Source organism: Shewanella sairae, assembly GCF_023283535.1.
Taxonomy (GTDB): domain Bacteria; phylum Pseudomonadota; class Gammaproteobacteria; order Enterobacterales; family Shewanellaceae; genus Shewanella; species Shewanella sairae.
Window position 1 is genome coordinate 1 of the sequence record NZ_JAKILT010000041.1, and the last position, 45,943, is coordinate 45,943.

The following is a 45,943-nucleotide window of genomic DNA, read 5'->3' on the forward strand; positions in this document are numbered from 1 at the left end:
TTTTGATTTACGGGTCATTTGTTCACCTTGTGTTTAGATGGGGATTATACCCCTTACATCTTGGTGTCCAAATTCACTATGCCACTACACCCCGCAGATTATAAGCCGCCGCGTATTGATAAAAGAGCTGATGGTTTAAATGCGACTTACGATCTGCCACCTGAAGCGCTAGAGAAAATGGCGGCGCAATTTCAAACCACCGTAAAAGATGTGTTTAATAGCGAACAACCATTTGAGCTTGTTGATAAAGCTGGCGCCAATACACTAGTGATAGAAGCGGCAGTTACCGATATTCGTTTGAGTGCGCCCATTGAGTCGAGTCGTCGTAGCTATAGCTCTATGGGGCGGACCTATACTGAAAACTCAGGTTCGATGATGTTATTAGCGGTGATTAAAGATGGTGAAACCGGTGAGATCCTCGCAAAAGCTGCGGATAGAGGCCAAGGTTTTGATCAATGGAGTCAAAATACCCAAGTCTTTAATTGGGGAGACGTGAAAACCGTATATCGCCGCTGGGCCAATGATTTTAAAAATGCGCTGATGGCAGCGGGCGCGCAATAGCCTTGTTATGCATATAGTGTTGCCTATGACTCGCCCTAAAAAAACAGCCTAAAACAAAAGCGCCTAATCAAGGCGCTTTTTTGTTTTTGTCTTTATCTGCGTTATTTGGCAAACACTTAACTATCAGTGTCTAACTCCAATGCTTTACCTTTTATGAGTTTACGTAGCCACATGCGGTTGGGGTTCAGTAAGGCAACAAAATCTAGGCTAATGGGTAAATTTTCAGCGCAAATTTGCGCTGCCAGCGCCTCTGCGGCTAGCGGGCCTGAACTTAAGCCACGAGAACCTAATCCACCTAGCACATAAAGATCGTGATGAATTGGCGTTGCAGTGTTTTGCCAAAACTTACGGCTCTCAGGTGTGAGTTGATGAGTCTGATAAAGCGCGAGTATCGCATCTATGTCAGGAGCTGGTCCCATCATAGGCGCGTGGTCGCGGGTCACCATTCGCACACCAACACGGGCGCTATGACCTGAAATATCAATATCTTCAACCCAGTCTTGCTCAAGGTAACTATGCTGAATTTTTTGCAGGTTTTCGACTTGCTCTGTTGGGCTGTAATCTAAATGCGGTGCATTTTTTACATAGCTTGCGCCTAGGCAATGCAGATTATTGTTGCTAGGCGTCATATAGCCATGAGCGCATAATACGGCGCTCAATTTAGACAGCTTTGCTCTTGCTGGTGCGTGGCTCACTTGGCCTCTAAAACCTGTGGCTTGCAAATGCTGGGTTTGGCTAAATCGCGTTAACGATTTGCCGTTAGCCACAACCAGAGTATCAAAAGGGCCGTAAAGCTTTTGCTCACTGTGAAGATGCCAGCCATCGCTTTGTTTATCGATAGCAACAATCTGTGTATTAAGCGTCAACATCACATCTGCAAGCGCTTGAGCTTGATTAAATGCCGCTTGAGTAAAGTCCTGCGGTGAAACCCAACCACCTAGAGGGTAAAAGATACCGCCGTCACTAATATTGACGCCGGCAATGTCGGACGCTCGTTTAGCATCAATGCTTTCAGCAATAAGCGGCTGCCAAGCATGACCATTAATAATTTTTGCCACACGTTTACGGCTGCGTTCATCATGGCCTGTATGCACAACGCCACATAAATCAAAGTCGATTTTATGCCCTTGTGCCGCTAGGCTTTTAAGTCTTTGTAAGCTAAATAGATATGCTTGCTGAAAATACTGACTTAAGGGGTTGTTATCCGGTGTTAAAAGCGGATAAATGGCACCTTGCTTGTTACCGGACGCAGCTTGTGCTAATGCTGAGTCTTCGCAGAACAGGCTTACTTTTTGGCCGCGTTCTGCTAATGAAAGCGCTAAGCTGGCACTGGCAATACCGCCGCCAATAATGGCAATATTTTGTGGGTTAACTCTGGCTGCAACAATTGGGAAGGGCGCTTGTCTTTGTTTGACTTGACTGCGAAGCGCTGCTCGCTCTTGCAAGGCGATGTCGTCGTTTTTAAGCTTAACGGTTGTAAGTTCGCTAGTATCAAATTCGCCAGTTTCAAGCCCCGATTCAGTATGAGTAACAAGAGTAAGCCCTGTTTGGATTGCTCTAGTTGAAATTTGTTGTAACGCGCTGCTTTGCCATACGCCATTAACATGAATTTGCGCATCTTGGTGACTGAACTTAGCCATTTGCCAAAACAAATTGACATTTAATAGGCTTGGATCTAGCTCTTGATTTAGCAACCAAGCATCAATGAAACTGTCATCGACGATGGCGATTTGCTGAAGTTGCTCGCTAATTGCCCCAAGGTAAAAATCAATAATTAGCTGACCATTGTTGAGTATACGGCGCTGACATCCCTCAATAGCAATAAGCGGTAAAATACTCTCTTGTCCTGCAATCTGTTCAAAGCGCTGATTAGCAATCACAGATGTTAATGCATTATCGATGGGGCTGAAGATCTTGAGGGTGATTCTTTGGTTACCCTGTCGTTTTAGCAGTGCTTCAATGCTATTTAATTCGCCCAAACCCAGTTGTCCAATCACGATTGGCGTGGCTGATTTTGTATCAATAATTTGCTGAACAATTTTACTTACTGTCATGGTTCCGTCTTTAATGTTAAATTAAACGCTCACAAATATGCGTTACAATCGCTTTTACTTGCCGAAAGTGTACCTTTTTATGGGCTGATTTTGGCAAAGATTATACGTAAGGTCTCATAATAGACATTATTTTTGTGTTCCTTATGGAAAGCTGACCACTTATATGGATGAAAAGCGATACCATTGGTCCAGCAAAATTGGTACTAGATGTACAAAATGGAAAGTTAATAATGAAAAGAGTCGTGATCACCGGACTTGGCGTTGTTTCAAGTATCGGTAACAACAAGCAAGAAGTCACTGAATCATTAAAAGCGGGTCGTAGTGGTATTACCCATTCTGATCAGTTTGAAGAAATGAAGCTGCGTAGTCATGTTTGGGGCGACATTAAGATTGACCCATCAGAATATATTGACCGTAAAGCACTGCGCTTTATGGGTAACGCAGCAGCGTATGCACATATCGCTATGCAAGAAGCGATTAAAGACGCTGATTTAACTGAAGAGCAGTATTCAGACCCACGTGTCGGTATTATCGTAGGCACGGGCGGCGCATCTTCAGCAAATCAGGTTCAAGCTGCAGACACATTACGTGAAAAAGGCGTTAAGCGCGTTGGACCGTATATTGTGCCGCGTATTATGTCGAGCACAGCGAGTGCATGTTTGGCAACGCCATTTAAAATTAAAGGCATGAACTACTCAATCAGTTCAGCTTGTGCAACCAGTGCACATTGTATTGGCCACGCTGTTGAACTTATCCAAATGGGTAAGCAAGATATGGTGTTTGCTGGTGGTTCTGAAGAAGTAGATTGGACGCTAACCATGGGCTTTGATGCTATGGGCGCACTATCGACTAAGTATAATGACGAGCCAACGAAAGCATCACGTACTTATGATGCAGACCGCGATGGTTTTGTTATCTCTGGCGGCGGCGGTATCGTTGTTGTTGAAGAACTAGAGCACGCTTTAGCCCGCGGCGCAAAAATTTACGCTGAAGTTATTGGTTATGGCGCGTCATCAGACGGTTATGACATGGTTGCCCCATCAGGCGAAGGCGCTGTTCGTTGTATGCAGATGGCACTTGCTGATGTTGATACACCAATTGATTATATCAATACTCACGGTACATCAACGCCAGTGGGTGACATGCGTGAGCTTGAAGCTCTGCGTGAAACCTTTGGTGATAATCTGCCAGCAATCGCATCGACTAAGTCTTTAACGGGTCACGCGTTAGGTGCGGCAGGTGCTCATGAAGCGATTTACAGCTTGATTATGATGGAAAGTAGCTTCATTGCACCAAGCATCAACATCGATACGCTTGATGAAAAAGCTGAAGGTATGCCGATTGTGACTGAAATGACCGAAAAAGAGCTAAACACTGTTATGAGTAACAGCTTTGGCTTTGGTGGCACAAACGCTACTTTGGTTATGCGCAAGTACAAATAAGCTGAACTTATTTTAGGATAAGACACGCTATAAACGTTAAAAGCCTAGATTATTTATCTAGGCTTTTTTGTATCTCGATTTTGCAACTTAAGTGCCAGCGATACCTCAAGGTAACTTAGCCCATTATGCTGATTGATGATTCCAAGGCTGTGGGTTCAGTCTTTGTTTTAGCAACTGAATAAATCCGGAGATCCTTGCTGAGCGTTCTTTTTCCGGGCTACTTAACAGTGCGACGATATTGGCGTTGGGCAAGCTATAGTCAGGAAGCAAGCGCACGAGTTCACCGCTGTTGATTTGTGGCTGCACATCCCATTCAGAGCGCATAATAATACCCAGTCCAGTAATCGCCCAGTCTTTAATTACTCGTCCCTCATTACTTGCCAGTGTCGGGGTTATCCTTACCACCTCAATGGTGTCACTGTTTGGCTTATTTTGCGCTCCTTTACTTGCTGCTTGCTTGCTAAAAGACCATAAGTTCACATCTTCATTGTTCTCTTTTAATGCAATACAAGTATGTTGTAGCAGGTCATTTGGTGCTTTTGGGGTACCTTTTTGTTGTAAGTAACTTGGCGCAGCACAAACAAACCTTTGATTTGGCGCTAAGGTGATCATTTTTAATGAAGAGTCATTAAGCGCGCCAATGTAGATAATGATGTCCCATTTATGGTGACTTGACCAATTAGGGTTATCAGACAGCTCCAATTCAATATCCAGTTGCGGGTGCTCAATTTTGTACTCGCCAAGCAGTGGCGCAATATAATCATTACCAAACCCCAGCGGGGCTAATACTCTGAGTTTACCGCATACGTGCTCTTTTAATTCATCAAGCTGTTCTTGCAATTCATCTAGGCCACGTAAAATGCTAATACCTTTATCGAGCAAAAGTTGACCTTCTTCTGTCAAGCTAACCACTCTAGAAGGGCGCTGGATCAATTTTACCGATAGTTTATTTTCGATATGTTGCAGGCGTAATGTGACTGAAGGCGGGGTAATATTCAGCGTTCTAGCTGCGTCTGCAAGGGTTTTATGGCTCGCTATTGTTGTAATGAACCGCAGATCTTCGGTGGTGATCATTTGGTTTAAACCTAATCTATGCCTTAATAAGTGTTAATGTAAAACAAAACTAAGCTGTTGGATACTGTCGCTCAAATTGATTTGTAGCGCTGTGCTGCAAAAGCGTAAATAACCTTTTTATTAGCGTCGGATTTTAAGCATGTCATTCAGTGAATACTTACCTACTCAGTTACAGATTCAATATCAACGTTTAGATACCCCATTTTTAATGGTCGATAAGCCGATCATGTTGCACAACTTATCCCGATTGCGTGATCAGATTGAAGTATTGGGAGCTCAATTACGACCGCACTTTAAAACGGTTAGAGCATTAGAGGCGATGGCCCATTTGCTGCCTAGTAAAGATGCGCCGATCACCGTTTCCACGGTAAAAGAAGCAGAAGCGCTGGTCGATGCGGGTTACCTCAATATTGTATATGCTGTGGGGATCTCTGAGGGCAAACTGCCAAGAATTGCAGCACTTAACGCCAAAGGTGCGCAAGTAAGGGTATTGTTAGATACCGTCGAACAGGCTGAGTTTATGAGCCTGTATAGTTCAGAGCATCAGTGCACTATCGCCGCATTAATTGAGGTTGATTGTGACGGGCACCGCGGAGGAATCGAGCCTGATGACCCGCAATTAATAGCTATCGCGAGTATATTGCATCGAGGCGCGGCGCGCTTTGACGGAGTATTGGCCCATGCTGGTGAATCCTACCTCTGTTTTGACCCGGTTGCTTTAGCAAAAGCGGCGCAAAATGAGGTCGCTATGACAGTGAAGGCGGCGACTTTGCTTAGAGCGGCTGAGATCCCTTGTGAAATCGTTAGTATTGGCTCGACACCGACAGCTCATAGTTACCAAGATTTGACAGGCATCACTGAAGTGAGAGCCGGGGTTTACGGTTTCTTCGATTTAGTCATGGCGGGGATTGGCGTTTGCCAACTTGATGATATTGCAGCGAGCGTTGTGGCAACCGTGATTGGCCATAATAAACAAAAAGGTTGGTTATTCATTGATGCAGGCTGGATGGCGTTATCTGGAGATCGTGGTACTGCTGGGCAACCTAAAGATTGTGGCTATGGTTTAGTGACTAAATCAACTGGTGAGTTACTTGAGGGAATGCAAGTTATTGGAGTTAATCAGGAGCACGGTATTATCGCGGCAGTTGAAGACGAGCTGCTTGATTTTAGCCAGTTTCCGGTAGGCAGTCGCCTGCATATCTTGCCAAATCATGCTTGCGCCACAGCGTCGATGCATCAGCACTACCATGTGTTTGATACACAAGATGAGACCTATGAGATCTGGAACCGAATTCAAGGCTGGTAATATGCAATATTTAAATGAAGCGACAACCGCCAAGCTTATCAGCCATCAACTGGCTTATACCGCAGTAAAGGAAGCATTTATTGCCGCAACAACCGATGAAGCAACGCTGTTTCCTGTGGTTAATGCTGCGGGGCCACAAACAGACTCGATGTTTTCAATGAAGTCGGCTTCAACTGCGACATTGGTGGGGTGGAAGACCGGAAGCTATTGGCCGGGGAATCAGGCCAAGAACATACCGTGCCATGGAACGAATGTGTTTTTATTAAGCCCTGAAACCGGTGAGCTAGTCGCTGTGGTGGCTGCAACACAAGTTAATGCCTATCGCACTGCGGCAGCGGATGCAGTAGCGGTGGATTATTTAGCTCGTAAAGATGCTAGTGTATTAACGGTATTTGGCAGTGGGCACCAAGCAGAATACGAAGTTTTGGCAATCGCCGAAGTACGCGATATTACAAAGGTGATTGTGGTTGGCAGAGATAGCCATCGCTGCGAAGCCTTTATTAAGCGCTTGCTTGATAAAGGCTTGCAAGCAGAGTGCACCGTTGGCAATGCTCAATACGGCTGTGAGCAAGCAGATATTATTGTGACCGCCACCACAGCGACTGCGCCGCTATTTGAAGCTTGCTGGGTTAAAGCGGGGACTCATATCTCGGCGATGGGCGCAGATAAAGTGGGTAAGCAGGAGTTACCTGTAGACTTGTATCAAGAGGCAAACTTATTTTGTGATTATGGTGCACAGTCTGTCGTTATTGGAGAGTTTCAGCATGCAGACAATCCACAAGTGACAGAGATAGGCAAGGTTATAACTGGCGCATCAGCAGGGCGGATTGATAATACTGCGATTACCATTTTTGACAGCTCAGGCATTGCCATTCAAGATCTGTTTGTTGCCGCTAAACTGTTAGAAATGTCTGCTTGTTAACTGAATCCAAGCTAATTTAGGCTAGGCGAGTCGTTTTCGATATGTTTTAAACTGCTCGCTTTTATGACTATTGAACCTAACTATGAGGCACCGCTAAGCTTTATAAGCTTATCTTTGATTGCTTGTGTATTAGCACAAGTTATTCGGAATACTTTCTAATCACTGAAACTTTGCCATTTTCCATTTCGAGCACTTCCATAGTGTCAAACTGTTGATTGATGATTTGACCTGTTTGCGGGTGCTTGCCGCTACTTGATGTAGCGTATGTTATTACTATGACATTATGCCCTATAGTGACTTCCTTTAGCTGTGCAAAATAACGAGTGTGGGAGCCGAGGTAATATGACATTCCTTCGCGAAATTGTGCTTTGCCATTGGGGTTTCGGGTATCATCATTATCATAGGGTAAATGTTGATGCCCAATATCGTCAGCTAAGAATGTTAGGTAATGCTCTAAATCTTGTTCTGTTGCATCAGGTGACTGAGATGCTGTCCATGCGGCAAAGTATGATGCAGCGTAATCATCTAGGTTAACATCTAGGTTAACTTCTTTTGCACTTGCTAATCCTATCAGAGTAAAACTACAGAGAAAAATAATTGCTTTTATCACTTTAAGCTCCTTGCTGGTATTACTTGGCATAATGCCGATTTGTTGTGAAAGCGCGGGTACCTCTGTAACAAGTTAACATTGCGTACATTGTTGGACAACAGGGCTGATTTTGTGTTGTTAACGCTTTATATTGCTAATCCTTTGTTTTTAATGATTAGTACATCTTGCTAGAATGTAACTCCTACGTATTTTTGCACACTTTTTGGGAATCATGATGAAAATCCTTGCCGATGAAAATATGCCTTATGTTCAGCAGTTATTTGGTGATTTAGGCACGATTGAAACTGTCAACGGTAGGGAGTTAACGCCCGAGCAGGTTCAAGAGGCCGATGTACTGCTGGTTCGCTCGGTCACTAAAGTGAATCAAGCATTGTTGGCGCTAAATAACAAACTGAAATTTGTTGGCAGTGCCACTATCGGCACAGATCATATTGATCAAGAGTACCTAGCAAGTCGTAATATTCCTTTTTCTAATGCGCCAGGCTGTAACGCCACGGCTGTGGGTGAGTTTGCCTTTATCGCCATGCTTGAGTTAGCACAGCGCTTTAATAGTTCATTAAAAGGCAAAGTTGTCGGTATTGTCGGTGCTGGCAATACCGGTACGGCAGTGGCGAAATGTCTTGAGGCTTATGGCATTGAGGTGCTGCTTAATGATCCCTTATTGCAACAAAGCGGTGATCCTCGTTGCTTTGTATCGCTCGATACCTTAATTGCAAAGTGTGATGTGATTAGTTTGCATGTGCCGATTACTCAGCAAGGCGAACACAAAACTTGGTACTTGTTTGACGAAGCGCGCTTAAATACCTTAGCTGAAAACACCTGGCTGCTAAATTGCTGCCGCGGTGAAGTGATAGACAATCGTGCTTTAATCAAGTTTAAGCAGCATAGGGACGACGTAAAAGTGGTACTCGATGTATGGGAAGGTGAGCCTAATCCTATGGAGGAGCTTGTGCCTTATATCGAATTTTGTACGCCACATATTGCAGGCTATTCATTAGAAGGCAAAGCCCGTGGCACTTATATGCTTTACCAAAAGCTAGCAGAGGTTCTTAAATTATCGGTGTCTAAAGAAATGGACACGTTATTACCTAAGCTTTGGAGTGAACAGCTTTCTATCGCCGAAATAAGCAGCGAAAGAGCGTTGTTGCAGTTGGCTCGATTTGTTTATGATTTACGCGATGATGACGAATTATTTAGAAAACAGTTTCTAAAAAGTCAGGGGTTTGATCAGATGAGAAAAAATCACACTCATCGCCGTGAATTTAGTGCATTAAAGGTAGGCAACACAGGGCAAACTAATGTAAATTGGTTATCCAATTTAGGGTTTTCAGGAGTCGAGCTGTAATTATGTCGCAGGAATTTAATGTTGTCGTATTAGGTGCATCGGGCGCAGTGGGTCAAACAATGATTGAGATCCTTGAAGAGCGTAACTTTCCGATTGCTAATTTATATCCATTAGCAAGCAGCCGCAGTGCCGGTGATACGGTGAGCTTCCACGGTAAACAGGTCGAAATCTTAGATGTAGATACCTTTGACTGGTCACAGGCGCAAATCGGTTTCTTCTCTGCTGGTGGTGATGTGTCTGCTAAGTGGGCGCCTATTGCTGCTGAAAATGGTTGTGTTGTCATCGACAATACTTCTCACTTTAGATATGACATCGATGTACCGTTAGTCATTCCAGAAGTTAACCCAGAAGCGATTGCGGATTTTAGAAACCGCAATATTATTGCTAATCCAAACTGTTCAACCATTCAAATGTTGGTTGCGCTAAAGCCAATCTATGATGCTTACGGTATTTCACGCATTAACGTGGCAACATACCAGTCAGTGTCAGGTTCTGGTAAGCAAGCGATTGAAGAGCTAGCGGGGCAATGCGCTAAGTTGCTGCAAGGTTTACCGGTTGAGCCTAAGACTTATCCTAAGCAAATTGCGTTTAACGTGTTGCCGCAAATTGATAAGTTTATGGACAATGGCTACACCAAAGAAGAGATGAAAATGGTGTGGGAAACGCAGAAGATTTTCGGCGATGACAGCATCGTTGTTAATCCAACGGCGGTTCGTGTGCCGGTTTTCTACGGCCACTCTGAAGCGATTCATTTAGAAACATTACAACCTGTAGATGCTGAAGATGTTAAATCAGTATTGCGTGGTGCTGCTGGCGTAGAGTTGTTTGAAGGTGATGAAGATTATCCAACAGCAATAACCGAAGGTGCTGGTAACGATCCTGTTTATGTTGGTCGTGTAAGAAAAGATATTTCTCACGAGAATGGCATAAACCTTTGGGTTGTATCAGATAATATCCGTAAAGGTGCTGCACTAAACAGTGTACAAATTGCTGAGGTTTTAATCAGAGATTATTATTAATCTTTGGTTTTAATATAAGTAAATGATGAAAAAGCCCGCATTACGCGGGCTTTTTATGTTTTAAAGATGTGAACAGTAGCAGGGCACTGGAATCTAGTTTATAGTAATCTCAATAAATACAATTGCCTAAAGCTCGTCACCAGGGTGGTGACACAAGCGTGCTTTAAAGGGAAGGATTGATGAACTTTCGCACTTCATATCTTGTTGGCTTACTCGCTACAGGGATAGTCGTCACTGCTGCGCCAGCGATTAATATGGCTACAGCTGCAGAACTATTAAGAATTACTGGCCCCGACGGTCAAGTGAAGCCTGTTATTCAAGCTAGCCAAGATAAAGCGCAAAGCGTTAATAACAGTGTGCGTCAATATGGCCCAACGACTTCGTCTGATACGTTTTGGAGTATTTCCCAAGCGATAAAGCCTGACAATGGCGTTACGGTTTATCAAGTTATGGCCGCTTTGTATGATGCAAACCCGCATGCATTTTCAGGTAATAACTACAATAGTTTAGAGCGCGGTATGATCCTGCTAGTGCCAAGCAGAGAAGTCATGTTGCAGACATCGCAAGTTGCGGCGAAAACACGCGCGGAACAAAATGATGAGCGCTGGGCTGCGACAACAGCCGTAAAGCCTCAAGCAGTGGCTCCTGCGATTTCTCCTGCTAAACCAGCAACACCAACTTCAGCACTAAAAGCGCAACCAAATCCCTTAATCGCAGAATTGTCTGAAGAAGTTCAAATGTTAACGCGTCAAGTTGAAGCTATTCAGGCAAAAAACCTGGAGCTGACAGACGAATTAGCAAGAGCAAGTGATGAGATTGTCGTGGGCTCATCAGATACTGCAGCCTTTCAAGATGAAATTAGTCAACTAAAGCAAGAAAATGCTCTGTTAAAACAAGCACTGCAAGATGCTAAATCTGAGTCCGCTGCACTTAAGCAAGAAGTAGAAGCGACACAGCAGCAAGTCGCGAGTACCAGTGAGCCACAAGTCGAGCCGACCTCTGATTTATGGCGTACGATAATGGATAACCCTGTGTTATTGATTTTAGGGGCAGTGTTACCAGCAATTTTGGTTATTGGTTTAGTTTGGCTGTTTATTCGTCGTAAGAGTGAAACGACAAATGAAGCACCAGCCAACGATGCAAATAACGATAATGATACTGGCGCTGCAGATATTGCTCACGAGCCTAAAATGGATGATGCCGATGATTTGGCTGTTCATTTAGATACTGAGGAAACGATTGAGCAAGATCCATTGACGGGGCTTGCTGTCGGCGCAATGGCTCAATCAGAGCAAGATGAACAAGATATTGTAGTAGAAGACTCCCAAGATGATGGCCAATCACTCGATGATTTATGGGCTGAAGCAATGGGAGAGCAGGAACAAACAGACGGCAATGATGACGTCAACGCTATCGCTCAACCAGCAGAAGATGACTTTGATTCATTACTGGCAGACCTTGATGCGCCGAGCTCAAGTAGCGAGCAAGAAGCATCAACCAAGATTACTAAAAATAGTGATGAAGAAGATTTAGATGCTTTATTGGCTGGTTTCGATGCGCCTGATGAGCCTGCAGTAAACAAGGCCAATGACCCCCAAATTGACAATGAGCAAGATGAAGACCTTGATGCTTTATTTGCTGGGTTTGATGAAGTTGATAAAACTGAGCTGGATTTGGCAGACACTAGCAAGCAAACCGCTGAAGATAATGTTGATAACAGCGTAAACGCTGAAGCTAACACGACAGAAGATCTCGATGCATTACTTGCAGGCTTTGATGAACCACAAGCTAACTCAACTGAACTTGAGCAATCCTCAGTTGCAGAGAGTGCAGGCGAAGCATTTGATTTTAGCCTTGATGGCAGTACTGACTCTACTGAGAATCGTCGTGCTGATGATGACATTGACGCATTGCTTGCAGGCTTTGATGAACCAAAAGCTGAGACGACTGAGCTTGAGCAATCCTCAGTTGCAGAGAGTGCAGGCGAAGCACTTGATTTCAGCCTTGATGACAGTACTGACTCTACTGAGAATCCTAGCGCTGATGATGACATTGACGCATTGCTTGCTGGCTTCGATGAGCCTCAAGCTGAGACGACTGAGCTTGAGCAATCGCCAGTTGCAGATAGTGCAACCGAAGCACTTGATTTCAGCCTTGATGACAGTACTGACTCTACTGAGAATCGTAGCGCTGGTGAAGACATTGACGCATTACTTGCTAGCTTTGATGAACCAAATGATAAAGCTATAGAATCCGATTTTGATGAAGAGCCTGCATCTGCAGTCAGTAATCAAGATGACTTAGATACATTATTGGCTTCACTTGAAAGTGAAAAAGACGAAAATGACAGTGATTCGAAAGATATTGATACCCTGTCTGATGAAATGGCGGCGGAGCTAGAGTTAGGCTTTGAAATTGCAGCTGAGCTTGAAGATGATGACCCAAATAGCCAAGACAAGTCCGACAGCGAACTTGACAGTGAACTTGATGCATTGCTTGCCGATCTTGACTCGCCAGCTGACGTTGGCGGTTCTCATGTAGATAACATAGACAATGTTGAAGCTAAACTTGAAGACTTAGCGCCACAGCAACAAGACGATAAAAGCTTAGACTTTGATTCAAATATTGATTTCTCAGCGCCTAAAGAACTTTCTGATGATGAATTATTCAGTAGTTTAGCTGCTGAAGGTGACGGTCAAAGTTCAGCTAACTTTGCTGACGACGATGCATTCACGCTCGATGACAATAGCAAAATGACTGTTGATGAAGCCCTTGCAGCACTTGATGCAGAAGAGGTCGTAAGCAGTCAATCTTCTAAAAAAGACTTTGCTCAAGATGAATTAAGTTCATTTCAAAAAGATAATGACTTTATAGACATTGATATGCTGCTAAGTGAAGCAGATGAAGATAATAGCGATATTGATCTTTATAAGCAGTTTGATGTGGATATGGGGGAACTTGATTCGTTAATGGGCAACTCGGCAATGGTCGATGTTGACGATGAAGAGAACTCTATCAACGCTAAGTTAGATCTTGCGCGTGCATACATTGAAATTGATGATAATGACAGTGCGAGTGCTTTGCTAAAAGAGGTGGAGCTTGATGGTAACGAGCGACAACAAGCGGAAGCTGCGCGATTACAGAAAGAGTTAGTCTAATTTAGTCCAATAAAAACGGCGCCTATGGCGCCTTTTTTATACTCATCGTTTGTCCTGAGTATGTTAGAATCGCCGCCAATAATTAGATTTTGCCTATTTGACTATGTTGAACTTAATCCATGGTCAGATAGCTGTTGAACCGAGTGATAGAGGTGTTAAATGCGGGTTGTACTAGGAATAGAGTACGATGGTAGTCAATATTTCGGCTGGCAACGTCAGGCGGAAGTCGACACAGTGCAGGCGCGGTTAGAAAAAGCATTGTCGATAGTGGCTAACGAACCTATTGCCGTAAATTGCGCCGGACGCACTGATGCAGGTGTTTCTGCAACAGGACAAGTGGTCCATTTTGAAACCAATGCAGTGCGTAAAGATACAGCTTGGACGTTAGGCGTTAACGTTCACCTTCCTGATAATATTGCGGTTCGTTGGGTTAAAGTAGTTGATGATGAGTTTCACGCTCGCTTTACTGCGACGGCTCGACGTTACCGTTATATGATTTATAACCACCAACTGCGCCCTGGGATCTTGCGCGGCGGAGTCAGTCATTATCCAGGTGATATTGATGAAACCAAGATGCACCAAGCGGCACAATACCTGTTAGGTGAACAAGACTTTACCAGTTTTAGAGCAGTGCATTGCCAATCAAATACGCCGTTTCGCTGTGTGCATGAAGTCAATGTCACCCGTCAAGGCATGTATATTTGCGTTGATATTAAAGCGAACGCGTTTTTACACCATATGGTGCGTAATATTGTCGGTTCACTATTGGAAGTTGGTTATGGTAATCAACCTGTAGAGTGGATCGAGCAATTACTGGCACTTAAAGATAGAAACCAAGCTGCAGCAACCGCTAAACCCAATGGTTTGTACCTTGTCGATGTGACTTATCCAGAAAGCTATCAGTTGCCTAAATTAGCACTTGGTCCACTGTTTATGCTCGATTAGTTAACAGCTAAATGGTCCCAAATAAATAAAAGTCATCATCAGGGATGTTCCCTTTAACGGTTTTAAATGGAAAAGTTTTGTGATTGAAAATGACACATTAATGCAGGCCGCGCCGGGTCATGGCGCAACATTGCATACTTGGTTAGATTTTTTGTTGGCAATTCATCCAACAGAAATTGATATGGGCTTAGCCCGAGTCGCTAAAGTCGCTGAGCGTTTAGGCGTCAATAAGTTAGACCACTGTAAAGTGGTAACCGTTGGCGGCACTAATGGTAAAGGCACCACGTGCGCCATGATAGAAGCGGCGCTGTTGATGTCGGGGCAAACGGTGGGCGTCTACAGTTCGCCGCATCTGCTTAATTACAATGAGCGGGTTAGAGTCAATGGCGTTGATGCAAGCGATGCAGATCTAGTCGCTGCATTCGAAGCCATAGAGCTTGCACGTGCAGAGATTTCATTAACCTTCTTTGAATATGCCACGTTGGCGGGTCTATACCTGTTTAAGGCAGCCAAACTCGATGTCGTACTGCTTGAAGTTGGCCTCGGCGGGCGCTTAGATGCAACCAATTTAATTGATGCCGATATCGCTGTTGTGACATCAATCGATTTAGATCATCAAGAGTATCTTGGCGATACCCGTGAGTTAGTTGGCGCCGAAAAGGCGGGGATTTTCCGTGCCGGTCGTCCAGCTATTGTCGGTGAGCCAGATTGCCCACAATCGGTAATTGCAGTGGCTAACCAAGCTCGCGCAGCGCTTTATCGTGTCAATGTTGACTTTAGTTATCAATGCACTCCACAAGACTGGCATTATCAAGGTAAGCAGCTTAATTTGGCTAAGCTACCATTACCGTTTTTGCCACAACCTAATGCTGCAACCGTTATCGCGGTACTTGAACACTTATGCCCAACAATACCTGCCGAGATTATTGCTAAAGCCGTTGGCGAAACTCAGCTTGCGGGTCGATTAGAATATTTGAGTCAATCGCCAAAGGTGATTGTCGATGTGGCGCATAACCCTCATGCCGCACGTTATTTAAAATCGCGTTTGGCCGCAATACCAAAAGGGCGCTTGTTTGCGCTTTGTGGCATGCTTAAAGACAAAGATGCGCGTTCGGTATTACAAGAGCTGGCAAGCGATGTTGATGAGTGGTTTCTATGTGATTTAGCAGGGCCACGCGGGGCTTCGGCAATGGAGCTTAATGCTCTTATGCCAGAGCATGTAAATGTGCAAACATTTACACAGATGCAAGATGCTTGGCACGCTATAAAGGCGAAAATGCACGCGGATGATGTTGTTATAGCGTTTGGCTCGTTCTATACCGTAGCGGGTTTTAAAGATTTGTTTAAGGGAGAAGAGCTTGTCTAGTCAATTTCAAAACCGTCTAGTGGGTGTCATTGTGATAGTAGCATTAGGGGTGATCTTTCTACCTGATGTATTAGATGGCAAAAAACAACGTGAAGAGGAGCAATTTGCTGAAATTCCTCTTAGGCCCGTAATTGAACAAGATGCTTTACCTGAACAAAATATCGATACACTCGATCTAGGTGCTAAGCAGTCGGACACAGAGCAAGACGCTGAAAGCGGTGATGATTCTTGGCATATTGCAGAGCAAACTCCCACTCAGGCTCAAGCGTCAACTACCGAAAAAAAGCTTGCCGCAACTCAGCCTAAGGCAGAAGAAAAGCCGCAACCAAAACCTGCAACAAAGCCTTCAGCTGCTTGGACTATTCAACTTGGCAGCTTTAATAACGCGGCCAATGTGAAAGGGCTAGTTAACCGCCTCAGAACAAAAGGTTTTACCGCATATACATTGCCAACTAAACCCATTGATGGTCAGTTAACCAAAGTGTTTGTAGGGCCAAATATCTCTAAAGATAAATTAAGCCGTATGCAAAACGATATCTTTAAACTCACAGAGCTAAAAGGGCGCATTGTTGCCTACAATCCTGTGGAAAAATAATAAACTGCGATTGTCTTTATCAGAGAAAAGGTTGTTTCGCCGTGAAAACGTGAGAAATAACTCTGTCTCTGATAGAATCGCGCCGTCTTAACCCCTTTGCTGGATTATTTCTTAAATGGTTTGGATTGATTACGCCATCATTATTGTTATCGGACTATCAACTCTGATTAGTTTGGTCCGTGGTTTTGTTAAAGAAGCCATGTCTCTTGTTGTTTGGTTTGCCGCCTTTTTTATTGCCAGCCAGTTCTATTTAAAACTCGCAACGCATCTGACCCAGATGCAAGATGAATTTGTTCGTAACGGCGTTGCCATCGCTATTTTATTTGTTTCTACCCTTATTCTTGGCGCGTTAGTGAATTACCTCATTGGTCAATTGGTTTCTAAAACCGGATTGTCAGGCACAGACAGAGTGCTGGGCTTATGTTTTGGTGCCTTAAGGGGCGCATTAATCGTAAGCGCATTATTGTTTTTTATGGATGCTTTCACCGGAGCACCCAATACAAATTGGTGGCAAGAGTCGACACTCGTGCCCGAATTTGGAGTTGTTATCCAGTGGTTTTTTGACTACGTGGAAAATACCTCAAGCTTTGTACCCAAAATATAAAATGCATTAAAGCATTACTTGGTTTTAGGCGGGTACCTACTCGCTTAAAGCAAAAATATTAAATAATAGAACATCTTACAACGAGGAAACTCACACATGTGCGGTATTGTCGGAATAGTAGGTCAGACATCGGTTAACCAAACCATTTATGATGCACTGACCGTGCTTCAGCATCGTGGACAGGATGCTGCTGGCATTGTGACTGTTGATGGCTATGCGTTTAGATTACGTAAAGCGAATGGTTTGGTAAAAGATGTTTTTGAGCCAAAACATATGCAACGCCTGCAAGGTAATTCAGGCATTGGTCACGTGCGTTACCCTACGGCTGGTAGTTCAAGTGCTTCTGAAGCGCAGCCATTTTATGTTAACTCGCCTTTTGGTATTTCATTAGCTCATAACGGTAACTTAACCAACACGGTTGAGCTGCATGAACGCCTTTTGAAGCAACGTCGCCATGTTAATACCACTTCAGACTCTGAAGTGTTGCTTAACCTATTAGCCGATGAACTGCAAAATACCACCACTCATGAGTTAAGTGCTGATGACGTATTTAATGCGGTCACGCAAGTTCATGAACTGACACGCGGCGCATATGCCGTTGTGGCGATGATCATTGGGCAAGGTCTAGTGGCATTTAGAGACCCATTTGGTATTCGTCCGTTAGTGCTAGGTAAGCATGAAACAGAGACGGGTACTGAATATATGGTCGCCTCTGAAAGTGTGGCACTTGATGCCGTTGGTTTCGAGTTCATGCGTGATGTGGCGCCGGGTGAAGCAGTTTATATCACCCTAGAAGGCGAGCTATATACGCGCCAATGTGCACATGCACCAAGTTACGCACCGTGTATTTTTGAATTTGTGTACTTTGCCCGTCCAGATTCGACCATAGACAACATTTCTGTTTACAGCAGCCGAGTGAATATGGGCACTATGCTGGGCGAGAAGATAAAGCGAGAGTGGGAAGATCACGATATCGATGTGGTTATTCCTATTCCTGAGACGTCTTGTGATATCGCTTTAGAGATTGCACGCCATATGGATCTTCCATATCGCCAAGGTTTTGTTAAAAACCGTTATATTGGCCGTACCTTTATTATGCCTGGTCAACAAGAGCGTAAGAAATCAGTTCGCCGCAAGCTTAATGCCATTAGCGCTGAGTTTAAAGGTAAGAACGTATTGCTAGTTGATGACTCTATTGTGCGTGGTACCACGTCTGAGCAGATCATTGAGATGGCGCGTGAAGCCGGGGCAAACAAGGTTTACTTTGCATCAGCTGCACCGGAAATTCGTTTCCCTAACGTTTATGGTATTGATATGCCAACCACTAATGAGCTGATTGCCCATGGTCGTGACGTAGAAGAAATTAATGCATTGATTGGTGCTGACGGCATGATTTTCCAGTCATTACCGGATTTGATTGAAGCGGTACGCCAAGAAAACCCAAGCATTAAGCGTTTTGAAACATCAGTATTTGACGGTAAATATGTCACTAATGATGTGAACCAAGAATATTTAGATCACATTACCCAGTTGCGTAATGACGACGCGAAAGCTAACCGTAGTAAAGATATTGGCACTAACTTAGAGATGCACAACGTTTGTCATCCATAAGTAAAGCCTATTAGCCTCGAAAGAGACAGATGTAAAAGCCGAGCAGTTGCTCGGCTTTTTTGTGGATATTTACGAGTACCTTGAAATTGTTTGGATTAAACCAGGTGGATAGCCCAAACCAGCATCCAGCTAGCAAAAAGTAAGCTGCTAGGGCCTTTATCAAATCCATGACCAATTTTAAGACCTATTAAGGTGCTAACACAGGTTAATGGTACGATAAGGCTTGTCAGTAATAGCGGCGCGGCACCTAAGGTTAAATGCACAAAAGGAGAGAGAATCAACAGCCAAGATGTGACCAATAAAAAATGAAATAACATCAACTTGTCGAGCCGGATCCCTTGGTTACTCAGTGTGGCTAGCATCTTTATCCCTCCTTTTTAAGATGACCAATTAAAACACTCAATGAGAACTATTCTCAACAAAATTTACAATCTTTGAGCAAACTTGTATTTAACAGCAACAAAGCCACTTAAATATCTGCGTTTCATTTGCGCCTAATAGCACTTCGAGGTACAGTTACTGTTAATTTATACAGTAATTTTTTTAATCGATGATCTTATATATTGCTGAAAAACCTAGCCTTGGCCGCGCCATTGCCGATGTTTTACCTAAGCCATTAAAAAAAGGCGATGGTTTTATACGTGCCGCCAATGGTGATTGCGTCTCTTGGTGTGTCGGTCACTTGCTCGAACAAGCAGAGCCAGATGCTTATTCTCCAGAGTATAAATCGTGGAAGTTTGAGCATTTACCTATTGTGCCTGATAACTGGAAGATGAAGCCTAAGTATAAGATGCGCGGCCAAATAGCCGTGCTTAGGGGCTTAGTTAAAGAGGCTAGTCAATTGGTTAACGCGGGTGATCCAGACCGTGAAGGGCAATTATTAGTCGATGAGATCATCGCTCATCTTGGGGTTAAAGGGGCTAAATTACAAAATGCACAGCGCTTATTAATTAGCGACTTAAACCCACAAGCGGTTAAAAGGGCGTTAGGTCAGCTGCGCTCAAATCGAGAGTTTATTCCACTTTCTACATCAGCTTTAGCGCGCTCTCGCGCCGATTGGCTATATGGCATGAATATGACCCGTGCCTATACCATTCAGGGGCGAAAAGTGGGTTATCAAGGCGTGCTATCGGTTGGACGCGTACAAACGCCAGTGCTTGGGCTTGTGGTGCGCCGTGATGCAGAAATTGCTGAATTTGTTTCTAAGCCATTTTACGAAGTGTTGGCGCATTTAGCGACGGATGCACAAGATAGGTTCAGTGCAAAATGGCAACCTAGTGAAGCATGCCAGCCCTATATGGATGAAGAGGGGCGAGTATTATCTAAAGGCTTAGCGCAAAATGTTGTTGGGCGCATAAATGGCCAAAATGGCACCGTTGAAAAGGTTGTTGCTCAAGATAAAAAGCAAAATTCACCGCTACCTTATAGCTTATCCTCACTGCAAATTGACGCTGCAAAGCGTTTTGGTATGAGTGCAAAAGCAGTACTCGATACCTGTCAGTCATTGTATGAAAAACATAAGCTTATTACTTATCCGCGCTCTGACAGCCGTTATTTACCCGTAGAGCAACATGGCTTAGCACCGAGTGTTATCCGAGCGGTGTTAAATGGCGCTAGCGAACTCGTTGCAGGTTGTGATGAACCCAATGCCAAGCTTAAATCTAAAGCGTGGAATGATAAAAAGGTCGATGCTCACCATGCTATCGTACCCACTGAAAAAACTGCCAATTTGGCCAGTTTGAGTCAGGCTGAAAAACAGCTTTATTTACAGATTTCACGCCAATATTTGATGCAGTTTTACCCCGCTTATTTGTACAAAGAAACTCAGGTTGAAATCATTATCGCGGGTGGTCTTTTTAAAACTAAGGCCAAGCAAGAAGTCGCTTTAGGTTGGAAGCAGCTGTTAAAGCAAAGCAAAGATAAAGAGAGTCGTAATGCTAGTAATGGCCAACAAACCGATGATGAAGAGCATCTTGCTAATATTCCTGCGCTGAAAAAAGGCCAAGTGCTACTTTGTGAACGCGGTGAACTGTTAGAAAAGCAAACCCAGCCACCTAAACACTTTACCGATGCAACCCTGCTTGGGGCGATGACAGGGATTAACCGCTATGTCACCGATCCTGATATTAGGAAAATTCTTAAAGATACAGACGGCCTAGGCACTGAAGCAACCCGTGCCGGCATTATTGAATTATTGTTTAAGCGCACATATTTAACCCGTCAAGGTAAGTCAATTTTAGCGACAGAGGTGGGCAAAGGCTTAGTCAATAGTTTGCCGCAAAGTGCAACCACACCAGACATGACCGCACTATGGGAAAACAACCTTGATGCCATTAGCCGTAAAGAAGCAAAGTATCAAAACTTTATGCAGCCCTTGGTGAGCTCAATACATGAGCTGATTAATCAAGCCGGTTCGCAATTACCCACTTCGTTACAAGGCGTAAAGTCACCAGAGGGAGGCTTTAAAAAACGCCGTTATTCAGCTAAGAAGCCTACCGGTTCAAAGGCGACTGCTTCGAAAGCGACTGCTACCAAAAAGACCACTAAACGTACCAGTAGTAAGTCATGACGCTGGGTTATTACTTAACTCTGATGACTTAGGCTTAGCACTTAGCACTAACGCATATTATCAGCTGGACATAGATTGCGAATTAAATAGATTATTGATCAACATTCTCTTTTAGAAGTTGCGCTAATGTTTTGTAACGGACTGGAAGTTGACGATTACGTTTATGGACCAAATACAGTTGCTCGGCAACGGCGGTGTTAGGCTGATGCAAAGTTAAGCTGGCTTTATCGATAAAGCTATCAAAGGCGCTTTTGGGCAGTACGGTAAAACCAATGCCTTGGGATACCGGTAATAGAATTTGGCTGAGCTGATTGACATAACTTGCGGTTGGTAATTTATCGATATTAATCTCCGCCAGTTCTTGGTCGCCACATTGATCAAAATAGAGTGATAAATAATGAGCGGAATCTGGGTGTTTTACAACGCCGCATTCCATCAATGCTTGCGCTGTAATATGTTTACCTTCAAAACGCTTAGGTAAGATTAGGCATAAGTATTCACAGCCTAAGGGCTCGATATTGAATTCACAGGTATTAGGTTTGTGGGTGACAATACCAAGATCGATTGCTGCTTCAGTTATGTCTTTAAGCACTTTGTGATTGGGTGCCGCTTCTAAGTGAATCGATAGCGCAGGGTGTTGTTGCTGAAGCTTGAGAAACTTAGGGTAATAAAGCAGGGCCAGTGAGCCCGAACATGACAAGCGACACTGACCTGAATAAGGGTCATCGAAACTTAAACTTTCGATTAGCTTAGCTTCATGTTGCGCAATCTCTAGGGCATATTGATAGACCTGCCTGCCTTGCTCTGTAATTTCAAATGTTTTATTAAAGCGTTTAATCAATGCATGACCACAAGCTTGCTCTAATTTTTTTATTTGCTGACTCACGCCGGGCTGGGTCATATACAGCTTTTCAGCTGTTTGAGTAAAATGACCAACATCAATCAATGTTTTAAAAGTATTGAGCCAAGTTGGATTCAGCATAGAAAGCCCTCAGTAACCACCTTAGATTGATCAAGACTATGGTTGATCAAGACTATGGTTGATCAAGACTATGGTTGATCAAGACTAAGGTTGATCAAGACTATGGTTGATCAAGACTAAGGTTGATGTAGCGAATTGATTATTGATTATTGACTATTGATTTTAATAATAACCTGAAATTATCAAAAGTGTAAGTATTGATAATTATATAGCCTACTGAAAATTCAGATTGATCACCACTAGAGAATACAATGGAAAAAATAGAATTTACCCAAGGCGAACTAGGGGCGAAAATACAGGCACAGTTAACCGCGGGCTTTGAGTCTCATACTCAAGAGCAAATGGCTCCGCCTTATGATAATCAACGTGTAAACTGGATAGTTGAAGACGAGCAAGGCAATCTTATCGCAGCCTTAACCGCTGTTCTGCTTTGGGATTGGTTATATATTGATGAGCTTTGGGTGGCTGAAAGTTGTCGTGGTAGTGGGCTAGGTCGACAGTTGATGGATAAAGCGCAGGAGTATGCAATCACTGAAAAGCTATCTGGTTTATGGCTGTGGACGCAAAGCTGGCAAGCTCCTGAGTTTTATCAGCGTTTAGGCTTTGAGGAGTTTACTCGTTTTGATGATTTTCCAGCAGGGCATAGCCGTATAGGGTTACGCAAATATTTGCAGGATCAAGGTTAATTCGTGTTCGTTATGTTAAGGTTTGAGCCTTAATTCTCCTCTGTATCATTTTGAATAAGCAAAGGATTTGCGATGAAATATGTTTCCGCTATGTTATTAGGCTTGATTGCGGCCGGCCTATCTGCCGTTGCCTTTAGCTTTGCTGCGAGTTATTCACCACTATTGAATTATTTAATTGCGGTGGAGGGGTTAAATAGCAATAGCCTTGAGTGGTTACTAGTCATACTGCAAGATAGTGCTATTACGCTTTTGAACGCAGTGGCGATTTTTTTTATTTATCGACGACTATTAAGCCAATTTCCATTTAATTGGCTGGCAATTATCTTAATGCAATTACCTCTATCGCTGCTGGTGATATCGGTGAATGGTTTACCAATTGATTTTGCAAATCTGTATGAGCTTTCAAAATCGCTGCCTACGCTTATTAATGCAATTGCTATTGTACTGATATATGTAGTGTTTAAGCTGTTCGATAATAAACAAGCCACTATAAATAGTGGCTTGTAGTGGGTCATTGCACCAGCACTAAGTTCATCTGTTTTAAGTAGCCAGTTCTAAGTTAGTCGCTTTCAAGTAAGTTAGTAATGGCTCTTGAAATCAGGTCTTTTTTCATTGTTGTTGGCGTCACTTTTTGGTTAAACCAAAAGCTCATTGGCTGCTCAAAGCCGATGCCATGCATATAGTTGTAAATCGCTTTACGCAGGCCTTCACCGAGCATTTCATGGTCAGTGCCTGTCGGATCGGTAAAGTTAACATCGTTCTCAGCAAATAGAATCTCTGGTCGCTCTTCAAGGGTGATACCAAATTGCTCTGGGTTGATACCTATTGGGCTGTGTACGGTAGCCACAAAGCGATGCCAGTATGCTGATTGGAAGCAGCCTTGTTGCATCATTTGGCGCACCATCTCCAATGAGTCGACAGTTTCTTGCTCAGTTTGTGTTGGGAAGCCATACATTAAGTAAGCATGTACCAAAATACCTGCATCACTAAAGGCTTTGGTCACTTGCGCCACACGCTCAACACTGACGCCTTTTTTCATCAGTTTTAATAAGCGGTCTGACGCAACTTCAAGACCACCACTGACAGCGATACAACCTGAATCGGCTAACAACTGGCAACGGGCTTTGCTAAAGGTGCGCTCAAAACGAATATTGCCCCACCAACTGATGACTACGCCACGCTCTATGAGTCTTTTAGCCATGGTAAATAGCAGCTTGGGTGGCAGTGCTTCGTCAACAAAGTGAAAGCCAGTCTCGCCAGTTTCTTCAATGAGTTGCTCAATTCTGTCTACCAGCACATCGGCGCTAGCTGAATCAAAACGGTCGATATAATCTAAGCTGACATCACAAAAGCTACACTTACGCCAGTAACAACCATGGGCGATGGTTAATTTGTTCCAGCGGCCATCGCTCCATATACGGTGCATTGGGTTGAGCATTTCACATAAAGAAAGGTATTCATCCAGCGGTAAGCCATCATAAACCGGTGCACCAACATCCGATTGCGGAATATCGTGTAGCTCAGCATTTTCATTAAAGTGAACATAGGCTTCGCCATTTTCATCTTCTGCAAGGAAGTAAGTGCGAACCAAGTCGTCGACTTCACGCTGACCTTGAAAGTACTCTAATAAGGTAATAAAAGGTCGCTCTCCATCATCGAGACAGATAAAGTCAACAAACTCAAATACACGAGGATCTTTTAAGGCACGAAGCTCGGTATTGATAAAACCGCCGCCCATAACAATTGGGATCTCAGGGTTGATAGCTTTACAAGTTTGCGCAATTCGTAGCGCTCCTAGCATATTACCGGGGAACGGCACGGTTAATGCGACTACGCTAGGTTGGGTTTCTTCAAGGTATTGCTCAACCAACTGCTCCAAGATCTCTGAGCTAAAACTAGGCTCATCCATCAAGGTGTCATAGAGATTATCAAAGCTTGGGTTTGCCGCAGCTAACTGCTCGCCATAACGACTGACTTCAAAGTAGGGATCAACGCCTTGGGTGATCACAGTAGAAAGGTCGTTAATAAACAACGTCGCTAAATACTTTGCTTTATCTTGTACCCCAAGGTTACCAAAAGCGGCTTGTAGCACATCACCGGATACAGCTTCCATTTGCGCTATGGTGTCAAAGGCTGGCCCTTCAGGTAAGAAGCGACGCGAGTTGATGCGCATAGCAAGGCTTGGGTCTTTGCCTTGTAAAAAACGAATCGCAGGTTCTACCGTGAGGTGGTAACGGTCAAATTCGGCTAAAAAGTTAAAAATCGCATCAGGTAGCTCATTATCTTCAAAATGCTCAAAGTTTTGCTCTACGTGCTGGCGAATAACGTCTAAAGCCGGCGCTGTCATCATCTCAAGAAAGAGTTCAATTGCAGGATCACGTTGCACCGCCTCATAGCCACGAGAGCGTAAGAATCCCGTTAAATACGCTGTTGCCGGGTAGGGCGTATTCAGCTGGGTCATAGGTGGAGTCATTAGAAGAACGGTCATAGCCTGCCTTAAATTGTAAAACTTTGGGACTCAATACCACGTTGCTTTGGTGGCTCAGAGTGAGGCAGTCATATCGCTGCCAAAAAATTAGCACGGATTCTAGCAAATGTACTCGTTAAAAACCCGTTTATTAGTGGATATTCGAGTAAGTTTGGTGTCATGATTATATGGCAGGAGGTGGCGAATACCTGTGGTGTACCCACTATGAACGTTTTCGGTGGCGATGAGTTGTTAACCTTATCTATCGCTAATTATCGAGTTTTGTATTGATTACACACTGGGTCATACTCAAATCCACTTGCAGCGAGCTTTTGTTCAAGTAACTTGCTATCAATATCTAAGTCATAAAACAGCGCTTGTTGGTCTTTACAATTTAAACGTAGGTGTTCGTTTGCAATACCGACGAGCACTTCGGCTGATAATGTATCGAGCTTATCAATATTCATAATGGCTCCATCATTTCTTGTCCTAACAATCGTCACTATAGGGCTTAATTGTTGGTTCCGAGGATTTTCAAAGTATGAGTTGTTAAATACAAAATTGCCAATAGGAGAGCGAGGACGGGGGGAATTTGTTTAGTAATAAAAAGTGTATAATTTCAACACAAAAAAAAGCAAGCCTCGGTTAAGGCTTGCTAAAGTGATACAGGTGAGGAACAGATTACATAATGTCCCATTAAGCTTAAGCCTTTATTAATTAACGCAGCTTTTCCCCACGATTAATTGCAATTAATCTATCTAGAATATGCTCGCCATCCATACGAATTCCGTTGTGTTCATACTCAGAGGTTACCCAGTATTTTAAGTTGCCAACTCGGGCTGCAGTTTCGAGGCTATATTGCATTTCTACAAACATATCTTCACTGTAAATAGCTGCACTCACAGGCACTTGGTTATTAGCCAAGGTCTCTAGGTTGTATAGCATTGGCCAGTCCGATTTTTGGGCTAAATCCTCAGCGGCCTGTTTAAGCGGCTTAAGGTTACCAAATTGCTCAAAAAACCACGGGTAGACCATTTCGCCAGTAAATAGAAACGGCTTATCGCTGCTGTAGTTGAACTCAGAGTATGTTTGTCTCACTCGGTGCGCAGCCCAATTTGAACGGGTTTGCTGGCAGTAGATAGATTCATGTAACAAGGCAAAAATTGGATTGGTATTGAAATCCAATAATTGACAGAAATGCGCTAAAAATAGTGGATTCACCTGCGTGCCAGTAGGCGTGTCAATTAACGCTTGCTCCAATAAGTAGTAAACGCTTTCAGGTCCTTGCTCCATACCAATATTAATGCCCAGTAGTTGCAACATTTCAACGGTTAAACGCTCACCTGTTGCTAACAACACTTGGTTGTTTTCGATATGGTTAGCGAGGGCTTTAATTAAACATTGTGCATCGGTAAAGCGGGTAAAAAAGTCATGGTTTTTGGCTAATACGCGTTTGTAAGTTGCTTGGTAAACTTCATCGGCACTGCGTGTTAGCGACGGAATACCACCGGTAATATAGGCTTCAGCTAGCCCCTGTGGCGCATCATTTAAGTATTTTAAGACACAAAAACCACCAAAGCTTTGCCCAAGAATGGTCCATTTTTGGTTGTCTGTCAGCTGCTGACGAATGGCCTCTGCATCACGAATGATATTATCTGCGCGAAAGTGGCTTAGATACTGACTCTGCTCGTTGCTGGTTAGGTGCGATAAGCAGGCATAGTTAACAGGAGTAGATAAACCTGTGCCACGTTGGTCGAGTAAAAGCACGCGATACTCTTTAAGTGCGCGTTTTATCCAACCACCATTAGCGGCAGGGCGCACAGCACCGAAACCTGGGCCACCTTGAAAAAAAACAATAAAAGGTAATGACTTAGCGCTATTTTCTGGACTCGATATTTCTCGTGCAAATATGGATATTTGCGCTCCATCGGGGTCTGCATAGTCAAGAGGCAAAGTGAAGTGATGCTTTTGAGCAACCATACCTGCAAAGGTAAGCTGAGGAGAAGGGTGATTCATGGCATTGACCTTATTGTATGCATTATTATTGAGGCGGTGACAGATGATAGCTAACGGATAAGCAATCATTCTGTTGCCCTTTCTGCGGTGATTGTATACTAAAGATTACCTACTTTTCAGTATTTCAATATATGGAAACTAAATGCCACAAACAGACAGTGCTAAAGTAAAAAAATTAATGCAGTTTTTGTGAGCTGAGGGCTAAATTATCCCAATAATTGATAGTCGAATTGGCCAACTTAACGTAACCTTGAGCTATTCACAGCCAAAAGAACCTTAGGTGTTTATCAATGAAGTACCAGTTAATACCCGTCACCCCATTCCAACAAAATTGCAGTTTAATTTGGTGTTCTGAAACCATGAAGGCGGCAGTTGTCGATCCTGGTGGAAATGTTGAGCGTATTTTAGAAGAAGCAGCCAAAAACAGTGTGGTGATAGAAAAGGTATTGCTGACCCATGGACATATTGATCATGTTGGCGGTGCTCAGGCACTAGCAGCACAACTTAACGTCCCTGTGATTGGCCCACACAAGGCGGATGACTATTGGTTAGACAGTCTTCCTAAGCAAAGCCAACACTTTGGTTTTGTTCACTGTGATGCGTTTACACCTGCGCAGTATTTGGAAGAAGGTGATGAAGTCAATGTGGGTAATCAATTATTGAAAGTGTTGCATTGCCCAGGTCATACGCCAGGTCATGTGGTATTTTTTGCTGAATCAAGCAAGACAGCATGGGTAGGTGATGTGTTATTTAGAGGCTCAATAGGTCGCACAGACTTTCCGTTATCTAACCATCAAGATTTAATTGACTCGATCACCCAAAAATTATGGCCATTAGGAAATGATGTACAGTTTATTCCTGGTCACGGTCCGCTTTCTACGTTTGGTGATGAACGAGCACAAAATCCATTTGTGGCAGATCAGCTGTTTGGCTAAGTAGAGCTGTCGTTCATACAGCAGCTTATGCTGCAATAGTAAAATGAAGCGCCTTATGGCGCTTTTTTTGTTTTTAGCCCTAAACCAGTTTGTTCTTAAGATGGACTTTTTAGTTTCATTCCTCCTGCTAGCTTTTTATACCTGTGTGAACCGAATTCTTAGCAGTGGCTGGAGCACTATGAGTTAATAACAGGTTACCCTAATAGTCATTTATAGGTACTTTTACTACATAGTTGGTGTTGTTGTGCGATTAATCGCCATTTAAGTTTAGTAATTGGTGCTAGATCGTGTTTTTTTACAGATAAAAAAGGTAGTTTAGCTCGCCTGAATCTAACTCACTAATCGAATTAATCGCAAATCATTAGTCAGTGAGTTGAGTATTACCAGAGTTATAGGTTAAGAGGTGAGCTATGGAAAATCGTTGGCAGATTGCTATTTCAGCAGGTTTACTGGCAGGTGTTTGGGCTGGCGTCGCAGATGCGCTTCATCTCGTCACTTGGGTAGGCTTTCTCAGTTGCAGTACGTTCTTTGCTCAGACTCACTCTGGTGTAAAAGGTATGTTTATGGCAATGAGCACCAATTTATCTGGGGTATTCTGGGGTTGGCTAATCATTTCTGGTAGTAGCTTCTTTGTCTCACCAGTATTTGGCTACATTTTTACCGCTATTGCGACATCCGCTATGTGCTTGCAAGCAAGCTATCAAAAGCTGGCCTTCATCCCAGGGGCGTTTATAGGCTGTTGTATCACTTTTGCTATTGGTGGTGACCTCGCTGCTATTTTACCGCCACTGCTAATCGGTGCAATGTTGGGTTATAGCATGAGTGTATTGACGGGGCAGTTAATCACCTTAACCAAAAAGTTTCAGGGCGTTGCTGCAGAACCAGCTAAAGAGTCATAAGCGTTCATCTAATTGATATAAAAATGCCAGCAATCATTGCTGGCATTTTTGATCTGATGATTCTAGCTGCTTTAGCTGAATGAGCTCCAAATAGGGGCGTGATCAGATGGCTTTTCAATGCCGCGTAAATCGTAATCTACGTCAGACTCAACTAAACGCTCAGCCAGTGACTTTGTCGCTAAAACAACGTCAATACGTAGGCCGCGGTTATCATCAAAGCCCTTGCTGCGGTAGTCAAACCACGAGTAGCGTTCTGTGCGTGTTGGGTGAAGCTGGCGGAATGTATCGACTAAGCCCCAATCCATCAAGGTTTTTAGCCATTCACGTTCTTCTGGCTGAAAGCTACATTTACCGGTTTTTAACCAACGCTTGGCGTTAGGCTCACCAATACCAATATCAAGATCAACTGGCGAAATGTTGATATCACCGATAATGGCAATATCTTCATCAGCGTTATGGTGTTCATTTAAGTACTGCATAAGATCTTTGTAGAACTTACGCTTAGCCGGGTACTTCGTCTCGTGGCTAATGTTATCGCCCTGAGGGAAGTAACCGTTAAGTACGGTAAGTGGACGGCCATTTTCCTGAGTGAAGGTGCCCATAATCATGCGACGCTGAGCGTCCTCTTCATCTGTAGGGAAGCCTTTTTGCACTTTTACTGGCTCAGCCTTAGACAGCATAGCGACACCATAATGGGCTTTACCGCCATGATAGTGCACGTGGTAGCCCATGGCTTCAACATCGGCTAATGGAAACGCTTCGTCATGCACTTTGGTTTCTTGCAGCCCAATCACATCAGGCTGATGGCTATCAATAAGGGCTTGTAACTGATGCAATCTTGCTCGCAATCCATTGATATTAAATGAAACAATCTTCATTAGTTGCATCCTTTTATTTACGGTAAAACCAGTTTGTATGGCTTAACGATTACGCTTGCATATACGCCAGCAGCAATATAAGGATCGGCATCAGCCCAACATTGTGCATCTTCAAGTGAGGCAAAATCAGCAACAACTAACGAGCCGGTAAAGCCCGCTTCACCTGGGTTTTCGCTATCAATAGCAGGGTGTGGACCCGCAATAAGAAGGCGCCCTTCGTCAGCAAGTTGTTGCAAACGAGCTAAGTGGTCAGCACGAACAGAAAGGCGTTTTTCTAAGCTATTTTCAACATCTTGCGATGAAATCATATACCACATTATTTAAGTTCCTTACGATCTTCTTCAGACATGTTTTTATATAGGTAAACAACGGTCAGCACGGTATTAACCAGTGTTAGTGCCGTTAAGCCGAATACTTTAAAATTAACCCAGGTTTCTTGCGAAAGGCTAAAGGCTACGTAGATATTAACCAAGCCACAAATAATGAAAAAGCTGACCCAATACCAAGTCACGTGAGCCCAAATTTTATCAACAACGATCAGTTCTTTGCCGAGCATGCTTTTTAAAATAGGTTTGTTCATTAATTGGCTAACACCAAGAGCGATAGCAAACAATGCATAAACGATGGTGACTTTCCATTTAATGAATGAGTCATCGTGTAGCACTAAGGTTAATGTGCCAAATACTGTCACCATGATAAAAGTGATCAGATGCATTTTTTCTATTTTTTTGTACAGCATGTAGCTGATGACAAGTTGCAAAGCGGTGGCCGCAATTAACGCGCCGCTGGCAATATAGATATCGAAAAATTTATAGACTGCAAAGAAAATGACCAGGGGCAGAAAATCGAGCAACTGTTTCATAGGAAAATATTCAGTTTCAGAATTCAAAAAGTGGCATTGAGTGTAGCACGCAAGTATACATGGAAAAAGTGAAAGCCGGCGGCTTAAGCTAGGTTATGCATTACCTTTAGAAACCCTGTGAAATCGTTAAAATCAAGTTTATTTTTAGTAACTATTTTTACATAAACACTTAGGTTCTTTTGGGCCGACTTTTAGTAAACAAATGGAAGGAGGTTATAGCACAATACTAAATGACCTTTTGTTCAAGCTTAAGTTATTACCCTTACTTATTTCGCTGTCATTATTACGTGACATCAATCACTGTAGATAAAGTGTTGTACAACTTTTAAGCAGCTCGGTGTCGCATTAAAGTATTAATGTGGAGTTTTAGAGCGCTTAGTTAAAGGGGGAGATAAGAATGAGTAAAATTAATATTGAAGAGAAGTTTAGCCTGTTTTCAGAGTTGTGGTCTCCAAAAATTATTGCAGAATCAAATGAGCAACTGGTAAAAATTGCAAAAGGCCGCGGCGAGTTAGTTTGGCATAAACACGACAATGAAGATGAATTGTTTTTGGTATTTAAAGGGCAGTTAACTTTGCAGATGAGAGAGACGGAAATAGTGCTTAACCCCGGGGAAATGTATGTTGTAGCTAAAGGGGTTGAACATTGTCCCAGAGCGACCGAAGAGACTCATTTCTTAATGGTGGAGCCTAAATCAACGGCACATACTGGAAGCGTTGTCAGCGAATTAACAGTGGATACTGTTGACCAAGCTTGGATCTAATCTGTGGACTGATAAAACACTGCGGTATTGCAGTGTACTAGAGCATTAATAGCGTTAGCACGAAAATATACGGAAAACTAAATTAATAGTGCTCCTTGTTAACGGGTTTTACTTGATATAGCTTTATCGTGGAATTAGAACTCGTTACAAAGGAATGTATATGAAATTGATAGCAAGTAGTTTGTTAATAGCCTTATTTCTATTACCGCAGATGAGCCATGCAAAAGTGCAAAAGGTATTCGGAGAAGTGCTGCTTACAGAGGTTGATGCAAATAGCCAAAAATACTGGTATCGAGTAGGTCATGATAAGTCAGAACCTGTAATGAAATACCCTATAGAGCTTGCACGCTCAAAGATTCAAGGCTGCACGGTGTTGTCATTTGATATCACCGAAGCGGGAAATACAGCTAATGTTGAAGTTATCAGCTCCATCCCCAATAAGCATTTGGGTAAGTATGCAAAAAACGAAGTTAAAAGCTGGCGTTGGCAGCAAGCTGACTCACTAAGTACTGTAATAGGTGAAAAGCGTACAATCAGATTAGATTACTGTTTAGGCACAGAATCTGCTGCGTCATCGCAAGCCCAGTGTCAGCGTCAAGCGCAGTTAAATTGCAGCTAAAATCTTTGAAGCAGCAAGAGTTTGCTATTTTTGCTAGCAGTCATATTTAGCTGCCACTCTTAATTAAGAATGGCAGCTAACAAAGTCGTGGCGGCTTAGCTCAGGGTTTACATTAGCCAAATAAAACGAGCTAGATGTTAATCCCAAGCAAAACACTCTGTGATTTAAAACAAAATTACAGCGCCTTTAAGCCTTTATAATTCTGGCTTAAGCTAACCATTTCAACCGATGGCACAACCACTTTCTTCTCTAGTAGTAGATCCGCCACACTTTGGTCGAATGAGCGGTAATGCAGTTTAGTTTCAACACTGTAATCAGTTACGCCAGCAGGTAACGTAAACGGATATTTAACCGTTTTAGAACCTTTTGCTGGAATCGTGTTTTGCACTGAGAAACTCGCGACTTTCCAAGGTTTATGTTCAGACTTACCGTGAACATCAACAGCAGTGTCTTGGAAAATAACAGTGCCTTCTGGTAGGGCGTTTTCAGCCGTTAATGTACCAGAGCGTAAAAGCTCCTTACCATTTACGTCACGCACAATCACTTCTAACCAAATTTGACGAATGAAAGTCAAACTTGTTGGTAAATCATGACCCGCGCGGCGGTTAAATACGGTAACTTCAAGTACAGGATTGTTTGCTGAACCCGTCACTTTAGCTTCAAGCGCGGCAGCAGACTTTAGGCGTTTAACCGCTTCATCAGCGTGAGCTTGGCCGTTTTTAACCCCTAAAAGCGGAGCGATAACCGCATTGCCGCCCACAAAGCCGTGGTCGTGCACTAAGCTACGAACCGGGCCGCCACGTGCAGCTTTACCACCTAAGCGGTGCTCTTCAAGCTTTTTAGCCGGTAGCATTTCATCTGCAACGCGCATGGCTGTTTCAACTGGCACCATGTGGCAGTCTTGACATTGAATATCTGCTTTAGCGTAGTCAGATTTTTTCCACTCGTCATAGGTATGTTCAAGGGCAAAGTTGTCATGCACAGGGTTAAATACGTTGTGACAGTTAGCGCAGAACTCAGACTTAGTATGCAGGTCTGAGTATTCAGCCTTGTGTCCACGTGGCTTAGCATCATCAAATGGTCCACGTTTAACTTTATCGTTAGCTATTTCTAGTGATGCATTACCATGCTCACCCATAGCGGTATGCTGCATGTTGGTATCAACCACACTGTGGCACACTTCACACGATACACCTTGGTTAGCAATAGCTTGAGTCGTAAAGCCACCAAACTTGCCTGACTCAGATTTAAATTCAACCGTTTGAGTAACAGTACCTAGCACTGTGTGACAGCCACCACAAAGGTTTTTAGCTGCGCCGTTGGTTTCTTTCTCACCCATAGCCCACTCAGCTTGGAACACTGGATCGATAAAGGCGATAGAGTGCATTGAGCCTTGCCAGCCGTTCCATTGACGAGGGTGACAGCCTTTACAAGTGTTTGAGTCGCGCCATTGTTTTAACTCAGGCTTTTTATCACCTTCAACACTTAGGTATGACGGCGCAAATTCCATCTCTTTTTCGGCGTGAGCTAGCACAGGCATAGCGCACAAAAGCGCTAAAGCTAGGTATGTTTTTTTCATCTTGTTGTATTTATCCAATAACTAACGAATTTACTTGGGTGTGCCGTGTCAATCGTTTGATTTTACGGAACTTGATATCGAGAATTTCAGGCGAGCGAATAGTAAATAATTCATTAATGACATACTGCTAGCTGCTGCACATAAAGCTATTGAATTTAGTTGGTTTTTTTGCACTAGTTCAAGGAACTGACGGAAAGAGGTAAATAATAAAACTGACATATAAAAAGCATGTTAATTAGTCAGTTAGCCTTGATTTGTTCAATCTAGAAAATAACACTCGGAAAACTAATTGTTTGTTTAGCCGTTTGTCAGGCGACAAGGGCAGGGCTCCTTGATAGCACTAAATTACTTAAAACAAGATTAAAATCACCTTTAAGGGCTAAACTCAAGTATCATATGGGCATGAAAGATGAAAATAATACAGATGTAAAATTGGTTGACTTACACAGCCATACGACCGCTTCAGACGGCCAATTAACCCCATCAGAATTAGTTGCACGCGCGATAAGTAAAGGCGTGCAGATGTTTGCAATTACCGATCATGACACCATCGATGGCCTGAAAGAGGCACATGAGTTTAATCAACAACACGAGACACCGTTAGAGTTAATCAATGGCGTTGAGATCTCCACCCGCTGGAATAACTTTGACATTCATATTGTGGCGCTAAATGTGGATATCGATAATGTCGAGTTGGCCGCATTTTTACATAAGCAACGTGAGTTACGATCAGAGCGTGCACAAGAAATTGGTGAGCGTTTAGCCAAAGCGGGAATTGAAGGTGCCTACGAAGGTGCCAAGTTTTATGCGGGTGATGCCGCGATAAGCCGTGGTCATTATGCGCGCTGGTTAGCCGAAAAAGGCTATGCCACGACCACAGCTAACGTATTTAAGAAGTATTTAGCTCGCGGTAAAACCGGTTATGTGCCTAATAATTGGGGCGACATGGCTGGGGCGATAGCGGTTATTCACAACGCTGGAGGGGTGGCTGTACTCGCACACCCGAGCGGCTATAAATTGTCGGCCAAATGGCTTAAACGCTTAGTGCGCGAATACAAAGAAGCGGGTGGTGATGCGATGGAGGTTGTTCTTGGACAACAGACCATTGATGATCGCAATAACCTTATCTCGCTCAGTATCAATAACGCACTGACATGCTCGTTAGGCAGCGATTTTCACTTTCCAGGTAGCTGGATTGAAATCGGTAAAAATATGTTCCAACCCCAAGGAGTGGATTGGGTTTGGCAGTCAGATAAATGGAAGGTAGTACAATGAGTCAGTTTTTTTATATGCATGAGGAAAACCCTCAAACACGCTTAATTAGCCAAGCCGTAAACGTGATTAAAAGTGGTGGTGTAATCGTATACCCAACTGATTCTGGTTATGCTCTAGGTTGCTTGATTGGTGACAAAGACGCGATGACTAAAATTGCACGTATTAGACAGATTGAAAATGATCATAACTTCTCGTTAATGTGTCGCGACCAATCGGAGCTGGCGAGTTACGCTCAGGTGGATAACCAAGCTTATCGTTTGTTAAAGCAAAATACGCCAGGGCCTTACACCTTTATCTTTAAAGCGTCTAAAGAAGTGCCAAAAAGATTACAAAATCCAAAGAAAAAAACGATTGGTATTCGTGTACCAGATAACGTGATTGCATTGGCATTGCTGGAAGCATTGGGTGAGCCATTAATGTCTACCAGTTTGATTTTACCGGGTAAGGATTTTACTGAGTCAGATCCTGAAAACATCCGTGACATGCTAGAACATCAAGTCGACTTGATTATTCACGGTGGCTATTTAGGTGAAAAGCCAACCACAGTTGTTGACTTATCTGATGGTGAGATCGAGGTGATCCGTGAAGGTGCGGGTGACGTCACTCCTTTCCTTTAACCCTTGGTCTATGCGCTGGTGCGCGATTAACCACAATTGACAGCGGCTATTGCTTTAATCGCGGTAGTTTTACAGGTATAATCGCGCGTTTGCGAAAATAGAGGGTGTTACGGATGGAGGGCGTTCAGCAAAAGTTGCCTTTAGCCGTTGTTCGGGGTGAGCCTTTTAAGGTTATGCCGAAAGACCTTTTTATTCCTCCTGAAGCTTTAGAGGTTTTTCTTGAGTCTTTTGAAGGACCATTGGATCTACTGCTTTATTTAATCCGCAAACAAAAACTTGATGTGGTTGATCTCCCCATATTCTCGATTACGCAACAGTACCTAGAGTATGTGAATCTTTTGCAAGGTGCCAAAGTGGAGCTTGCAGCCGACTATTTGGTCATGGCGGCAACCTTAGCCGAGATTAAATCTCGCTTATTATTGCCAAGACCAGAGGTTGAGCAAGAAGATGAGGAAGACCCGCGGGCACAATTGATCCGTCAGCTTAAAGCGTATGAAGTGATCAAAGATGCTCAGGAAAAGCTGGATGAATTGCCAAGAATGGAACGAGATATGTTTCAAGCTAAGGCGATACCCGCTGCCAACATCAAGCCGGAGTTATTGCCTCCTGAAGTGTCTCTTACCGAGATAGCCAGAGCATTTTCATCGGTATTAAAGCGAATTGAAGCCACTGAGAGTCATCACGTTGTACGTGAAGTATTATCAACACGCGAACGCATGGCACAAATTTTAGCTAAGCTCAATGCAGAGACTTACTTACCCTTTGAAGCCTTATTTGATTTCGAGGAAGGCCGCAGCGGCGTGGTAGTGAGCTTCTTGGCTTTAATGGAATTGGTTAAAGAGTTATTGGTTGAGCTGGTACAAGCTGAGCCGTTTTCAACGATACATGTTAGGGCATACTGATTGTCTCAGATAAATCCAGATCAGCTTAAACAGTTAATCGAAGCTAGCCTGTTTGTGTTAGCTAAGCCGATGACAATAAAAGCACTAAAAGAGACTGTACTGTCTAATTTTAGTGTGTCGCGGGTGAAGATTAAGGCCTGTATTGAAGAGTTACAACTCGATTATGAGCATCGAGGTGTACAATTAGTAAAGGTGGCAGGGGGCTACAGATTTCAGACATTGGCTGAATTGAGTCCATTTTTACAGCCGTTATGGCAAGAAAAAGCCCCTAAGTATTCGCGTGCAACCTTGGAAACATTGGCGGTTATTGCTTACCGCCAGCCTGTTACCCGCGGTGATATTGAGTTTGTACGTGGCGTGGCAATTAGCAGCCACATTATAAAGAGTTTAAACGATAGAAATTGGATTAAAGTTGTTGGCCATAAAGAGGTGCCTGGAAGACCAGCGCTTTATGCTACAACCACCGATTTTTTAGCTTATTTCGGCTTAGACACCATTGCGGATCTCCCGCCTTTGTCTGATCCCGAATCATTGGCTGCACTGTTTTCAACTGAAAAGAGTGTGACCGAAAAAACAGAAGAGTCTACTAATGAGTGAAAAATTGCAGAAAGTCTTGGCCCGTGCAGGCCATGGCTCCCGTCGTGAGATGGAGGCATGGATTGCTGCAGGTCGAGTTAGTGTTGACGGTGAAATTGCAAGCCTAGGCGATCGCGTCGAATCTGACGCAAAAATTCGTATTGATGGCCGTACAGTTTCAATTCGTTCTGAAGAGGATGTGGTTTGTCGTGTTATTGCATACCACAAGCCTGAAGGTGAAATTTGTAGTCGTAAAGACCCTGAAGGACGCCCAACGGTATTTGACCGTCTACCAAAAACTCGCGATTCGCGCTGGGTTGCTGTAGGCCGCTTGGATATTAACACTTCAGGTCTATTACTATTTACCTCTGACGGTGAATTGGCAAACCGCCTAATGCACCCATCAAATGAAGTAGAGCGTGAATACGCTGTGCGTACATTTGGTGAAGTGACCGATGCTTGTATTCAACGTTTACGCATGGGCGTAACGTTAGAAGACGGCCCAGCAAACTTTGACAAAGTTAAAGCTGCTGGTGGCGAAGGCATGAACAAATGGTGGCACGTTAGCTTAGCTGAAGGCCGTAACCGTGAAGTTCGTCGTTTATGGGAATCTCAAGAAGTGCAGGTAAGCCGTCTTATCCGTATTCGTTACGGCATGATTGAGCTACCTAAAGCACTACCACGTGGTGGTTGGATTGAGTTGCCAATCGAAGAAGTAAACTACCTTCGTAAAACAGCCGGTATGGACGAAGAAACGCGTACATTACTCGGTACTGACAAGCACAGTGTTGCGCGTAACAAAGTACGTAGTGCAAAAATTAAACGTGCTGTACACAAGCATAAAGTGGCTTCGTCAAGACCAAAGCCATCTCGTCAGCGTACCTAATTTATTAAGTTACTGATGATGAAGATTAAAAAGGCCGCTAATTAGCGGCCTTTTTGTTTTTAAATCTTGTTTCTAATACTGAATTACTGAGCGTTAAGCTGTTGGCCATTCACTTCTTTAGAGTCATCACCCATAAGGTATAGGTAAGTTGGCATAATCTCTTCAGGCGCTTTTAAAGACTGAGGGTTTTCTGCAGGGTAGGCATTTGCGCGCATGCCTGTGCGCGTCGCACCAGGGTTGATGCTGTTAACACGGATAACAGTATCTTCGTATTCGTGAGCTAATGATTGCATCATGCCTTCGGTAGCAAATTTTGAAATGGCATATTCGCCCCAGTAAGCTCGACCTTGGCGACCAACACTGCTAGAGGTAAACAGTAAAGATGCAGATTCAGATTTGCGCATGATTGGCAGCATTGCCTTGGTTAGCATGATTTCTGCAATCACATTAACCTGCATAACTTCATTTACCGTGCTCATGGTAATGTGCTCAAATGGGCCCAATACGCCTAGCAGGCTTGCATTGTGCAATAAGCCATCTAACTTTCCGAACTGCTCTTCAATGGTGTCAGCCATATCTTTGTAGTTTTGCTCAGTAGCGCCTTTCAAATCGAGAGGCACAATAGCAGGGGTAGGGTAACCAGCTTGCTCAATTAGGTCATAAACTGCTTCTAGTTTTTTTACTGTTTTGCCTAATAAGATCACCGTGGCGCCATGTTTTGCATAAGCAATCGCTGCAGCTTTGCCTATACCGTCACCAGCACCTGTCACTAAAATGGTTTTGTTTTTAAGTAAATCTTTTGCTGCTTGATATTCCAACATGAGTTAATACTTCCTCAGAGCTCAAACGCCCGTCACTTCTAGAATCGCTGATATGATAAACAGCTGTTTAAAACAAACGATTAATTTTTGTCCGCTCAATTGGTGGTTGAATGTGACAAAAATGTAGCTAACTCAATAATTTTGCGTTAACTTGAACTTAGTTAAGGACTAACAATAAGTCCTATTGGTATACATTGTTGACTATTGTGACCAATTTCTTAGTGAAAACAAAATTATTACAACAAGATTTGGGGAAAAAAGATGAAAAAACTCTTTTTGGGCGTAGCAATCACCTCAGCATTGGGGCTCACGGCTTGTAGCGAAGACAGTTATAACGAATTAGTAGACAAAACTGAGCCTCTGGTTCCTCAGTCTGTGTTTGTTTTTGATCCTGCAGCGGGTGCTGTGCCGCTACCAAACGATTTATTGTTTAACGGTACTACCGATGGCACGTTAGCTATTCCTGGTGAAGAGTCTGGCGATTATGTGGACCCACAAATCGCGCTTGGCGCGTTAGATGGTTGGTCATTGACATCACCTATTACTATCGACGTTGCACCAGCAACCGATAACGATGGCGCAGTATTAACTATTGATGCGGCATCTGTGGTGCAACCGGGTGCGGTGCGTGTATTTGAAGCGACCGTAGGCGGTGCGCTTTCATCTGATCCTGAATGTAGCGGGGCACCTTCTGTCTCGGCCTGTAAAGTGGGCGAAGAATTACAATTCGGTGTAGATTACGTTTCCCAAGCTTCGGGTAATAAAGTGGCGATTATTCCACTCAAACCTTTAAAAGCGGGTCAGTCATATATTTATGCGACCACCACGCTTATCCAAGATTCTGCTGGTCGTCCAATTGCGCCATCTGCAACTTACGGGTTATTAAAGCTTGATATTGAAACTAAGCCACTAGAAACACCTGATCAGTTGTTCTTACAAACGTTAGTAAACAGCTACGAGAAAGGTATGGCTGCTGCGGGTGGCCCAAGCACTGAAGAGGTGACTTACTCAGGCCTGTTTACCACACAGTCAGTTGCCGATGTTTACGAGACTACCAAGTTATTAATGGTTGCTCCGGCAGAGGGCAATACTGTTAATCCATACGCCCCTAAATTAACGGCGATGCCTGCACCGGTTGTGATGGGCGGTAATGTTATTACGGTTGCTCAAGCAGCTGGTTTAACACCGGCTGATGGTCTTGCTTATGTGGTTTCAGATCTAGCAGATGTTTTTGCCGCTGAAATTCAAGTGCCTATTTACGGCGACTGCTCATCGACAAGTTGTTTAGATGCCAATCTAAACCCGTTGATTAATGGTCACTGGAAAGCCCAAGGCGATAGTCCGGTTTCAGTGCTTTTAGCGTTAGAAGCACAGACCCTAAGCCAAGCCAATTATTTTGCTCAGGCTGAAGCTCAAGGTGTCGATCCAGTTGCGGCGCTAACCAATCCAGCATTGCTTGCAGGTAAAACTTGGTTATTAGACGATGGCACACCTGCTGATACCACAAAGCATCTCACTAAGTTCAATCCTATTCCTGCTATTAAGGGATATGAAAAAGTCGCAGTACAAATTACCTTACCTAACGCAGCTAAACTTGCCGGTTTTTATCAGCAACAAGGCCTACCTTTTACTGCACCAACAAACGGCTGGCCAACAACCATTGCTATGCACGGTTTAGGTGGTGGTAAAGAGATGGCATTAGCATATGCCGGCACTTATGCTGCATCGGGCATTGCTACTATATCAATTGATATGCCACTGCATGGTGCGCGCTCATTTGATGCGAACGGTGACGGTATTTATGAAGTTTCAGCAACGGATCCTAGTTATGGCGCTGTAGTTGGGACGCCTGATGCCTTTAAAAATGGTAACCCGCTAGCCTTTGTTAACATCGCTAGCACTTTGACGGTACGTGATAACTTCCGTCAAGCAACAGTTGACCATTTAGCACTGCGCGCGGCATTAACAGGCCTTTATCTAGGTATTGCACAGGCGGGCGGACAGCAAATTTTTGATATCAGCCAAATCAGTGCACAAGGCTTAAGCCTAGGCGGTATTGTCGGGACAACATTCTCTAACTATGCATCTACTGGTCTTCGCGACCCAGCAAGTGGTACTGAATTGCCAAACGCATATGGTGTTAATGCTGCATCGCTAGTGGCGCCAGCGGGCGGCCTAGCAGGGGCGTTTGCAGGCTCACCAACCTTTGGCCCTGTATTGTTTGACACGATAGTGGCAACAGATTCGTTCCAGGCGCTAGTTGATGAAGCCAACGTTAATGGCGCAGAGCCGGGCAGTGATGAATACAACGCAATTGTTGCAGCCGTTTATGCTGAGTTTATTCCAACCTTTGCCTTTGCTGTGCAAACAGCATTTGATAGTGCGGACCCAATTAACCACGCCGCATCGCTTGCAGGGACGCAACTACCAGTTCACTTAATCGAAGTGGTCGGTGATGCAACTAATAAGCCGGATCAGGTATTGCCAAATACAGTAGAAGGTTTCCCACTATCAGGCACCGAGCCGTTGATTGCCAATCTTGGCCTTAAGTGTGTTTCAGCTACTGAAGCCGGTTCTGGAGCGGTACGCTTTAGTAAAGGTCACCATAGCTCAATTGTGAGCCCTGATGAAGTTGATGGCGTAACTGACGGCATGGCAGCACAAGCAACCGTTGAAATGCAGCAACAAGTTGCCGCATTTGCGCTAACCGCGGGTAAAGGCTCAGCGACTATCTTAGTGCAAGACAGCAGCGTGTTGCAAAGCTGCCCATAAGCAAAATAGTGGTTTAAATTAGCCATATTTGTTCAAAAAAAGACCCAGCGAAAGCTGGGTTTTTTATTGGCATGTTTTATTGCTAAATAGGCTGGTAGAATAGCTCGCAATTGAAAAAATAAATCAGGTTAAGCTGGAGAATATTTTGGAATTTCTGTACGAGTACGGTTTGTTTTTAGCTAAGGCAGTCACCATTGTTGTGGCTATTTTGGCCGTAGTAATTGTAGTGCTTGCCTCAACGATTAAGCACAAGACCGACAAAGGTGAGCTTAAACTGACCAATTTGAGTGACAACTTAAAATCACTTAAACATGAATTGAAAGAAGAGCTGCTATCTAAAAGGCATTTAAAGCTTACGAGAAGCAGCTAAAAGCGGATGAAAAAGCCAAAGAGAAACAACAAAAAGAGGGCGTAGAAGAAGCTGAGCCTAAGGTTTTTGTTGTCGACTTTAAAGGCAGTATTGATGCCGGTGAAGTGGCGTCACTGCGTGAAGAGATCAGCGCGATTTTAGCGATTGCAGACAAGGGCGATGAAGTCATCGTTAATGTTGAAAGTGGCGGCGGCATGGTTCACGGCTATGGCTTGGCATCAAGCCAGCTTGACCGTTTAAGACAAGCCGAGATCCCATTAAGTATCTGTGTTGATAAAGTGGCAGCCAGTGGCGGTTACATGATGGCGTGTGTGGCTAACAAGATTTACTCGGCGCCTTTTGCTATCGTCGGTTCAATCGGTGTGGTAGCGCAAGTGCCTAACTTTAACCGTTTACTGAAAAAGCACGATATCGATTACGAGCAGCACACAGCAGGTGACTTTAAGCGTACTTTAACCATCTTTGGTGAAAATACCGATGAAGGTCGTGAGAAGTTCCAAAAAGAGCTTGAAGAGACTCACGTATTATTCAAAGGCTTTATTGCTAAGTATCGCCCAGAGCTTGATCTTGAAAAAGTGGCAACCGGTGAGCATTGGTATGGTCAACAAGCTATCGAGCTTGGCTTAGTGGATGAAATCGCCACTAGCGATGATGTGATCATGAAGCTTGCTAATGAGCGCACAGTTATTAAAGTGAGCTACCAGCTTAAGAAAAAGCTATCAGACAAAATTGCCCATGGCGCATCTTTGTCTTTCAATGCGATTTTCAATAAATTCGCTGAGAAAAACCAGCCGCTTAAATAATTAAGCCTGAGTTCTGAGTTTTAGCTCATTAGTTTTAAAAATGAAAAAACCTGCCAAGTGCAGGTTTTTTTATGGGTGTAGAAGTGGTTAGCTAATTTGAAAAAATGGAGTAACCACATTGGCAATCGTACGCATTACTTGCTCGCTGAGAACGGGCATAATGCCCATCCTCGGTTGATGTGATTTGTGATTAACAGCCTTTTGGAAATATCCAAACTTCAATAGCGCCATCTTTACTGCCCAATTCATCACCCGATGAGCTAGGGTTTGAAGGTGCCGTGTCTTGAGTAGGCGCACTATTACAGGTAGTGGCAGGGATCACCGACCAGCTTCCGCCGCCGGCTCCAGCGCCATCATCGCCAGCACCACCGCCACCATAGCCACCTCCGCCGCCACCGCCTCCAGCAGCGGTAAAGCTATCATCAGCATTGCCACCTCTGCCGTCAGAGCCAACGCCAGGATCGCCATTTACCCACTCGCTGTTAGCGCCTAAAAATCCTTGTCCGCCTTGACCACCAATGCCGTCTTTACCGTCATTAGCGCCATTACCACCATTGCCCCATTCATCGGTGCTGCCACCATCGGCAACATCAATAATGGCTTGACCTACGCCAATGGTACCTTGGCCTATGACTGATGATGCCGCAACGCCGCCATCAGTGCCATCGCTTAGCCATCCAGATGATTCACCACCGCCGCCACCACCGGCGATCAGTATGACATCGTCTTCAAGTGAAGTGGGGCTGCTTGCTGCAATCATCACCAGAGTCGACGAGCCACCGTCACCATCGATATTACTCAATGTGCCACTTTCACCGATAAAGAAATTAAATGATGTTTGCCCATAATCATCGAGGAAATGAGAAAGGGTTGTAACTGTGGAGGCAAAACCGCTTTTACCACCGTCGCCACCAGAGGTCCAGAGTCCACCATTTGAGCCAACACCGCCTTCGCCTCCCCAGGCTAAAATCGCCATAGGTGTGTCGTTGTCCAAAGTGGTATCGAGCGATGAGCTCACTTGGCTAAAGATATCAACCAGATTAACTGATGTTACCAGCTCTGAACTATCTATCGCTTCGCAGCTTTCTATCGGTGTGCCGCCATCAAGACCACCATACTCAGTGGTACAAACTTCTTTATCAACCGTTGGCAATAAACACTTATAAACGGTGTTGCCATCTTCGGTAACATCCTGCTTAACAGAGTCGCACGGATCTGTTTCAGCAACGGGAGTTGAATTACAAAAGCCGACAGAGGTGATATCACAAATGCCGCCATCTACCCATGTTGCGCCAACAAGATTAGCGTTATCAAACTCAGTATCGGTGACTGTGGCATTATCAAGATCTGCCGGAGATAATTGCGCGCTGGAAAGTAAAGTGCCACTCAGGTTGGCATTACTCAGATCGGCATAGGTCATTTCTGAACCACGAAAATCACCGTTACTCATGTCGGCGCCACTAAAGTTAGTGCCTGTGAGCGTTGACTCGAAAAGATCGACATTAGTTAATATCGCATCAGTTAAATCCGCGCCAGAAAGGTCGGCAAACGTGAGCGTTGCATTATTTAAGTCTGCGCCTGATAAATCACAATTTTGACAGGTGTTGGTGGAAATCAACGTGGTTACATTATCATCGCTAGTATCCGCGTAAGCAGGGCTTATTAGCGCATTGCCAAAGGTGGTTAATAGCTTAGTAACCAGCGAATAATTAACGCTATTTGCTTTTGGCTGCGATTCACTGTCAGGCGTTGTCACTAAGAAGGTGGTATCTGTGGTATCTACATGCTCACCGTGGGTCAGCACCAGCTGATATTGTCCAGCAGGGATGACTGCTGAAACACACTCTTCATTGGCGCTAATGCTAATGACTTGCTCGCCACTGCTATTGTTAAGCACCATAGAGTGATTGGAGTTGTTGTTAGTGTCTTCAAAACAAAATGTATGTTTGAGCGTACGCGAATATTGGTAGGGGATAAGATCTGAGCCTGATTCGCCGTTAGAATCGCCTTCTACTGTGGCCGAAGGTGGCTCTAGAAATAAAGCAACGGTACCTTGCTCGGGGTTAGCCCGTAAGCGGCTATTATTGGCAAAGTCTTTTTCGTTCAAAAGCTTTGTCTGTATTTGAGCCTCATTGTTGTCGCTATCACAAGCTGTCACTAAGGTGAGCGAGAATGTTAACGCTAACAACGCGTTAAAGTTGCCGCGGTAATCATTGATAGTCTGCACGTTATCTTCCTTATAATGGAACAGATGTTTCTGAAGTTGTAGAGTTTTATAAAGCGGTAAATGGGCTATTCCAAGCCCTTTTCGATATGTTTATAGCGCAAGGCTAGGTTATGCGTTTGTTGGTGTTTTGTTGCATAGCTCTGCATTTGGCGATAGTGAATTAGAGCGTCGTATTAGTCAACCGCTCATCAAAACAAGCAGCCGACTGCATATCGCGTTTTGTTTGCGGTATTTACACCAGTCTTTACATCTGTCTTTACACCAGTGGTAAGCGAGCCAATAGGCTTGAAAACCATTAAAAGAGTCGTTAAACAGTAGTTAAGCAGGCATTGAACAAGCATTAAGCATCGATAGTAAACGTCAGATAAGTACTGTTATGATCTAATTGGATCCAGTACTTTTATTTGAAATACATTAGAGAAAAGGATCTAAAGAAAGGGGGGCCTAGTTTAGGAAGTGTATGGTTATCAATTGAGGTATACACTGATTCGACATATCCTATGTAAATAGCTTAAGGACGATTTTTCATGACACAAAATGAAGAGCTGCGAGAGGCTTACCTCCGCATACTCAAAGACATAGATGATTCCTACCTCATTCCTAACAAATCAAATAACCCATCGACCAAAGGACTATCTGGACTATTTTTAACATCTATTCATCCGAACTACGGCAATGCAAAAAACAAAATCATGATCATTGGGCGAGAAACAAAAGGTTGGACATGGAATGAAAAATGATCTCTAGTACTAAAACTAGACACGGCACTAAGCAATGCTCTTTAGTTCGAATGCTTCTGGGCTGAGATAGCCATTCGCACTATGCCT

The 45,943-nt window shown here is 43.8% G+C and carries 40 protein-coding genes and 1 pseudogene; 27 read left to right on the forward strand and 14 right to left on the reverse strand.

Annotation, left to right across the window (positions count from 1 at the left end):
- The first annotated feature begins 78 nt into the window (after window positions 1-78).
- On the forward strand, window positions 79-561 hold the full coding sequence (locus L2748_RS16075) for a DUF3313 family protein (RefSeq protein ID WP_246616165.1): 483 nt from the start codon (window positions 79-81) through the stop codon (window positions 559-561).
- A gap of 116 nt (window positions 562-677) precedes the next feature.
- Here L2748_RS16075 and mnmC1 read toward each other — a convergent pair whose 3' ends face one another.
- Window positions 678-2,615 carry an FAD-dependent 5-carboxymethylaminomethyl-2-thiouridine(34) oxidoreductase MnmC1 gene (mnmC1, locus tag L2748_RS16080; protein ID WP_220781409.1) on the reverse strand — a complete coding sequence of 646 codons (1,938 nt, stop codon included), beginning with the start codon at window positions 2,613-2,615 and terminating at the stop codon, window positions 678-680.
- A 230-nt stretch (window positions 2,616-2,845) separates the two neighbouring features.
- On the opposite strand from mnmC1, the gene fabB reads away from it, so the two are divergent.
- Entirely contained in the window at window positions 2,846-4,057 is a 1,212-nt protein-coding gene (fabB, locus tag L2748_RS16085) for a beta-ketoacyl-ACP synthase I (protein WP_220781408.1), read from the forward strand.
- Window positions 4,058-4,180: 123 nt separating this feature from the next.
- Here the strand turns inward: fabB and L2748_RS16090 are convergent, their stop codons facing one another.
- Window positions 4,181-5,131, reverse strand: a complete 951-nt coding sequence (locus L2748_RS16090; protein WP_220781407.1) for a LysR substrate-binding domain-containing protein — start codon at window positions 5,129-5,131, stop codon at window positions 4,181-4,183.
- 139 nt (window positions 5,132-5,270) lie between these two features.
- Between L2748_RS16090 and L2748_RS16095 the strand changes: the two genes are divergently transcribed.
- Both L2748_RS16095 and L2748_RS16100 read left to right on the forward strand, forming a co-directional pair.
- On the forward strand, window positions 5,271-6,437 hold the full coding sequence (locus L2748_RS16095) for a DSD1 family PLP-dependent enzyme (RefSeq protein WP_220781406.1): 1,167 nt from the start codon (window positions 5,271-5,273) through the stop codon (window positions 6,435-6,437).
- A 1-nt stretch (window position 6,438) separates the two neighbouring features.
- Complete coding sequence (locus tag L2748_RS16100; RefSeq protein ID WP_220781405.1) at window positions 6,439-7,359, forward strand: ornithine cyclodeaminase family protein; 921 nt, start codon at window positions 6,439-6,441, stop codon at window positions 7,357-7,359.
- Window positions 7,360-7,498: 139 nt separating this feature from the next.
- Here the strand turns inward: L2748_RS16100 and L2748_RS16105 are convergent, their stop codons facing one another.
- Window positions 7,499-7,969 carry a nuclear transport factor 2 family protein gene (locus L2748_RS16105; protein ID WP_246616164.1) on the reverse strand — a complete coding sequence of 157 codons (471 nt, stop codon included), beginning with the start codon at window positions 7,967-7,969 and terminating at the stop codon, window positions 7,499-7,501.
- 214 nt (window positions 7,970-8,183) lie between these two features.
- Between L2748_RS16105 and L2748_RS16110 the strand changes: the two genes are divergently transcribed.
- The 8 genes from L2748_RS16110 (at window position 8,184) to purF (ending at window position 18,612) form a co-directional block, all read left to right on the forward strand.
- On the forward strand, window positions 8,184-9,314 hold the full coding sequence (locus L2748_RS16110) for a 4-phosphoerythronate dehydrogenase (protein WP_220781404.1): 1,131 nt from the start codon (window positions 8,184-8,186) through the stop codon (window positions 9,312-9,314).
- 2 nt (window positions 9,315-9,316) lie between these two features.
- Window positions 9,317-10,333, forward strand: coding sequence for an aspartate-semialdehyde dehydrogenase (locus L2748_RS16115; protein WP_220781403.1), 1,017 nt, complete (start codon window positions 9,317-9,319; stop codon window positions 10,331-10,333).
- Between the two features lie 179 nt (window positions 10,334-10,512).
- Window positions 10,513-13,491, forward strand: a complete 2,979-nt coding sequence (locus L2748_RS16120; protein WP_220781402.1) for a FimV/HubP family polar landmark protein — start codon at window positions 10,513-10,515, stop codon at window positions 13,489-13,491.
- A 159-nt stretch (window positions 13,492-13,650) separates the two neighbouring features.
- Window positions 13,651-14,436 (forward strand): tRNA pseudouridine(38-40) synthase TruA, encoded by a 786-nt coding sequence (gene truA / locus L2748_RS16125; RefSeq protein ID WP_220781401.1) that lies wholly within the window; start codon window positions 13,651-13,653, stop codon window positions 14,434-14,436.
- A gap of 100 nt (window positions 14,437-14,536) precedes the next feature.
- Window positions 14,537-15,802, forward strand: coding sequence for a bifunctional tetrahydrofolate synthase/dihydrofolate synthase (gene folC / locus L2748_RS16130; protein ID WP_220781411.1), 1,266 nt, complete (start codon window positions 14,537-14,539; stop codon window positions 15,800-15,802).
- The gene (locus L2748_RS16135) at window positions 15,795-16,397 is read left to right on the forward strand and encodes an SPOR domain-containing protein (protein WP_220781400.1); all 603 of its coding nucleotides are present in this window, start codon (window positions 15,795-15,797) and stop codon (window positions 16,395-16,397) included. The genes folC and L2748_RS16135 overlap by 8 nt, the downstream gene beginning before the upstream one ends.
- 115 nt (window positions 16,398-16,512) lie before the next feature.
- Window positions 16,513-17,001, forward strand: a complete 489-nt coding sequence (locus tag L2748_RS16140) for a CvpA family protein (protein ID WP_220781399.1) — start codon at window positions 16,513-16,515, stop codon at window positions 16,999-17,001.
- 96 nt (window positions 17,002-17,097) lie between these two features.
- The gene (gene purF, locus L2748_RS16145) at window positions 17,098-18,612 is read left to right on the forward strand and encodes an amidophosphoribosyltransferase (RefSeq protein WP_220781398.1); all 1,515 of its coding nucleotides are present in this window, start codon (window positions 17,098-17,100) and stop codon (window positions 18,610-18,612) included.
- A 95-nt stretch (window positions 18,613-18,707) separates the two neighbouring features.
- Here the strand turns inward: purF and L2748_RS16150 are convergent, their stop codons facing one another.
- The gene (locus tag L2748_RS16150) at window positions 18,708-18,974 is read right to left on the reverse strand and encodes a hypothetical protein (protein WP_220781397.1); all 267 of its coding nucleotides are present in this window, start codon (window positions 18,972-18,974) and stop codon (window positions 18,708-18,710) included.
- Between the two features lie 188 nt (window positions 18,975-19,162).
- Between L2748_RS16150 and L2748_RS16155 the strand changes: the two genes are divergently transcribed.
- Window positions 19,163-21,181, forward strand: coding sequence for a DNA topoisomerase III (locus L2748_RS16155; protein WP_220781396.1), 2,019 nt, complete (start codon window positions 19,163-19,165; stop codon window positions 21,179-21,181).
- Window positions 21,182-21,272: 91 nt separating this feature from the next.
- Here L2748_RS16155 and L2748_RS16160 read toward each other — a convergent pair whose 3' ends face one another.
- Window positions 21,273-22,163, reverse strand: a complete 891-nt coding sequence (locus L2748_RS16160) for a LysR family transcriptional regulator (protein WP_220781395.1) — start codon at window positions 22,161-22,163, stop codon at window positions 21,273-21,275.
- Window positions 22,164-22,414: 251 nt separating this feature from the next.
- Between L2748_RS16160 and L2748_RS16165 the strand changes: the two genes are divergently transcribed.
- Complete coding sequence (locus L2748_RS16165) at window positions 22,415-22,849, forward strand: GNAT family N-acetyltransferase (RefSeq protein ID WP_220781394.1); 435 nt, start codon at window positions 22,415-22,417, stop codon at window positions 22,847-22,849.
- 72 nt (window positions 22,850-22,921) lie between these two features.
- Window positions 22,922-23,356, forward strand: coding sequence for a hypothetical protein (locus L2748_RS16170; RefSeq protein ID WP_220781393.1), 435 nt, complete (start codon window positions 22,922-22,924; stop codon window positions 23,354-23,356).
- 52 nt (window positions 23,357-23,408) lie between these two features.
- On the opposite strand, the gene L2748_RS16175 is transcribed toward L2748_RS16170, so the two are convergent.
- The 3 genes from L2748_RS16175 to L2748_RS16185 form a co-directional block, all read right to left on the reverse strand.
- Window positions 23,409-25,337, reverse strand: a complete 1,929-nt coding sequence (locus tag L2748_RS16175; RefSeq protein WP_220781392.1) for a B12-binding domain-containing radical SAM protein — start codon at window positions 25,335-25,337, stop codon at window positions 23,409-23,411.
- A 251-nt stretch (window positions 25,338-25,588) separates the two neighbouring features.
- A complete protein-coding gene (locus L2748_RS16180; protein WP_220781391.1) occupies window positions 25,589-25,783 on the reverse strand; it encodes a DUF4250 domain-containing protein in 195 nt (64 codons plus the stop codon).
- A gap of 250 nt (window positions 25,784-26,033) precedes the next feature.
- Window positions 26,034-27,332: an alpha/beta fold hydrolase gene (locus L2748_RS16185; RefSeq protein WP_220781410.1), complete on the reverse strand. Its 1,299-nt coding sequence runs from the start codon at window positions 27,330-27,332 to the stop codon at window positions 26,034-26,036.
- 290 nt (window positions 27,333-27,622) lie between these two features.
- Between L2748_RS16185 and L2748_RS16190 the strand changes: the two genes are divergently transcribed.
- Both L2748_RS16190 and L2748_RS16195 read left to right on the forward strand, forming a co-directional pair.
- Entirely contained in the window at window positions 27,623-28,267 is a 645-nt protein-coding gene (locus L2748_RS16190) for an MBL fold metallo-hydrolase (RefSeq protein WP_220781390.1), read from the forward strand.
- 410 nt (window positions 28,268-28,677) lie between these two features.
- Window positions 28,678-29,166, forward strand: coding sequence for a DUF1097 domain-containing protein (locus tag L2748_RS16195; RefSeq protein WP_220781389.1), 489 nt, complete (start codon window positions 28,678-28,680; stop codon window positions 29,164-29,166).
- Between the two features lie 71 nt (window positions 29,167-29,237).
- On the opposite strand, the gene xthA is transcribed toward L2748_RS16195, so the two are convergent.
- From xthA to L2748_RS16210, 3 genes are read right to left on the reverse strand one after another with little or no spacing between them, the layout of a single operon-like run.
- Complete coding sequence (gene xthA / locus L2748_RS16200) at window positions 29,238-30,044, reverse strand: exodeoxyribonuclease III (protein WP_220781388.1); 807 nt, start codon at window positions 30,042-30,044, stop codon at window positions 29,238-29,240.
- A gap of 17 nt (window positions 30,045-30,061) precedes the next feature.
- Window positions 30,062-30,361, reverse strand: a complete 300-nt coding sequence (locus L2748_RS16205; protein WP_220781387.1) for a YciI family protein — start codon at window positions 30,359-30,361, stop codon at window positions 30,062-30,064.
- The gene (locus L2748_RS16210) at window positions 30,361-30,906 is read right to left on the reverse strand and encodes a septation protein A (RefSeq protein ID WP_220781386.1); all 546 of its coding nucleotides are present in this window, start codon (window positions 30,904-30,906) and stop codon (window positions 30,361-30,363) included. The genes L2748_RS16205 and L2748_RS16210 overlap by 1 nt, the downstream gene beginning before the upstream one ends.
- A 397-nt stretch (window positions 30,907-31,303) precedes the next feature.
- Here L2748_RS16210 and L2748_RS16215 point away from each other — a divergent pair, with 397 nt between their 5' ends.
- Window positions 31,304-31,669, forward strand: a complete 366-nt coding sequence (locus tag L2748_RS16215) for a cupin domain-containing protein (protein ID WP_220781385.1) — start codon at window positions 31,304-31,306, stop codon at window positions 31,667-31,669.
- Between the two features lie 160 nt (window positions 31,670-31,829).
- A complete protein-coding gene (locus tag L2748_RS16220) occupies window positions 31,830-32,288 on the forward strand; it encodes an energy transducer TonB (RefSeq protein ID WP_220781384.1) in 459 nt (152 codons plus the stop codon).
- Window positions 32,289-32,463: 175 nt separating this feature from the next.
- Here the strand turns inward: L2748_RS16220 and L2748_RS16225 are convergent, their stop codons facing one another.
- Window positions 32,464-33,867 carry a multiheme c-type cytochrome gene (locus L2748_RS16225; protein WP_220781383.1) on the reverse strand — a complete coding sequence of 468 codons (1,404 nt, stop codon included), beginning with the start codon at window positions 33,865-33,867 and terminating at the stop codon, window positions 32,464-32,466.
- A gap of 396 nt (window positions 33,868-34,263) precedes the next feature.
- On the opposite strand from L2748_RS16225, the gene rnm reads away from it, so the two are divergent.
- From rnm to rluB, 5 genes are all read left to right on the forward strand, one after another.
- Window positions 34,264-35,142 (forward strand): RNase RNM, encoded by an 879-nt coding sequence (gene rnm, locus L2748_RS16230; RefSeq protein WP_220781382.1) that lies wholly within the window; start codon window positions 34,264-34,266, stop codon window positions 35,140-35,142.
- Window positions 35,139-35,759: an L-threonylcarbamoyladenylate synthase gene (locus L2748_RS16235; RefSeq protein ID WP_220781381.1), complete on the forward strand. Its 621-nt coding sequence runs from the start codon at window positions 35,139-35,141 to the stop codon at window positions 35,757-35,759. Before rnm ends, L2748_RS16235 begins: the two co-directional genes overlap by 4 nt.
- A gap of 113 nt (window positions 35,760-35,872) precedes the next feature.
- The gene (locus L2748_RS16240) at window positions 35,873-36,661 is read left to right on the forward strand and encodes a segregation and condensation protein A (RefSeq protein WP_220781380.1); all 789 of its coding nucleotides are present in this window, start codon (window positions 35,873-35,875) and stop codon (window positions 36,659-36,661) included.
- Entirely contained in the window at window positions 36,662-37,258 is a 597-nt protein-coding gene (gene scpB, locus L2748_RS16245; protein WP_220781379.1) for an SMC-Scp complex subunit ScpB, read from the forward strand.
- On the forward strand, window positions 37,251-38,123 hold the full coding sequence (rluB, locus tag L2748_RS16250) for a 23S rRNA pseudouridine(2605) synthase RluB (RefSeq protein WP_220781378.1): 873 nt from the start codon (window positions 37,251-37,253) through the stop codon (window positions 38,121-38,123). Before scpB ends, rluB begins: the two co-directional genes overlap by 8 nt.
- An 83-nt stretch (window positions 38,124-38,206) precedes the next feature.
- On the opposite strand, the gene L2748_RS16255 is transcribed toward rluB, so the two are convergent.
- Window positions 38,207-38,944 carry a YciK family oxidoreductase gene (locus tag L2748_RS16255; protein ID WP_220781377.1) on the reverse strand — a complete coding sequence of 246 codons (738 nt, stop codon included), beginning with the start codon at window positions 38,942-38,944 and terminating at the stop codon, window positions 38,207-38,209.
- Window positions 38,945-39,205: 261 nt separating this feature from the next.
- Here L2748_RS16255 and L2748_RS16260 point away from each other — a divergent pair, with 261 nt between their 5' ends.
- Complete coding sequence (locus L2748_RS16260; protein WP_220781376.1) at window positions 39,206-41,716, forward strand: VolA/Pla-1 family phospholipase; 2,511 nt, start codon at window positions 39,206-39,208, stop codon at window positions 41,714-41,716.
- A gap of 145 nt (window positions 41,717-41,861) precedes the next feature.
- A pseudogene (sohB, locus tag L2748_RS16265) lies at window positions 41,862-42,889 on the forward strand (protease SohB).
- 190 nt (window positions 42,890-43,079) lie between these two features.
- Here the strand turns inward: sohB and L2748_RS16270 are convergent.
- Window positions 43,080-45,116, reverse strand: a complete 2,037-nt coding sequence (locus L2748_RS16270) for a pentapeptide repeat-containing protein (RefSeq protein WP_220781375.1) — start codon at window positions 45,114-45,116, stop codon at window positions 43,080-43,082.
- Between the two features lie 527 nt (window positions 45,117-45,643).
- Here L2748_RS16270 and L2748_RS16275 point away from each other — a divergent pair.
- Complete coding sequence (locus L2748_RS16275) at window positions 45,644-45,856, forward strand: hypothetical protein (protein WP_220781374.1); 213 nt, start codon at window positions 45,644-45,646, stop codon at window positions 45,854-45,856.
- The last annotated feature ends 87 nt before the right edge of the window (window positions 45,857-45,943 follow it).

What these genes read in the sequence shown, in the direction of transcription:
- L2748_RS16075 (WP_246616165.1), top strand. Translation starts at nt 79, where the DNA reads ATGCCACTACACCCCGCAGATTATAAGCCGCCGCGTATTGATAAAAGA.
- mnmC1 (WP_220781409.1), bottom strand. Translation starts at nt 2,615, where the DNA reads ATGACAGTAAGTAAAATTGTTCAGCAAATTATTGATACAAAATCAGCC.
- fabB (WP_220781408.1), top strand. Translation starts at nt 2,846, where the DNA reads ATGAAAAGAGTCGTGATCACCGGACTTGGCGTTGTTTCAAGTATCGGT.
- L2748_RS16090 (WP_220781407.1), bottom strand. Translation starts at nt 5,131, where the DNA reads ATGATCACCACCGAAGATCTGCGGTTCATTACAACAATAGCGAGCCAT.
- L2748_RS16095 (WP_220781406.1), top strand. Translation starts at nt 5,271, where the DNA reads ATGTCATTCAGTGAATACTTACCTACTCAGTTACAGATTCAATATCAA.
- L2748_RS16100 (WP_220781405.1), top strand. Translation starts at nt 6,439, where the DNA reads ATGCAATATTTAAATGAAGCGACAACCGCCAAGCTTATCAGCCATCAA.
- L2748_RS16110 (WP_220781404.1), top strand. Translation starts at nt 8,184, where the DNA reads ATGAAAATCCTTGCCGATGAAAATATGCCTTATGTTCAGCAGTTATTT.
- L2748_RS16115 (WP_220781403.1), top strand. Translation starts at nt 9,317, where the DNA reads ATGTCGCAGGAATTTAATGTTGTCGTATTAGGTGCATCGGGCGCAGTG.
- L2748_RS16120 (WP_220781402.1), top strand. Translation starts at nt 10,513, where the DNA reads ATGAACTTTCGCACTTCATATCTTGTTGGCTTACTCGCTACAGGGATA.
- truA (WP_220781401.1), top strand. Translation starts at nt 13,651, where the DNA reads ATGCGGGTTGTACTAGGAATAGAGTACGATGGTAGTCAATATTTCGGC.
- folC (WP_220781411.1), top strand. Translation starts at nt 14,537, where the DNA reads ATGCAGGCCGCGCCGGGTCATGGCGCAACATTGCATACTTGGTTAGAT.
- L2748_RS16140 (WP_220781399.1), top strand. Translation starts at nt 16,513, where the DNA reads ATGGTTTGGATTGATTACGCCATCATTATTGTTATCGGACTATCAACT.
- purF (WP_220781398.1), top strand. Translation starts at nt 17,098, where the DNA reads ATGTGCGGTATTGTCGGAATAGTAGGTCAGACATCGGTTAACCAAACC.
- L2748_RS16150 (WP_220781397.1), bottom strand. Translation starts at nt 18,974, where the DNA reads ATGCTAGCCACACTGAGTAACCAAGGGATCCGGCTCGACAAGTTGATG.
- L2748_RS16155 (WP_220781396.1), top strand. Translation starts at nt 19,163, where the DNA reads ATGATCTTATATATTGCTGAAAAACCTAGCCTTGGCCGCGCCATTGCC.
- L2748_RS16160 (WP_220781395.1), bottom strand. Translation starts at nt 22,163, where the DNA reads ATGCTGAATCCAACTTGGCTCAATACTTTTAAAACATTGATTGATGTT.
- L2748_RS16165 (WP_220781394.1), top strand. Translation starts at nt 22,415, where the DNA reads ATGGAAAAAATAGAATTTACCCAAGGCGAACTAGGGGCGAAAATACAG.
- L2748_RS16170 (WP_220781393.1), top strand. Translation starts at nt 22,922, where the DNA reads ATGAAATATGTTTCCGCTATGTTATTAGGCTTGATTGCGGCCGGCCTA.
- L2748_RS16175 (WP_220781392.1), bottom strand. Translation starts at nt 25,337, where the DNA reads ATGACCGTTCTTCTAATGACTCCACCTATGACCCAGCTGAATACGCCC.
- L2748_RS16180 (WP_220781391.1), bottom strand. Translation starts at nt 25,783, where the DNA reads ATGAATATTGATAAGCTCGATACATTATCAGCCGAAGTGCTCGTCGGT.
- L2748_RS16185 (WP_220781410.1), bottom strand. Translation starts at nt 27,332, where the DNA reads ATGAATCACCCTTCTCCTCAGCTTACCTTTGCAGGTATGGTTGCTCAA.
- L2748_RS16190 (WP_220781390.1), top strand. Translation starts at nt 27,623, where the DNA reads ATGAAGTACCAGTTAATACCCGTCACCCCATTCCAACAAAATTGCAGT.
- L2748_RS16195 (WP_220781389.1), top strand. Translation starts at nt 28,678, where the DNA reads ATGGAAAATCGTTGGCAGATTGCTATTTCAGCAGGTTTACTGGCAGGT.
- xthA (WP_220781388.1), bottom strand. Translation starts at nt 30,044, where the DNA reads ATGAAGATTGTTTCATTTAATATCAATGGATTGCGAGCAAGATTGCAT.
- L2748_RS16205 (WP_220781387.1), bottom strand. Translation starts at nt 30,361, where the DNA reads ATGTGGTATATGATTTCATCGCAAGATGTTGAAAATAGCTTAGAAAAA.
- L2748_RS16210 (WP_220781386.1), bottom strand. Translation starts at nt 30,906, where the DNA reads ATGAAACAGTTGCTCGATTTTCTGCCCCTGGTCATTTTCTTTGCAGTC.
- L2748_RS16215 (WP_220781385.1), top strand. Translation starts at nt 31,304, where the DNA reads ATGAGTAAAATTAATATTGAAGAGAAGTTTAGCCTGTTTTCAGAGTTG.
- L2748_RS16220 (WP_220781384.1), top strand. Translation starts at nt 31,830, where the DNA reads ATGAAATTGATAGCAAGTAGTTTGTTAATAGCCTTATTTCTATTACCG.
- L2748_RS16225 (WP_220781383.1), bottom strand. Translation starts at nt 33,867, where the DNA reads ATGAAAAAAACATACCTAGCTTTAGCGCTTTTGTGCGCTATGCCTGTG.
- rnm (WP_220781382.1), top strand. Translation starts at nt 34,264, where the DNA reads ATGGGCATGAAAGATGAAAATAATACAGATGTAAAATTGGTTGACTTA.
- L2748_RS16235 (WP_220781381.1), top strand. Translation starts at nt 35,139, where the DNA reads ATGAGTCAGTTTTTTTATATGCATGAGGAAAACCCTCAAACACGCTTA.
- L2748_RS16240 (WP_220781380.1), top strand. Translation starts at nt 35,873, where the DNA reads ATGGAGGGCGTTCAGCAAAAGTTGCCTTTAGCCGTTGTTCGGGGTGAG.
- rluB (WP_220781378.1), top strand. Translation starts at nt 37,251, where the DNA reads ATGAGTGAAAAATTGCAGAAAGTCTTGGCCCGTGCAGGCCATGGCTCC.
- L2748_RS16255 (WP_220781377.1), bottom strand. Translation starts at nt 38,944, where the DNA reads ATGTTGGAATATCAAGCAGCAAAAGATTTACTTAAAAACAAAACCATT.
- L2748_RS16260 (WP_220781376.1), top strand. Translation starts at nt 39,206, where the DNA reads ATGAAAAAACTCTTTTTGGGCGTAGCAATCACCTCAGCATTGGGGCTC.
- L2748_RS16275 (WP_220781374.1), top strand. Translation starts at nt 45,644, where the DNA reads ATGACACAAAATGAAGAGCTGCGAGAGGCTTACCTCCGCATACTCAAA.